The organism is Photobacterium kagoshimensis (genome assembly GCF_050337045.1).
GTDB classification, from domain to species: Bacteria; Pseudomonadota; Gammaproteobacteria; order Enterobacterales; family Vibrionaceae; genus Photobacterium; species Photobacterium kagoshimensis.
The window spans coordinates 1-57327 of record NZ_JAKJSO010000026.1 but is presented as its reverse complement, the minus strand read 5'-3'; the positions used below and the strand labels follow the sequence as shown (position 1 = coordinate 57327).

Sequence of the window (57327 nt, the reverse complement as noted above, 5' to 3'; positions counted from 1 at the left end):
CATCTTGATGTGCCATTGAAAATTGGGTGCTATCGATCAGCTGACGCATTTGGCCTTGTAGTAACGTCATCTCAACGTCACTCTGCCAATCATCAATATTAGGGAAATCACTCGCTGGCAGTGTCGCCAACGAGTAGCGGCTACGACCCGAGCGAATGATCACGCGATCCCCTTCAAGGGCAATCTTGATCGCGGAGGTATCTGGTAGACCACGGCAAATATCAAGGAATTTACGCGCAGGTACGGTAATCGCACCTTCTTCGTAGTCGCCGTCTAACGCCAGTTTAGCTACCAACTCAACTTCTAAGTCAGTACCCGTCATTGATAGCCAACCATCAGTGACTTGCAGTAACAAGTTACCCAAAATCGGCAACGATGGACGACCGCCTAATGCACCAGAGACCTGTTGCAGCGGTTTTAATAAATGTTCGCGTTCAACGGAAAATTTCATATTAAGACGACAGTGTTCTAATTAGGTTTGAATAATCTTCTTTGATATCGTGGCTTTCTTCACGTAGCTGCTCAATCTTACGACAGGCATGCAATACGGTTGTATGGTCACGACCACCAAATGCATCACCGATTTCTGGCAAGCTATGGTTCGTTAGCTCTTTCGACAGTGCCATCGCCATTTGACGAGGGCGTGCCACAGAGCGAGAACGACGCTTCGACAGCATATCAGCCATCTTTATTTTATAGTATTCGGCGACAGTCTTCTGGATATTATCGATCGTTACTAACTTTTCTTGCAAGGCAAGCAGATCGCGCAGCGCTTCACGAACAAAGTCGATGGTAATGGCACGACCGGTAAAGTTAGCGTTAGCAATAACACGGTTCAATGCCCCTTCCAACTCACGCACATTTGAGCGTAAGCGTTTAGCAATGAAAAACGCCACTTCATCAGCCAAGCGAATGTTATTGTGCTCGGCTTTCTTCATTAAGATCGCGACACGGGTTTCCAGTTCAGGCGGTTCAATGGCTACCGTTAAGCCCCAACCGAAACGTGATTTTAAGCGATCCTCTACCCCGCTGATCTCTCGCGGGTAACGATCAGAAGTCAGAATAATTTGCTGGTTACCTTCTAATAACGCATTGAAGGTATGGAAGAATTCTTCTTGTGAGCGCTCTTTGTTGGCGAAAAATTGAATATCATCGATCAACAAGGCATCAACGCTACGGTAGTAACGTTTAAATTCTTCAATCGCGTTGTTCTGCAAGGCTTTTACCATGTCTTGAACAAAGCGCTCAGAATGCATGTACACCACTTTAGCATTCGGTTTACGATCAGCAATCGCATTACCGACAGCATGCAATAAGTGCGTTTTACCTAAACCGGTGCCACCGTATAAAAACAGTGGATTATAAGCTGCACCAGGGTTATCCGCCACTTGACGACAAGCCGCTAAACCTAATTGGTTTGATTTACCTTCAACGAAGTTGTTGAAGTTGTGTTTCGGGTTCACGTTCGAGCGGAAACCCACTTGGGTTTCAGGCTGTACTGGCGACGGGGCAGGTTCCCACTGACGTTGCGGTGGCTCTTGAGCGATAGGCGCTGGCGCTGCTTGAAAAACAGGTGGCTCAACTGCCGCTATCGGTCGTGGTGGAGGCGCAGACACAGGGCGGCTGCCCACTTCAAAACGTAGGACAGGAACATCATTACCGCAGAACTCATTGAGTTGACGGTTGATGTTGTTGAGATACCGATCTCTGACCCAATCCAGCACGAAGCGGTTTGGCGCAAACAAAGTCAGCGTATTATCGTTTAATTCAGCTTGAAGAGGACGGATCCACATGCTGAATTCTGTTGCAGGGAGTTCTTCCTGAAAGCGTTGAAGGCACTGCAACCATAGCGAAGATGACAAGTTCGACTCCACACTGAATAACAAAACACAAAAAGGGAGCTAATTTTATACCTGCTGGCGCAGGATCGCCAGCAAAGAGATCGCAGATCCAGTGAATAAGATCCGACTTATTCACATTATTCACACAATGGAAGCCAGGATCAGCACATATTCCCCCCTGATTACCCACAAAATTATCAACAACGCCCCAAGATCCCCCTAACCTTACAAATGGTTATCTTTAATAACTCAACGTTATTTAATTAACAGAGTTATAAACAAGTAGGATGTTTTAGCACAATGACGATGTCAGCCTAGGAGTAGACAGAATGAAACGCTGGATGAAAACCACACTTACCGCCGTAGCCCTAACATTAACAGCAACCCAAGCCGTTCAAGCCGCCACCGACGTGAAAGTAGGTATGTCTGGTCGTTACTTCCCGTTTACTTTTGTAAAGCAAGATCAGCTGCAAGGCTTTGAAGTCGATTTATGGAATGAAATCGCCAAGCGTAACGACTATAAGGTTGAGTTTGTGACCGCTAACTTCTCAGGCTTGTTTGGCCTACTGGAAACCGGTCGTATCGATACCATTTCCAACCAAATCACCATCACCCCTGAGCGTGTGAGTAAATATGCGTTTTCTGATGCTTATGTGATTGACGGTGCCCAACTCGTGGTGCGCAAAGGTAATGACAGTATCAAGAGTACCGAGGACTTAACCGGTAAAAAAGTGGGGGTTAACTTAGGGTCTAACTACGAGCAACTACTACGAAAACTCACGAATGCCAGCGAAATAGAGATAAAAACCTATGATACGGGTATCGAACATGACGTGGCCCTTGGCCGTACCGATGCTTTTGTGATGGATCGTTTATCCTCGTTAGAGTTGATCAAAAAAGCCAACCTACCGCTGCAACTGGCAGGACAACCGTTTGAGAAAATTGAAAACGCCTGGCCATTTGTGAAAAGTGAAAAAGGTCAAGCGCTACGCGATCAAGTCAATACCGCGCTATCAGCCATGCGCGCAGACGGCACACTCGCGGAGATTTCCGTTAAGTGGTTTGATGCGGATATCACCCAATAACCCCATAACTCTTCTTTTGGGCTAGCTCGAATATACTTAAAACTCACCTTCGGGTGGGTTTTATCACTTTTAACTCACCTTACCTTGCAACTAATAGCGACATCTAGCGCGGTTTACACCATCTAACTCAATACATGAGGCTTTCACCATTATGGGTTTTGACTTTGATTACATGCTTTCCCTAATACCCATTTTGCTTGGCTATTTAGGGGTAACCCTGAACATGGCATTATGGGGATTACTCTTTTCGCTGATTATTGCGATTTTTATTGCCTTGGTTCGGGTCTATCGAATCCCTGTATTGGATCAGCTGGCACAGGTTTACATCAGTTTTTTTCGTGGCACGCCACTGCTGGTGCAACTGTTTTTACTTTATTATGGCTTGCCGCAAGTTTTTCCGATTTTTATCGGCCTCGATGCCTTCAGCGCGGCAGTGATCGGCTTAAGCCTCCACTTTGCCGCTTACAAAGCCGAGAGTATTCGTGCCGCGATCAATGGGATTGATCGCAGCCAAATGGAAGCCAGTTTGTCGATCGGGATGACCGAACTCCAAGCCATGCGCCGAATTATTTTACCGCAGGCCACCCGTATAGCCTTGCCATCTCTGATGAACTATTTCATCGACATGATTAAATCTACCTCTCTCGCTTTCACTTTAGGGGTGGCTGAAATTATGGCTCGCGCCCAGATGGAAGCCTCGTCGAGCTTTAAATTCTTTGAAGCATTTCTTGCCGTTGCACTCATTTATTGGGTGATGGTAATCCTACTCACGCGGGTTCAATACTGGGCAGAAACCAAACTCAATAAGGCCTACCAACGATGATTAAATTTACCCATCTCAGCAAACGCTTTGGCGACAGTGCGGTTTTTTCCGATCTCGATTTAACCATCAATAAAGGCGAAATCGTGGTGATTATAGGTCCATCAGGCACAGGAAAATCCACCCTATTACGCTGCATTAATTTCCTTGAACGCGCCGACCGAGGCCATATTAAAATTGATGATGTCACGGTCGATAGCCAAACCGCAAAACAGCGAGATATTCTGAAATTGCGCAGAAAAACAGGATTTGTATTCCAAAATTACGCTCTATTTGCCCACATGACCGCCAAACAAAATATTGCCGAGGGGCTTATCACAGTCAAAGGGTGGGATAAAAACGAGGCTTTTTCACGGGCGCAACAGATATTAGATGACATAGGTTTGGGCGATAAAGGTGATGCTTACCCTGCGGCCTTATCGGGTGGTCAGCAACAACGGGTCGGCATTGGTCGAGCAATGGCACTTGATGCTGAACTACTCTTATTTGATGAACCCACTTCGGCGTTAGATCCTGAATGGGTCGGTGAAGTACTCGCGTTAATGAAAACCCTCGCCACCCGTCATCAGACCATGCTGGTGGTCACCCATGAAATGCAATTTGCCCGAGAAGTGGCGGATAGAGTGATCTTTATGGCCGATGGGAGCTTCGTCGAACAGGGGTCGCCGGATCAGATCTTTGGCCAACCAAATGATCCCCGATTGAAAAAATTTCTCCATCAAGTTGGGATCAACAAAGGATCCTTGCACTCTGACCAACAAAAAGTATAATTCAGCGCCCGTCTTTTATGATGGGTATAATGATTGACTCTTTATGTGTCAGTGATTACAATTCCGCCTCTTTGTTAGAGGTCGAGGATATTTTTGTATCCGAAACTAAATAACAAACTTAAAAACTGATCAGTTAATTTAAGGTAATACCATGAAACGCACTTTTCAACCTTCAGTTCTAAAGCGCAAGCGCAGCCACGGTTTCCGTGCTCGCATGGCAACTAAGAACGGTCGCGCAACAATCAATGCACGTCGTGCTAAAGGCCGTAAGCGCCTTTCTAAATAATCTCTGATTATTTTGAATAAGCTAGCCTTTTCTCGGGAGTTACGTCTGTTAACTCCCGAACATTATAAAAAAGTCTTCCAGCAAGCTCATCGTGCTGGCTCTCCTCACTTAACTATTCTTGCCCGTCCTAACGACCTCAATCATCCTCGCCTTGGTCTTGCTGTTCCTAAGAAACAGATTAAAACTGCACCTAACAGAAACCGATTCAAACGTATTGTTCGAGAAAGTTTCCGTTTAAAGCAAGCTGACCTGCCAGCGAAAGATTTTGTCGTGATTGCCAAGAAGAGTGCTCAAGAGCTGAGCAACGAAGAGTTATTTAAACTGTTAGATAAATTATGGCATCGCCTGTCTCGCCCTTCGCGTGGCTAGTCGTAGGACTAGTCCGCTTTTACCAACTTGCGATCAGTCCGTTACTCGGACCACGCTGTCGTTTTACCCCTACATGTTCTCAATACGCAATTGAAGCCGTAAAAGCACATGGAACGATAAAAGGTTGTTGGTTAGCAGCGAAACGTCTATTAAGATGTCATCCTTTAAACGACGGTGGTTTTGACCCCGTTCCGCCAACCAAGCATAACGACAGAGATAATTAACGATGGATTCCCAACGCAATATTCTGTTAATTGCCCTACTGTTTGTCTCTTTCCTACTGTTCCAACAGTGGAATATGGACAACAACCCTCAGCCTCAAAGCCAGGGTGTAGCGCAGCAAGTTAACAACAGTGGTGATGTGCCTTCACATTCTGCAGATGGCCAACCCGTTACAGACCAAAGCACGTCCAACAACCTCATCACCATCAACACTGATGTACTGGCGCTAACTGTCGATACGCTAGGTGGTGACGTTATCGAAGCAAAACTGCTTGCTTACAATAACGAACTCGATTCAGAAGACCCATTTGTACTACTGAAAAATGTAGAAGGTCACCGTTACATCGCTCAATCAGGTCTGATTGGCGCTAACGGCATCGACTCTACAAATGGTCGCGCACAACTTAACGTTGAAGGCACAGATTTCACACTCGCTGATGGCCAAGATGAAATTCGTGTTCCTATGACGTACAGCCAAGATGGCATTAACTACGTTAAGACCTTCGTGCTTAAGCGTGGTAGCTACGCAGTTGACGTGCAATACACTATCGACAACCAATCAGACAAAGCCGCTAACGTACAAATGTACGCACAGCTACGCCAGAGCCTGATGGACGATGGTGGCAGCCTAACCATGCCAACCTACCGTGGTGGCGCATACTCAACTGACGATACTAATTACAAAAAATACAGCTTTGATGATATGCAGGATAAGAACCTTAACCTGTCTACTCACCAAGGTTGGGCAGCAATGCTGCAACACTACTTCGTATCAGCTTGGATCCCACGCTCAGAAGACACCTCAAACCTATACAGCCGTACTAGCGATGGTCAAGGTTACATCGGTGTGCGTCTTCCAGCAGCAACTATCCCTGCGGGTGGTGAGGAAACACTAACGTCAACGCTTTGGGTTGGTCCTAAACTACAAGACCAAATGGAAGCAACGGCGAAAAACCTAAACCTAACGGTTGATTACGGCTGGTTATGGTTCATCGCAAGCCCGCTACACACACTACTATCGTTCATTCAGAGCATCGTAGTGAACTGGGGTCTAGCGATCATCGTACTAACATTCATCGTTCGTGGTGCCATGTACCCACTAACGAAAGCTCAGTACACCTCAATGGCAAAAATGCGCATGCTTCAGCCTAAGCTGACTGCAATGCGTGAGCGTTTTGGCGATGACCGTCAACGTATGAGCCAAGAAATGATGGAACTGTACAAGAAAGAGAAAGTGAACCCACTGGGTGGCTGTCTACCTATCTTGCTGCAAATGCCTATCTTCATTTCGCTTTACTGGGCACTAATGGAATCTGTTGAACTGCGTCATACGCCGTTCTTTGGCTGGATCCATGACTTATCAGCACAAGACCCGTACTACATCTTGCCTATCTTGATGGGTGCGTCGATGTTCATGATTCAGAAAATGAGCCCGACAACAGTTACGGATCCAATGCAGCAGAAGATCATGACATTCATGCCTGTGATGTTCACTTTCTTCTTCTTGTTCTTCCCATCTGGCCTAGTACTTTACTGGCTAGTATCGAACATTGTGACGCTAATTCAGCAAACTCTGATTTACCGCTCACTAGAAAAGAAAGGTCTGCATAGTAAGTAATTACTAGGCCCTTGCTTCAAAAAGGCGACCCTCGGGTCGCCTTTTTTGTACCTGGTTTATTCTATAGTTGTAAGCAGGTACTTACTCAGATTTATAACCACGAGCCGACGGCAACACATGCTCTGCTAGGTTTTCCCGTCAACTCTGTTTACAATTAGCGCGAATTTTACGAATTAAGCCAAAGTTATGATCGAACACACTGATACCATAGTTGCGCAAGCGACACCGCCAGGCCGCGGTGGCGTTGGCATTATCCGCGTTTCTGGCCCTAAAGCGACCGAGGTTGCTCTCGCTGTAGCAGGGCGCGAACTAAAAACCCGCTACGCCGAATACCTGCCCTTCAAAAATGAAGATGGTAGCGCACTGGATCAGGGCATCGCGTTATTCTTTAAAGGGCCAAATTCGTTTACTGGCGAAGACGTGTTAGAGCTGCAAGGTCACGGTGGCCCTGTACTGATGGACATGATGATTAAACGCATCCTGAAGCTTGAAGGGATCCGCGCAGCTCGCCCTGGTGAGTTCTCAGAACGTGCTTTCATGAACGATAAACTCGACTTAGCGCAAGCAGAAGCTATTGCTGACTTAATTGATGCTAGCTCAGAAGAAGCGGCAAAAAGTGCGTTTAAATCACTTCAAGGGGCGTTCTCGACCAAAGTGAATGACTTGGTTGAAGCGCTGATCCACCTTCGTATTTACGTCGAAGCGGCCATTGACTTTCCCGAAGAAGAAATCGACTTCCTATCCGATGGTAAAGTCAGTAATGACTTACTGGGTATCATGGATAACTTGGAAGCCGTGCGTCGTGAAGCGAACCAAGGCGCCATTATCCGCGAAGGGATGAAAGTGGTGATTGCCGGTCGACCAAATGCTGGTAAATCGAGCCTGCTCAATGCCCTCTCAGGTAAAGACTCCGCCATTGTCACCGACATTGCAGGTACCACCCGTGATGTCCTGCGCGAGCATATCCACATCGATGGCATGCCACTGCATATCATAGATACCGCAGGCCTGCGTGAAGCCTCTGACGAAGTCGAGCGCATTGGTATTGAACGAGCGTGGGATGAAATCCAGCAAGCCGACCGTGTGTTATTCATGGTTGATGGCACCACCACCGAGGCCACGGATCCTGCTGAGATTTGGCCTGACTTCATTGAGCGCCTACCTGATAGTATGGGCCTAACCGTGATCCGTAATAAAGTGGAACTCACAGGTGAAGAAGCTGGCATTTGCCACGTTAATAACCCAACCTTGGTGCGTCTATCCGCTCGTACGGGTGAAGGCGTAGAAAGTTTACGTGAACACTTAAAAGCATGTATGGGCTTCTCAGGTACCACTGAGGGCGGCTTTATGGCGCGTCGACGCCACTTAGATGCGCTTGAGCGTGCCGCTGAGCACCTTGAAATCGGTAAAAGCCAGCTAGAAGGTTACATGGCAGGTGAAATATTAGCGGAAGAACTGCGCCTCGCGCAGCAGCACCTGAGTGAGATCACCGGCGAGTTCAGCTCCGACGATCTTCTTGGTAGGATCTTTACCTCTTTCTGTATTGGTAAATAAAACGATCCTGGTTACGATCATACCCACAGGCGCCCCTTTAACCTGTGGGTAATTTTACCATCAACGAACTTATCGTGTACTAACAAGCATTTACTACTTTTCTTTATCCCCACCCTCAATTAATCAGCTGCCAACAATCCCACGAGCTATGCCATGCTCAGTGTAGATTTCGCCCCGACATTTCCGTAAAACCGATAAAGCCCCTACTGTTACTCTCTGTTATCTCGCCCGCTTCCGCGTACAATTGACCCACCAATTTACCCATTAACGTGACACACCACACTTAACGAGACGAACCATGAGCCATATCACTCTGATCACAGGTAGCACGCTTGGCGGCGCAGAATACGTTGCAGACCATCTCGCAGAGCTACTCGAAGACGACAACCACACCACAGAAACCATCAACCGCGCCGAACTCAGCGACACGCCGACTAGCGGCTATTGGCTAGTGGTATGTTCAACCCATGGTGCGGGTGAACTCCCCGATAATATTCAGCCTTTCATGGCTGAACTGCACACCAGCCAGTCTGATCTGTCACAACTAAAATACGGCGTTATCGGCCTAGGTGATTCAAGCTACGATACCTTCTGCGCAGCGGCAAAAACCATCGATCAGCAGCTCACCAAACAAGGGGGTCAGCGTATCGGAGAGCCACTTCACATCGACATGTCTCAACATCCGGTACCTGAAGATCCTGCGGAAAACTGGTTAGCAGCTTGGAAAACCCACCTTAAAGATTAAAAGTTGACCAATTTTAATCCCATTTAAAGGGCTTTTTTACACTTTCTTCTGTGGATAACTATAGATCTAAACGGTGATCAACCCATAGTTATCCATTGAATAACTTATAGGGCAATTTAGGGCTGTTGATAAGTAGCCTTTTTGATCCCAGCTAATCCTAAAGATGATCCAAGCTCCTCCACAATTAATGATCCTCCCTAACACCATGATCATTAGGATCATTTAACGGTTATCCACACGATCGGGCGATCCTAATAGTAGATCTAATAAAAGATCTCTCTAAAAGATCTTTATATATATTTAAGCAGGGCACTTTCGATGATCAAATGATCTTGATGAAAGATTCTCTCTTTCCACGAAACAAGATAGAATACTCCCCCTTTGCTTGAAGCTAATTCACTGGCGATTTAAATACCTGAGGTAGTTCCATGTTTTACCAGGAAAATTTTGATGTCATCGTGGTTGGTGGTGGTCATGCCGGTACTGAAGCCGCACTGGCTGCTGCTCGAATGGGTCAAAAAACCGTACTTTTAACCCATAACATCGACACATTGGGCCAAATGTCATGTAACCCAGCCATAGGCGGGATCGGGAAAGGACACCTGGTTAAGGAAGTGGATGCCCTTGGCGGCTTGATGGCTCAAGCGATCGACAAAGGCGGGATCCAATTCCGTACCTTGAATTCGTCGAAAGGCCCAGCCGTTCGCGCTACCCGTGCTCAAGCAGATCGTGCCTTGTACAAAGCTGCGGTACGTGAAGCTCTTGAAAACCAACCAAATTTAATGCTGTTCCAACAATCGGTTGATGACCTTATCGTTGAAAATCAACGTGTTGTTGGTGCCGTTACCGAAATGGGTCTTAAATTCCGCGCTAAAACCGTGGTACTGACCGTCGGCACTTTCCTTGGTGGTAAGATCCATATTGGTCTAGAAAACTACAGTGGTGGTCGTGCCGGTGATCCACCGTCAATTGCACTTGCAAACCGACTGCGCGATCTTCCTTTCCGCGTGGATCGTTTGAAGACAGGTACACCACCGCGTATTGATGCGCGTACGGTTGATTTTAGCCAACTTCAGGCGCAGCACGGTGATAACCCAACCCCACTATTTTCGTTCATGGGTAAACAATCGGATCATCCGCGTCAGATCCCATGTTTTATTACCCATACCAATGAGCAAACACACGATGTGATCCGCAATAACTTGGATCGCAGCCCAATGTATTCTGGGGTTATTGAAGGTATTGGTCCGCGTTACTGCCCGTCGATCGAAGACAAGGTGATGCGTTTTGCTGATAAAGACAGCCACCAGATCTTCATTGAACCTGAAGGTCTTACGACGCACGAGTTATACCCAAATGGGATCTCCACTAGCCTACCATTTGACGTACAAATGAAGATTGTGCGCTCAATGAAAGGTTTCGAGAATGCGGACATCGTTCGTCCTGGTTACGCCATTGAGTATGATTTCTTTGACCCTCGCGATCTAAAGCAAACGTTCGAAACCAAGTTTATTGATGGTCTGTTCTTTGCGGGTCAAATCAACGGTACAACGGGTTACGAAGAAGCGGCAGCACAAGGCTTGTTGGCGGGGATGAATGCCGCACTACAAGCGCAAGGAAAAGAAGGTTGGAGCCCTCGTCGTGACCAAGCTTACATGGGCGTACTGATTGACGACTTGTCGACCATGGGGACCAAAGAACCGTACCGCATGTTTACGTCGCGTGCTGAATACCGTTTGTTGCTACGTGAAGATAATGCCGATATCCGTTTAACTGAAGCTGGCCGTGAATTTGGCTTGGTCGATGATGCACGTTGGGCGCGTTTCAACGAAAAAATGGAAAATATCGAGCAAGAACGTCAGCGTCTAAAAGATATTTGGATCCACACCGGGTCGGATCATGTGGATAACGTAAATAAGATCCTGAAATCGCCGATCAACCGTGAAGCGAGTGGTGAAGATCTTTTACGTCGTCCAGAAGTGACTTACGAATTATTGACGGAACTTGAAGCTTTCGCGCCTTCGCACCCAGATGCAGAAGCGAGTGAACAAGTTGAAATCCAAGTGAAATACCAAGGCTATATCGATCGCCAGAAAGACGAAGTGGAAAAATCACTGCGTCACGAGAAAACAAAACTGCCATTTGATTTGGATTACAGTGTTGTTAAAGGGCTATCGAATGAAGTCATTGCCAAGTTGAGTGATGCAAAACCAGAAACGGTTGGAATGGCATCACGTATTTCAGGTATTACCCCTGCGGCAATCTCATTGCTACTGGTGTACTTGAAGAAGCAAGGTTTGTTGAAAAAAGGCGAATAGGAGCGTTTACAGTGAAACAGCGTCTAGCGCAATTAATCGCGCAAACAGATTTAGTGGTAAGTGAGCAGCAAATTGATCAATTAATTGGTTATGTGGCGCTGCTTCATAAATGGAATAAAGCGTATAATCTGACATCGGTTCGCGATCCCCATGAGATGATAGTGAAACATATCATGGATAGTATCGTGGTAAGTGAGCACTTAGTGGGTGATCGCTTCATCGATGTCGGTACGGGGCCTGGTCTGCCAGGCATTCCTCTGGCGATTATGAATCCTGAAAAATCCTTTACCTTGCTAGATAGCTTGGGTAAGCGTATTCGATTCATTCGCCAGGTTATTTTTGAATTAAAAATTACCAATGTCACGCCAGTTCAAAGCCGTGTGGAAGAATTCCAACCTGAAATCGGCTTTGATGGTGTATTGAGCCGTGCCTTTGCATCAATGAACGATATGGTATCGTGGTGTCACCATTTACCGACAGATACCGGTTGTTTCATGGCATTAAAAGGCCAGTTCGATCAACGGGAAGTGGCAGAGCTACCTGAGTGGTGTTCTGTGACTGAGGTCAAATCTTTGCATGTTCCTGAGTTAGAAGGCGAGCGTCATCTAGTAATCTTGACGGCAAAGGAATAATTGCTTGAGGTTTTTTCGTGGGAAGAGTTATAGCTGTCGCCAACCAAAAAGGCGGAGTGGGTAAAACCACTACATGTGTCAACCTAGCGGCATCGCTTGCCGCGACGCAACGCAAGGTATTACTGATAGATTTAGATCCGCAAGGCAATGCCACCATGGCAAGCGGTGTGGATAAATACCAGGTTGATGCAACGGCTTACGATCTTCTTGTTGAAGAAACCCCGTTTGAACAAGTGGCAGTGACTGAAACCACTGGCGGCTATCATCTGGTTGCCGCCAATGGCGATGTAACTGCGGCTGAAATTAAATTGATGGAAGTCTTTGCTCGTGAAGTGCGCTTACGTAATGCGTTAGCTTCAGTTCGTGATAACTATGATTTCATCTTTATTGATTGCCCTCCCGCGCTTAACCTCCTTACAATCAATGCCATGACTGCGGCTGATTCGGTATTAGTCCCGATGCAGTGCGAATACTTTGCCCTTGAAGGCTTAACGGCATTGATGGACACCATCAGTAAGCTTACCGCCGTCGTCAATGCTGATTTAAAAATCGAAGGCTTATTGCGCACCATGTTTGATCCGCGTAATCGCTTGGCTAACGAAGTCTCACAGCAATTGAAAAAGCATTTTGGTGATAAAGTCTACCGCACCGTGATCCCGCGTAATGTTCGTTTGGCTGAGGCGCCAAGTCATGGCCGCCCTGCGATGTATTACGACAAGTACTCAAGTGGTGCTAAAGCGTATTTAGCGTTGGCTGGTGAAATTATTCGCCGTGATGAACTCGCGCGTGAGCAGGCACTATTAAGTACGCACAACGACGATGCAATGCAGTCTTAAGGGTTAAACATGAACATGAATAAACGCGGTCTTGGAAAAGGCCTCGATGCGCTATTGGCTACTAGTTCAGCTGCGCACACTAAGCAGCAGCATGCAGAGCGCGCGCAGTCGTTATCAGCAGAAGGTTCCCTTAACGATTTATTGCTAAATCAATTGCAACCGGGTCAGTACCAGCCACGTAAAGTGATGGAAGATGATGCGTTGGCTGAATTAGCGGAATCGATCAAAGCACAAGGGGTGATCCAACCTATCGTGGTACGCCAAGTGGGCCCTGAACGCTACGAGATTATCGCTGGGGAACGTCGCTGGCGTGCGGCTCGTCAAGCTGGGCTTCAGAAAGTCCCTTGTATTATTAAGGTAATTGACGATCGTGCCGCTATTGCGATGGCATTGATAGAAAATATTCAGCGTGAAGACCTGAATGCGATTGAAGAAGCACAGGCACTGGAACAATTACAAAGTGAGTTCTCACTTACCCATCAGCAAGTAGCTGATGCGGTTGGCAAATCTCGCGCTAGCGTTTCAAACTTATTACGCCTAAATCAGCTGTCTGCGCCAGTGAAGAAAATGGTTGAGCAGCGCTTGATTGAAATGGGTCATGCCCGCGCATTATTGGCATTAACCGATGCTGAAAATCAACTTGAAGTCGCGCAAACAGTTGCTAACAAAATGTTAACAGTGCGTGATACGGAGAAGCTTGTTAAGAAGCTTCTTAATCCACCAACTGAAACGGTTATAAAAACACCGGATCCTAAGCTTGCCGACTTAGAACGTCGGTTAAGTGAGCAGTTAGGTGCTGATGTCGCGCTAAACCAACTAAAAAGTGGTAAAGGTAAGTTAGTTATCGCTTACGATGAACCGCACAAGTTAGCGCAAATCCTTGCAATCCTTGGTCAGGAAATGTGAAGCTAAACGTGCATGAGATGTTGCAATATTTACAATGACGTGATCAGGTTATTGTGTTGTAAAATCTAACACTTTTTTTTGATGCAATTAGATTGCTTTCAATCTAATGAGCCGTATAATTTTTGCAGTTTTCCCAGCACGACACTTGTGCAGTGGAATGGACTCGAGGAACGAATACATGGTATCGGCGCTAGTTAAGCCCGGCCGCCAATTGGCGAAAAGGCTACTGTTGTTACAATCTGGCGTCGTTTTAACAACGGCAATCATGGCAGTGTTTGCTGTTAGTGTTGACTGGGGGATCTCAGCTCTTATCGGCGGTAGCATCTTTGTGGTGGCTAACGCGGCATTTGCTGGCTGTGCTTTTTTGTTTAGTGGTGCCTCAAAGGCACGACTGGTCATGGCCTCCTTTTTTGGCGGCGAAGCGCTGAAAATTCTCATTACAGTCATCCTATTTTCCGTTGTTTTCCTGTATATGGAGGTGGAACTTGTTCCCCTCAAACTGGCCTATTTGCTGGTTCTGGGTATCAATATCTTTGGGCCGGTTTTATTCATTAACAACAACAAATAGGATGAGTTATGGCTGCGCCAGGTGAAGCGCTAACGCCGTCAGGATACATTTCTCACCACTTGACCAATTTGGCAGTGGGTGAAGGTGGCTTCTGGACGGTTCATATAGATAGCCTGTTTTTCTCTGTCTTAACGGGTATGGCCTTTTTATGGTTATTCCGTTCGGTAGCGAAAAAGGCAACATCAGGAGTTCCAAGCAAGTTACAGTGTTTTGTGGAAATCATGGTTGAATTCGTTGATACCAACGTTAAAGATACTTTCCACGGCCGTAACCCGCTGATCGCTCCGTTGGCATTGACAATTTTCTGTTGGATCATGCTGATGAACATCATGGACTTAGTGCCAATTGATTTTCTTCCGTATGCAGCAGAGCATGGTCTGGGTATTCCTTATCTTAAGGTTGTACCGACTGCCGATGTTAACATCACCATGGCAATGGCGTTGGGTGTCTTCGCATTGATGATTTACTACAGCATCAAAGTGAAAGGCATTGGCGGTTTTGCGAAAGAACTGGCTCTTCACCCGTTCAATCACCCGATCATGATCCCGTTCAACCTGCTTCTTGAAGTGGTATCGCTACTAGCGAAGCCTATTTCACTAGGTATGCGTCTGTTTGGTAACATGTTTGCTGGTGAGGTGGTGTTTATCCTAATCGCGGCATTGATGCCGTGGTGGGCACAATGGCTGGGTTCAGTACCGTGGGCAATTTTCCACATCCTGGTCATTACAATTCAAGCATTCGTGTTTATGATGTTGACTATTGTGTACCTGTCTCAGGCGCATGAAGACAATCATTAACGATTATTTGTAAATATTTTTGTTCAATTTTTACTGGCACTTTAGCCGACAACAATAAACTGGAGATAGTGATGGAAACTTTACTTAGCTTTTCTGCAATTGCCGTGGGCATCATTGTAGGTCTTGCTGCACTTGGTACAGCGATCGGTTTCGCACTTCTAGGTGGTAAATTCCTTGAAGGCGCAGCTCGTCAACCTGAGATGGCACCAATGCTACAAGTTAAGATGTTCATCATTGCGGGTCTGCTTGATGCGGTTCCAATGATCGGTATCGTAATCGCTCTACTATTCACATTCGCAAACCCATTCGTTGGCCAACTAGCTGGTTAATAACGAACGGTCCCCTAGCAACCCTTTTTAAGGAGATGCAGTTGTGAATATGAATGCAACTTTGCTGGGTCAGGCGATCGCCTTCTTCTTATTCGTGGTTTTCTGCATGAAATATGTATGGCCACCAATCATGGAAGCGATTGAAGAACGTCAGAAAAAAATTGCTGACGGTTTGGCTGCTGCGGATCGCGCAACCAAAGACCTGAACCTTGCGCAGGCAAATGCTTCTGATCAACTCAAAGAAGCGAAACGTACTGCAACGGATGTTATTGAGCAAGCTAACAAGCGTAAAGCTCAAATCGTTGACGAAGCAAAGGTTGAAGCCCTTGCTGAGCGTGACAAAATTCTAGCTCAAGGTCTTGCTGAGATCGAAGCGGAACGTAATCGCGCACGTGACGAATTAAGAAAACAAGTTGCAACTCTAGCCGTGATTGGTGCTGAGAAAATCATTGAGCGTACTATCGATAAAGATGCGCACGCTGATCTTCTTAACAAAGTCACAGCAGAACTGTAATTAAAGGGGCAAGCACATGTCGGATATGACTACTATCGCACGCCCCTACGCTAAAGCAGCCTTTGATTTTGCTGTTGAGAAAGGTGAGCTGGCCCAATGGGCTGAAATGCTGACCTTCGCTGCCGAAGTAGTAAAAAACGAGACTATGCAGGATATTCTGGATAGCGGTTTTGCTGCGGATAAACTGACTGAAATTTTTGTTTCAGTTTGTGGTGAGCAACTTGACGAGTTCGGCCAGAACTTATTGAAAGTGATGGCTGAAAATGGACGCCTTAAAGCGCTTCCTGATGTCAGTAATGAGTTCATGTTCCTGAAGAGCGAACATGAGAAAACGATTGAAGCAACAGTGACCTCTGCGGTGACTCTTGATGACAATCAACTTATTGCTATCAGTGAGAAGCTTGAGCAGCGTTTAGCGCGCAAAGTGAAGCTGAATTGCAGTGTAGACGAGACCCTGATTGCCGGGGTCGTGATTAGAGCTGGAGACTTAGTCATCGATAACTCAGTACGCGGAAAACTAAACCGCCTGAGCGATACTTTGCAGTCTTGATTTGGGGAATTGGAGCATGCAACTTAATTCCACGGAAATTAGCGCACTGATCAAGCAACGTATTGAAAAATTCAACGTTGTGAGTGAAGCGCGTAACGAAGGTACTATCATCTCGGTAAGTGATGGTATCGTTCGTATCCATGGCCTTGCAGACGTAATGCAAGGTGAAATGATTGAATTACCTGGTGGCCGTTATGCACTAGCACTTAACCTTGAGCGTGACTCGGTAGGTGCGGTTGTAATGGGTCCATATGCTGACCTTCAGGAAGGCATGAAAGTAACGGGTACTGGTCGTATTCTTGAAGTACCAGTAGGCCCTGCACTTCTAGGCCGCGTAGTGAACACACTAGGTGAGCCAATCGATGGTAAAGGTCCAATTGAAACAGAGACATCTTCTCCTGTTGAAGTAATTGCACCTGGCGTAATCGATCGTCAATCGGTAGATCAACCAGTACAAACTGGTTATAAAGCGGTTGATGCGATGATTCCAATCGGCCGTGGTCAGCGTGAGCTAATCATCGGTGACCGTCAGACTGGTAAAACAGCGATGGCGATCGATGCAATCATCAACCAGAAAGATTCTGGTATCTACTCTGTTTATGTTGCTATCGGTCAGAAAGCATCAACCATTGCTAACGTAGTACGCAAGCTTGAAGAGCACGGCGCACTAGCAAACACTGTGGTTGTTGTGGCATCTGCATCTGAAGCAGCGGCACTACAATACCTTGCACCTTACTCAGGTTGTGCAATGGGTGAGTACTTCCGCGATCGCGGTGAAGACGCACTGATTGTATACGATGACTTGTCTAAGCAAGCTGTAGCTTACCGTCAAATCTCACTACTGCTTAAACGCCCACCGGGTCGTGAAGCATTCCCTGGTGACGTTTTCTACCTTCACTCTCGTCTTCTAGAGCGTGCGGCGCGTGTAAATGCGAATTACGTAGAAAAATTCACTAACGGTGAAGTGAAAGGTAAGACTGGTTCCCTAACGGCGCTTCCAATTATCGAAACGCAAGCCGGTGACGTATCAGCATTCGTACCAACTAACGTAATCTCGATCACTGATGGTCAGATCTTCCTACAAACAGAGCTGTTCAACGCCGGTATTCGTCCTGCGGTTGATCCAGGTATCTCTGTATCGCGTGTAGGTGGTTCTGCTCAAACCAAGATCATCAAGAAACTGTCTGGTGGTATTCGTACCGCACTAGCACAGTACCGTGAACTAGCGGCTTTCGCACAGTTCTCGTCAGACCTTGATGAAGCAACGAAGAAGCAGCTTGATCACGGTCAGAAAGTAACTGAACTGATGAAGCAAAAGCAATACGCTCCTATGTCTGTTTTCGAACAAGGCATGGTGATCTTTGCCGCTGAAAAAGGTTATTTGACGGATGTTGAGCTGACGAAGCTTGCTGATTTCGAAGCCGCGTTGCTTTCATATGCCAAAGGTCATTTTGCTGAGCTTGTTGCTCAGATTGATGAAACGGGCGCTTGGAATGATGAAATTGAAGCTCAGTTTGTGAAACTGGTTGACGATTTCAAAGCGACCCAGACTTGGTAATTGGTTGGTGATCGCTCGCGATCACCTACTAACGGAGAGTAACGATGGCCGGCGCAAAAGAGATTCGTAACAAGATCGGTAGTGTTAAAAACACTCAAAAGATCACTAAAGCGATGGAGATGGTTGCAGCGTCTAAAATGCGTAAAACGCAGGACGCAATGGAATCATCACGTCCATACGCACAAACTATGCGCAAAGTGATCGGTCATATCGCCCTTGGTAGCCTTGAGTATAAGCATCCTTATCTCGAAGAGCGTGAAGCCAAGCGCGTGGGTTACATCATTGTTTCTTCTGACCGTGGTCTGTGTGGCGGTTTGAACATTAACTTGTTCAAGCAAGCGATGACAGATATCCAAGGTTGGTCTCAGCAAGGTGCTGATGTTGAACTTGCCCTTATTGGTGCAAAAGCAACATCGTTCTTTAATAACTACGGCGGTAACGTAGCTGCGCAAGTCTCTGGCTTGGGTGATGCGCCAACAGTGGATGAACTGATTGGTACTGTCGGCGTGATGCTGAAGAAATATGATGAAGGTGAACTTGATCGCCTGTACCTAGTTTACAACCAATTTGTAAACACCATGGTACAAGAACCCGTGATTGATCAATTGCTGCCTTTGCCGAAGTCGGAAGACGAAGACATGCAGCGCAGCCACTCTTGGGACTACATTTATGAGCCCGAGCCTAAACCACTGCTTGATACCCTACTGGTTCGCTATGTTGAATCACAAGTGTACCAAGGTGTGGTGGAAAACCTTGCCAGTGAGCAAGCGGCACGAATGGTTGCAATGAAAGCTGCGACAGACAATGCAAGTAATCTTATTGATGACTTGCAACTTGTGTACAACAAAGCCCGTCAGGCCGCGATTACACAAGAACTATCAGAAATCGTTTCTGGTGCATCTGTTGTTTAAGGCAAAGAATTAATAAGTTTAGAGGATTAACGATGGCTACAGGTAAGATCGTACAGATCATCGGTGCGGTAGTCGACGTAGAGTTTCCACAGGACTCTGTACCACAGGTATACGACGCCCTACATGTTGATGCAAAAGAAAACGGTACACTAGTACTGGAAGTTCAGCAGCAACTTGGTGGCGGTGTTGTACGTGGTATCGCAATGGGTACTTCTGATGGCTTACGTCGTGGTTTGTCTGTTGAAAACACAGGCCGCCCAATTGAAGTACCAGTCGGTACAGCTACGCTAGGACGTATCATGAACGTTCTAGGTCATCCAATTGATGAGTGTGGTGAGATCGGTGAGAAAGAGCGTTACTCTATCCACCGTGCAGCACCTAGCTACGAAGAACAATCGAATGTAACTGAGCTGCTAGAAACTGGCGTGAAAGTTATCGACTTGATTTGCCCATTCGCTAAGGGTGGTAAAATCGGTCTATTCGGTGGTGCGGGTGTTGGTAAGACCGTAAACATGATGGAACTTATCAACAACATCGCGATTCAACACTCAGGTCTTTCTGTGTTTGCGGGTGTTGGTGAGCGTACACGTGAAGGTAACGATTTCTACTTTGAAATGCAGGAAGCTGGCGTTGTTAACGTTGAGAAGCCTGAAGAATCAAAAGTAGCGATGGTTTACGGTCAGATGAACGAGCCACCGGGCAACCGTCTACGTGTTGCTTTGACGGGTCTAACAATGGCAGAGCGTTTCCGTGACGAAGGTCGTGACGTTCTACTGTTCATCGATAACATCTACCGTTACACCCTTGCGGGTACAGAGGTATCAGCACTGCTAGGTCGTATGCCTTCAGCGGTAGGTTACCAGCCAACTCTTGCAGAAGAGATGGGTGTACTTCAAGAGCGTATCACGTCTACGAAGAGCGGTTCTATCACGTCGGTTCAAGCGGTATACGTACCAGCGGATGACTTGACGGATCCATCGCCAGCAACGACGTTTGCTCACTTGGATGCAACAGTTGTACTTTCGCGTCAAATCGCATCGCTAGGTCTATACCCTGCGATCGACCCACTGGATTCAACATCTCGTATGCTTGATCCATTGGTGGTTGGCCAAGAGCACTACGACATCGCGCGTGGCGTTCAGTCAATGCTACAACGCTATAAAGAGCTAAAAGACATCATCGCAATCCTAGGTATGGATGAGCTATCTGAAGAAGATAAGCAAGCTGTATCTCGTGCACGTAAGATTGAACGTTTCCTAACTCAGCCTTACCACGTTGCAGAAGTCTTTACTGGTTCGCCAGGTATTTACGTATCTCTTAAAGAGACACTGCGTAGCTTCAAAGGTATTCTAGCTGGTGAGTACGACGATATCCCAGAGCAGGCATTTATGTACTGTGGTGCGATTGAAGACGTATTAGAAAAAGCGAAGAAGCTTTAAGCTAACTAGGAGGCGACATGGCAGCTATAACCTTCCATTTGGATGTAGTCAGTGCAGAGAAAAAATTATTCTCTGGTCGTGCTGAAAATATTCAGGTGACTGGTAGCGAAGGTGAACTGGGTATCCACGCAGGCCACACTCCGTTGTTGACCACTATTACGCCAGGGATGATCCGAATTGCTAAGCAGCACGGTGAGGAAGAAATTATTTATCTTTCTGGCGGTATGCTTGAAGTTCAGCCTAATGCAGTGACTGTGTTAGCTGATACCGCGATCCGCGGTCAAGATTTGGATTCAGCCAAGGCTGAAGAAGCGAAACGTCAAGCTGAGGAGCGTATCCACAATCAGCATGGCGATATCGACTTTGCTCAAGCGGCAAGTGATCTCGCGAAAGCGATCGCTCAGCTTCGTGTTATTGAGCTGACTCGTAAAGCGCGTTAATCAGACGCCTGATACAAAAAAGCGACCTTAGGGTCGCTTTTTTTATGCCTTTTGCGCGTGATAGCAAGTTAATACATGGTAAAAAATAACGGCTGTTGCTTAAAAGTCCCCTTTCCTCCAGTTACAATAGCGGTAATTTATTTTTGAATATGCACCTAAAAGGATACGCTGCATGAACTTCAGCGCTGTAATTCTCGCCGCGGGAAAAGGCACCCGTATGTACTCTGACCTGCCTAAGGTTCTTCACACTCTTGCGGGTAAGCCTATGGCTAAGCACGTGATTGATACCTGTGTTGATCTGGGCGCCAATAATATCCATCTGGTATATGGCCATGGCGGCGATACCATGAAGCAAGTGCTGGCCGAAGAGCCTGTTAACTGGGTATTGCAAGCTGAGCAGCTAGGTACCGGTCATGCAGTTAATCAAGCGTGTCCAGATGTTGCTGATGATGAGAAAGTCCTGATTTTATACGGTGACGTTCCACTGATCAGTGGTCAAACGCTAGAGAACTTATTGGATGCCCAGCCGGATGGCGGTATCGCGCTATTAACCGTGGTGCTTGATAACCCGATGGGTTACGGCCGTATTGTGCGTCGCAATGGCCCAGTGGTGGCGATTGTTGAACAGAAAGATGCGAGCGAAGAGCAAAAGCAGATCAAAGAAATCAACACCGGTGTGATGGTGGTGAACGGCGGCGATATGAAGCGCTGGTTGGCGGCGTTGAAGAACGACAACGCCCAAGGTGAATACTACCTGACAGACATTATTGCGATTGCTCACAATGAAGGTCGCGCAGTTGAAGCGGTACACCCTGCCAGTGCGATTGAAGTAGAAGGCGTGAATAACCGTGTTCAATTGGCGAAATTAGAGCGTGCTCATCAAGCAATGCAAGCTGAGCGCTTGTTAGAGCAAGGTGTGATGCTGCGTGATCCTGCCCGTTTTGACCTTCGTGGTGAGCTGCAATGTGGTACGGATGTCGAAATCGACGTTAACGTGATCATCGAAGGCAGTGTGTCGCTGGGTAACAATGTGGTGATTGGTGCGGGCTCTATTCTGAAGGACTGTGAGATTGACGATAACACCCTTATTCGTCCGTACAGTGTAATTGAAGGCGCTATCGTGGGTGAAGACTGTACTGTCGGTCCATTTACTCGTCTACGCCCTGGTGCGGAGCTGGTGGGTGATTCTCACGTAGGTAACTTTGTTGAAATGAAGAAGTCGCGTTTAGGTAAAGGCTCTAAAGCCAACCACCTCACTTACTTGGGTGATGCCGAGATTGGCGATCGCGTTAACATCGGTGCAGGCACAATTACCTGCAACTACGACGGTGCTAATAAGTTTAAAACTGAAATCGCTGATGACGTGTTTGTCGGCTCAGATACTCAGCTGATTGCACCAGTGAAAGTGGGCAAAGGTGCGACTATTGGTGCTGGTGCCACTATTAACCGTGATGTTGGCGACGGTGAGTTAGTTATTACTCGAGCACCTGCGCGTACGGTCAAAGGCTGGAAACGCCCTGAAAAGCAAAAATAATCACGGGCATATCACTGGCTGATATACCGTTTAGTTAATCAAAGGCAGGGATCTCCCTGCCTTTTTTATTGCCTCTCTTACCTCACGATTCTTCTTTGCGCTTCTTCTATATCTACGGCTGCACTTATTGATAACCCCCTAACATTATTTTCGTCAATTAATATGCCAGCTTTGCATTGATCTTTTATCTTTTGCTTTGCTACTATTATCTTTCAGAACGAAACTTACAGTTGGCAAGTCGAAATATAATGTCAAAACGAAATACTCAGCAACGCCGTCATGGCATCGCAGCCTTCATCGCCCAGCAAGGTGAAGCGAGCGTGGATATTCTGGCGCAGCACTTTTCAACGTCCGAAGTTACGATTCGAAAAGATCTTGCCACATTGGAAAAGAGTGGCTTACTACTACGCCGCTATGGTGGTGCAGTGGCGATGCCATCTGAGATCGTGGCCATTGATGAAGCAGAAGAATATGTTTCAGAACGAAAGCTCGCGATTGCGAAAGCAGCTGCAGCGCGTATTCGAGACCATAACCGCTTAATTTTTGATAGCGGTAGCACCACAGCTTGCCTGATCCCCCTGCTGAATGACAAGCAAGGGCTGATTGTGATGACCAACTCCCTCAATGTTGCCAATACCCTCAATGAGCTTGAAAACGAACCAACGCTGTTGATGACAGGTGGTACTTGGGATCCGCATTCAGAAGCCTTCCAGGGCCAAGTAGCGGAATCAGTGCTGCGTTCGTATGACTTTGATCAACTCTTTATTGGTGCAGATGGCATTGATATTGAAAGAGGGACTACAACTTTTAATGAGCTGATGGGATTAAGCCGAGTAATGGCCGAAGTGTCCCGTGAAGTTGTGGTGATGGTGGAGTCGAGCAAGGTGGGCCGTCGTATTCCCAATTTAGAGTTACCTTGGGAGAGCATTAATACCTTGATCACCGATGACGGCCTCGATCTTGAAGCTAAAACACAAATTGAATTATGCGGTGTGCAAGTGATTTGCGCGCCAGTCGAACAAAATTAGGAGATTTTTATGTGCGGAATCGTGGGTGCAGTAGCACAGCGTGATGTGGCTGAGATTTTAGTCGAAGGTTTACGTCGTTTAGAATATCGTGGTTATGATTCGGCTGGTGTTGCCGTTGTCGATCAGCAAGGTCACTTAAATCGCGTTCGTCGTTTAGGTAAAGTGCAAGCGTTAGCCGATGCCGTTGACAGTAACCCAGTGATTGGCGGTACAGGTATTGCCCATACGCGTTGGGCTACCCATGGCGAACCATCAGAAGCGAATGCGCACCCGCATATTTCTGGCGACAATATTGCACTGGTTCATAACGGTATTATTGAAAACCATGAAGAGCTGCGTACGCTATTGACTGAGCGCGGCTACAGCTTTGTTTCGCAAACCGATACCGAAGTGATTGCTCACTTGGTGGAGTGGGAATTACGTTCAGCGGCCACCCTGCTTGAAGCGGTACAAAAAACCGTGGCACAACTTGAAGGTGCTTATGGCACTGTTGTGATGGATCGTCGAGACCCTGATCGCGTTGTGGTGGCTCGCTCTGGCAGTCCACTGGTGATTGGCTTGGGGGTGGGTGAAAACTTCTTAGCTTCGGATCAGTTAGCACTGTTGAATGTGACTCGTCGTTTCATGTTCTTAGAAGAAGGTGATGTGGCTGAAATTACTCGCCGTGAAGTGAATGTATTTGATGCGAGCGGTGAGCCAATTCAACGTGAAGTCCATGAGTCTAACTTGCAGCAAGATGCTGCAGATAAAGGCCAATACCGTCACTACATGCAAAAAGAAATTTACGAGCAACCAAGTGCATTAATCAACACCATGGAAGGCCGTATTAGCAACGATAGCGTGATTGTTGAGAGTATTGGTAGCGGTGCGAAAGAGATCTTAGAGAAAGTTGAACACGTTCAAATCATAGCTTGTGGTACCTCTTACAACGCGGGTATGGTGGCGCGCTACTGGTTTGAATCTATGGCTGGTGTGAGTTGTGATGTAGAAATTGCCTCTGAATTCCGCTACCGCAAGTTTGTCACTCGTCCAAACAGCTTATTGCTGACCCTGTCTCAATCGGGTGAAACGGCTGATACCTTGGCTGCGCTACGTTTGGCGAAAGAAAAAGGCTATATGTCAGCGATCACTATTTGTAATGTGGCTGGCTCTTCATTGGTGCGTGAATCTGATTTAGCCTTCATGACGCGTGCAGGCACGGAAATTGGTGTGGCATCGACTAAAGCCTTTACCACTCAGTTAGTGGCGATGCTGATGTTTGTAACGGCTCTCGGGAAAGAGAAAGGCCTGATCAGTGCAGATAAAGAGCGTGAAATTGTTGCATCTTTGCACCAGTTACCGACTCAAATTGAGAAAGCATTGGCGTTTGATAAGCCAATTGAGCAACTAGCGGAAGATTTTGCTGACAAGCACCACGCGCTATTCCTTGGTCGCGGTGAGTTCTACCCAATCGCAATGGAAGCGTCACTGAAACTAAAAGAAATTTCGTACATTCATGCTGAAGCTTACGCTGCGGGTGAATTGAAGCACGGCCCATTAGCATTAATTGATGCGGATATGCCAGTGATCGTGGTGGCACCGACCAACGATTTGCTTGAAAAGCTAAAATCGAACATCGAAGAAGTGCGTGCACGTGGTGGTTTACTGTACGTCTTTGCTGATAGTGAAGCAGGTTTTGAAGCGTGCGAAGGCATGAAGATCATTACAATGCCATGCGTGGATGACATTATTGCCCCTATCTTCTACACAGTGCCAATGCAGCTGCTGTCGTACCATGTTGCTTTGATCAAAGGGACCGATGTCGATCAGCCTCGTAACTTGGCTAAAGCGGTAACGGTTGAATAGATCTCACGATTGAGTTTTTGTTTGAACATTAAGAAAAAGCACCGTTCGCGGTGCTTTTTTTATGGCTGGTATTCGGCAACGAGTGAGAGCGTCTATTCTCTAGTACATTAATGACGCTTATTTCTACGGTAATGGCCAACCAACACACGGATTTGTCTGGTTTGTTTAGCACGGGTGACGAGAATATTGCGAAATGAAAATCTAGATAGCTATGTACAACTTTCTGCGAATCAAAATAGAAACGCCTGGTGTGGCTCTATTGTAAGTTGTTGAATAGTTGGTTTTTTATTTGCTTCTCCAATGTGGCGCATCTTGTGCAAGTTCAGTCATGAACACTAAGTAGTCTTCTATTTGATGTGTATTGGAGGTTAGACATGACAGATTCTAAAACGAAAATCGCAGCACGTATTCGTGAAGCCCGTGAATGGAAAGGGCTGACCCAAGTCCATATGGCCCAACAGCTCAAGGTTGCGCGTCAAACTTATCTCGATCTTGAAACAGGAAAAACCGAACCTAAAGTCCGCTTGTTGTCTGAGATCTCTGAAATTACCGAGCGTCCTCTAACTTGGTTCGTCTATGGCGACGAAGGGATCGAGATATTAGAGAGCGAGTACAAAGAAGAAATCGATCGTCTGTTACAATACTTTAGTCGCTTGCCGCATTCGGCACGGAACGTCATTTTGCAACAGAGTATTAATTTAGCGGGGTTCATGGCGGAATACACGAAAGCACTGACGCAGCGAGATAAAAGTTAACCTAATTATGTTACAGCGCTCACTGCATTGAGTTGTACGATGTTGTAGGCAATATTAAAATGTGCTTGTCTACTTAGCCTTACATTACAAGCTAAGGGTCACAAATTGACTTTTCACTCGGTGACGCGTGGGATGCGAAGGGCATAATTCCTAGTTATTAATAACTTAGTTATGCCTTAAGGCGGTCGTTCGTTGTGGCACAAGTTATCGTGCTAACAACTGCGATGAAGTAGATGGTATCTGCATGAATATTTCCAAAGTACTGATCGCCAATAAAATTCGTGAGGCGAGAGAGTGGAAAGAAATCACGCAAGTTGGAATGGCTAAAAAGCTTGGCATTGCGCGTCAAACTTATCTTGATTTAGAGTCCGCGAAAACGGAACCTCGAGTGTCGACATTAATGAAGATCGCAGAAGTGACTGAGCGTCCTCTAACTTGGTTTTTATTTGAAGAACATTCAGCCAGCCGTCCGTGTGTGCAGGAAGATACGCAGCAATTAATTAATATGCTCGCTGAAGTGCCCCCACCATTACGGGCTCGATTAATTGAACTTAATCTGAGTTTTATTTCGTGTTGGTTTGAACAGCAAACAAAACGCTGACATAACGGATTTTCGGTTATTGTTTCGATCATAAAAAAGCAGCCACTGGCTGCTTTTTTAATGCGCGGCGTTCACCTTGAATGAGCGCTATTGGGCGAGGAAAAATTGATAAGCTGGGTTGGCTGTTTCATCTTTCCACTGATAGCCAAGCTCTCGTAAATAGCTAGTAAATGAGAGGACATCATTTTCTTCAAGCTCAAAACCACAGAGTACTCGGCCATAATCAGCACCGTGATTACGGTAGTTAAATAAACTGATATTCCAGCGCGTACCGAGCGTATTTAAGAATTTCAACAAGGCGCCTGGGTATTCAGGAAATTCAAAGCTATACAGTTTTTCTTGTAAAGGCTTAGAAGGACGCCCACCTATCATATAACGCACGTGCAGTTTTGCCATTTCATCATCGGACAGGTCGACCACAGGATATCCCCCATGGCGTAGGTCGTCGATAATGCTATCCAGCTCTTCTTGCCCTTGCATTAATCTCACGCCGACAAACACATTGGCTAAGCTGTCATCGCTGTAGCGGTAGTTAAATTCAGTAACGGCACGTCCGCCTAGGATATGGCAGAAATCAAGGAAAGCACCTTGGCGCTCAGGAATGGTGATAGCCAGCAAGCCTTCGCGTTTTTCACCTAACTCACAGCGTTCTGATACATAGCGTAAGCCATGAAAGTTGAGGTTAGCCCCAGAGAGTACAGCTGCCAGCTTTTTATCTTGCAGCTGGTGGAGATCGGCATACTTCTTCAATCCCGCCAGAGATAATGCACCTGATGGCTCGGCAATTGCCCGCGTATCTTCAAAGATATCCTTTACGGCGGCACAAATCTCATCGGAACTGACCGTTATCACATCATCGAGGTGTTGCTGACACAGGCGGAAGGTTTCATCACCAATGCGTTTAACGGCGACACCGTCGGCAAACATCCCGACTTGCTCCAGCGTCACGGGTTCGCCTGCTGCCAGTGCCGCTTTAAGACAGGCTGAATCTTCGGCTTCTACCCCTATCACTTTGATTTGTGGCAGCAGTTGTTTGAGTAATACCGCTACCCCTGCAGCTAAGCCGCCGCCCCCGACAGGGAGAAACACATACTCAAGATGACCATTTTGTTGGAGTAGCTCCATACCAATGGTGCCTTGTCCTGCAATGACTGCTGGGTGATCAAACGGTGGAATAAAGGTGAAGTGGTGCTGTTCGGCAAGTTCGACTGCCCGAGCTTTGGCTTCATCGAAATTATTCCCGTGTAGCACGACTTTTCCGCCGAAACTTTTCACCGCTTCGACTTTAATGTTTGGCGTGGTGAGCGGCATTACAATGGTGGCTTGCACCCCCAGCTGTTTACCTGATAACGCTAACCCTTGGGCATGATTGCCCGCAGATGCCGCAATAACCCCTGCTTGTTGCTGTGCCGGCGTGAGCTGAGACATCATGTTGTAAGCGCCACGCAGTTTAAAAGAGTGCACCGGTTGGCGGTCTTCTCGTTTTAATTGGATCTGATTGCCCGTGCGTTCGGACAGTCGCGCCATGGTTTGTAATGGGGTGACTTGCGCCACCTCATAGACAGGTGCGCGGAGGATATCTCGCAAATAATCCGCGCTGCTTAATGGTGTTGAGGCTTGCGAGTTGGTGTCGTTAACTTGCTGAACGTCGCTCATAATGACTACCCTTCGAGTTTTGACTTATCACGGATGGCACCTTGGTCGGCGCTGGTCGCGAGCAACGCATAAGCACGGAGTGCGTAAGACACATCGCGTTGACGATCGACAGGCTTCCAACCCTGCTGATTGGCTTGGTTGCGGCGTTCAGTTAGTGTTTTTTCATCGACATTGAGATCAATCGAGCGGTTGGGAATATCAATCGCAATCGTGTCGCCATCCTTGATTAAGCCTATGGTGCCGCCACTGGCTGCTTCGGGGGATACATGGCCAATCGATAGTCCTGATGTCCCGCCTGAGAAGCGACCATCAGTAATTAATGCACACTCTTTGCCTAACCCCATCGATTTCAGATAGGTGGTTGGGTACAGCATTTCTTGCATGCCAGGGCCACCTTTTGGCCCTTCGTAGCGGATCACCACCACATCGCCTGCTTTGACTTTTCCGCCTAAAATACCTTCCACAGCGCTGTCTTGGCTTTCAAATACCACGGCAGGACCAGTAAAGGTTAAACAGCTTTCATCAACGCCGGCGGTTTTAACTATGCAGCCATTGAGTGCCATGTTGCCAGACAGTACCGCGAGGCCGCCGTCTTGGCTAAAGGCGTTGGCTTTGTTACGAATACAACCGCTTTCACGATCATCATCGACGCTGTCCCAACGACAATTTTGTGAGAAGGCTTTAGTGGTACGAATGCCAGCAGGGCCAGCACGGAAGAAGTCTTTTATTTCAGCCGAGTCTGTCACGGCAATATCATACAGTGGTAGCGTTTGAGCAAACGTCTGGCCTAGCACATTGTAGCAATCGTTATGGAACAAGCCTGCGCGATCCAATTCACCCAAAATACCGTAAACCCCACCTGCGCGATGCACATCTTCCATATGGTATTGCTGAGTGGATGGTGCGACTTTACACAGGTGTGGTACCCGACGAGACATACGGTCGATGTCGTTCATGGTGAAGTCCACTTCCCCTTCCTGTGCGGCTGCCAGTAAGTGCAGTACGGTATTGGTCGAGCCGCCCATGGCGATATCGAGTGCCATCGCATTTTCGAACGCTTTTTTATTGGCGATATTGCGTGGCAGGGCGCTGACATCGTCGTTTTGATAATAACGCTGGGTTAAATCGACAATACGTTTACCTGCATTGATAAATAGCTGCTCACGGTCGGCATGGGTTGCCAGCATCGAACCATTACCTGGTTGGCTTAAACCCAGCGCTTCGGTCAGACAGTTCATCGAGTTGGCAGTAAACATGCCTGAACATGATCCACAGGTTGGACAGGCGGATCGTTCGATCTGTTCGCTCTGTTCGTCAGAAACTTTAGGATCCGCCCCTTGGATCATGGCATCAACCAGATCCAGCTTCAGGATTTGATCCGATAGTTTGGTCTTACCCGCTTCCATCGGACCACCAGATACAAAAATCACCGGAATATTGATCCGTAGTGCGGCCATCAGCATGCCTGGGGTGATTTTGTCACAGTTGGAAATACACACCATGGCATCGGCACAGTGGGCATTGACCATATACTCGACGGAATCAGCAATGAGCTCGCGTGATGGCAGTGAGTACAGCATGCCGCCATGGCCCATTGCGATGCCATCATCGACTGCAATGGTATTGAATTCTTTGGCGATCCCGCCTGCTTTTTCAATTTCGCCCGCGACCAGTTGCCCCATGTCTTTTAAGTGCACGTGGCCTGGTACAAATTGAGTGAAGGAGTTAACGACGGCAATAATCGGCTTACCGAAATCTTCATCTTTAACGCCAGTGGCACGCCATAAAGCGCGGGCACCCGCCATATTACGGCCGTGAGTGGTGGTGGCAGAACGGTACTTAGGCATAACTACAAATATCCTTTTGTTGCATGACCCGCTTGAGTGATTAAATGCGGGTCATGGCGGTAATTGTTGGCAGTGGGCTTATTTTTTGTCGGGGTAGACGTAATCTAACCAGCCCCACTTATCTTCCGTGGTGCCATTAAAGAGGCCGAAGTAAGCCGCTTGAATCACTTTAGTGATAGGGCCGCGTTTACCTTCGCCGACGACAATTTGATCGACGGTGCGCACCGGTACGATTTCAGCGGCTGTGCCTGTCATGAAGATTTCATCAGCCAGATACAGGGCTTCGCGGGCAATGTTTTCTTCGCGTACTTCGTAGCCCATCTCTTTGGCGAGCACCATGATCGAATCGCGGGTGATCCCTGGCAAAATGGCACTGGTTGCTGGTGGGGTTAGCAGTACCCCATTTTTGATCACAAAGATATTTTCGCCCGCCCCTTCAGACAGGTAGCCGTCAACGCTTAAAGCGATCCCTTCAGCGTAACCGTGACGGCGCGCTTCACTGCCCACGAGTAATGATGAGAGGTAGTTTCCCCCTGCTTTTGCCGCGGTTGGAATGGTATTGGGTGCCGCGCGGTTCCAGCTTGAAATCATGGCATCAACGCCATTTTCGAGTGCTTCTTCCCCTAGGTATGAGCCCCATGGGAAAGCGGCCACGATCAGATCCATTTCAGTGCCAACGGGTGGGCAAACACCTAACCCGACATTACCGACATAGCCCAATGGACGAATATAGGCGGACTCGAGTTTATTGACGCGAATGGTTTCGCGACAGATTTCCATCAGCTCGTCTGCACTGTAGGGAATCGGGAAGCGGTAAATTTTGGCGGAATTTTTCAGCCGTTCCATGTGCTCTTTATGACGGAATACAATCGGCCCTTTGGGGGTGTTATAGCAGCGAATGCCTTCAAAAACCGAGGTACCGTAATGCATTGCGTGAGTCAGTACGTGGACATTAGCCTCGCCCCAAGGAACCATGTCACCATTAAACCAAATATAATCTGCTGTATTTGCCATTTTGCATTGCTTCCTTATGCACTAGTCTTGGTTTTCTAAAAGAGTTGTTGTTACGGTGCGAATATCCCAAAGTTTTTCAATTTGGTTGATCAGGGTGCTGATTGGTCGATCGCTATCAACCACAATTTCAACGCTGGCAACCTTACTTTCATGGTTCTGAGTCGCGATGACTTTCTTAATAATAAAGCCACGGTGACGAATAACGCGTAATACTCGCTCTAGTAATACTGGTTTATCATCCGCTTTGATGTCGAGTAAATATCTATCCATTAGGTGTTCTCCAGCATATCTTGGTTAGCCGCGCCCGGTGGCACCAGTGGCCATACGTTTTCTTCTTCTGAAATCAACACATGAAGTAAGTAGGCGGTGTCACTTGCCAGCATTTCCTTGAGGGCTGGTTCGACTTCGTCTTTTTTGGTGATGGTTTTGCCTGGAATATCAAATGCCTTGGCGAGCATCACAAAATCTGGGTTGTCATCGAGAATGGTTTCGCTATGGCGGCCATCAAAAAACAGTGACTGCCACTGCCTTACCATGCCAAGACGTTGGTTGTTGATCAGCACCATTTTGACTGGGATCTGCTTGCGTTTTAGGGTGCCTAGCTCTTGGACATTCATCATGAACGAGCCATCGCCCGAGATTAAAATTGATTCATCGTTGGGGCGTGCGACTTTGGCGCCCATCGCGGCGGGTAAGCCAAAGCCCATAGTGCCAAGACCTGCGGAGGTGATGTAATTTTGAGGCTCTCGCGGTTGAATGTGTTGGGCTGCCCACATTTGGTGTTGGCCGACATCGGTCGATACCATTGCGGTGTCGGGCATCATGTCAGACAGCTGCTTCATCAAGCCTGGTGCGTAAATAAGATCGCCGGGGTGGTCATAACGCCATTTGAAGTCACGGCGTAAGGTGTCGCAATGTTTCAGCCATGGGGTGAGAGCTTGGCTGATCTCTAACTGTGGCAAGATGGTATTAATATCCCCACGTAATGGCGCATGTGCTTGGCGGAGTTTGTTAAATTCAGCCGCATCGATATCTAAGTGGATCACCTTGGCGTGCGGGGCAAAGGTATCGAGCTTGCCAGTTACCCTATCGTCAAACCGTGCGCCAACCACGATCAACAAGTCAGACTCTTGCACCACTAAGTTGGCGGCTTTGGTGCCGTGCATGCCGAGCATACCCAAATAATGGGGATGGTGGCGTTCAATGGTACCAAGCCCTTTTAAGGTGCTGACTGCAGGCATAGGATTTAACTGTAAAAATTGGCGAACCGTATGGGTTGCTTTAGCCAGGTGGACCCCACCACCGACATACAGCACAGGACGCTCGCTATCGGCTAAGAGTTGTTGGGCGGTTTGTAGGGCGTGGTGACACACTTGAGGTATCGCAGGAGGAGTAAATGTTGGCAGTGTTTCAACGGGGGCTTGCGCTAACTGAACGTCTTTGGCGATATCGACAATCACGGGACCTGGGCGGCCTGTTTTCGCAACTTCAAAGGCTTCGGCTAGCGTTGGCGCTAACTCGTCGATGTCGGTTACCAAATAACTGTGTTTGGTACAGGACAACGACATCCCGATCACATCCATTTCCTGAAAGGCATCGGTGCCGATATGGGTACTGGCAACCTGACCTGTGATGGCAACCAGAGGTACCGAATCGAGAAAGGCATCAGCAAGCCCGGTCACTAGGTTGGTTGCTCCTGGTCCTGAGGTTGCCATACATACCGCAACATCTTGGGTGGCGCGTGCCATGCCGATGGCTGCCATTGCAGCCCCTTGCTCGTGACGGCAAAGAATATGCTCAACCCCACCATCGTAGAGTGCATCGTAGATAGGCATGATAGCCCCACCTGGGTAACCGAATATTGTGGTTATTCCTTGTTGCTGCAGCGCTGTTACAACTAACTCTGCCCCTGTCATCACGATCCCCTTATTCCATGTTGCGGATTGTCTATTTGCTTGCAGTTAGAAAAAAGCCCCCGGACCTTGTGGCTGCGGGGGCTTGTGCGTTGTTGCATTTGCGGCTGTTTAACGCCTAGCACTCCCCGTTGCGGTGATAATAATCACCACAATGACGTTAATAATGAGTACGAGGGCTTTGGCATTAAATCGCATTGTTACCTATCCAACTAATTTGTTTATTTGTTGCGCTTCCTAAGTGGTAACACAGACATGAGTCGCATGACAAGAAAAAACTCAGGATTTGTTTTCATTTCCACTGCATATATAGGCTAAGCATGAAACGAAATTGATAACTTTCATTAACTTATTGGTGTAAACCATCATCAGGGTGATTAAATTATGACTTTGGCCATTGTTCATAGCCGCGCGTGTGTTGGGGTAAATGCACCGCCTGTTACCGTAGAAGTACATATTAGCAATGGTATGCCTGCGTTAACCTTGGTGGGGCTACCTGAAACAACCGTGAAAGAGGCCCGCGATCGGGTGCGCAGTGCGATTGTAAATGCCAACTTTGAATTCCCTTCTCGTCGTATTACGGTCAACCTAGCTCCCGCGGATTTACCCAAAGAAGGGGGCCGCTTTGATTTGCCTATCGCATTAGGCATTTTGGCAGCATCGGGACAGATACCGACAACTAAGCTGCCAAATCATGAGTTTTTAGGGGAGTTGGCGTTATCTGGCCAACTTCGCGCGGTGAAGGGAGCACTGCCTGCGGCACTGGCGGCTAAACAGCGTAATCGTTGCTTAGTGGTGCCAGACAATAACGGCGATCAAGTTGGGCTGGTGGAGGGCTCAGAGCATAAATCGGCGGCGGATCTGTTAGCGGTATGTGGCTATTTATGCGATCAACAGCCTCTTACATTATTTCAGCGTACTACCGATGACATGCCTGTGAGTACGACCGAGCACCTGCGAGATATGCAGGATATTATTGGTCAGCAACAAGGTAAGCGGGCGTTAGAAATTGCGGCGGCGGGTGGCCATAATGTGTTATTTCTTGGTCCACCAGGCACAGGTAAAACTATGCTGGCTTCTCGGCTGTGTGATTTGTTACCGCCGATGTCGATCCCTGAGGCATTAGAAACGGCTGCGGTTACATCGTTAACTCAGCAAAGCTTGCACCAAGGCAATTGGCGTCAACGCCCTTTTCGAACCCCGCACCACTCCAGCTCCATGGCGGCGTTGGTGGGCGGCGGCTCTGTCCCTCGGCCTGGTGAAATATCACTGGCCCACAATGGCTTACTTTTCTTAGATGAGATGCCTGAGTTTGAACGCAAAGTGCTGGATTCATTACGCGAACCGCTTGAATCTGGGGAGATTGTGATTTCTCGTGCCACCAGCAAAGCGACCTTCCCTGCCCGCTTTCAGCTTATTGGGGCGTTAAACCCCAGCCCAACCGGTTATTACGAAGGGAATCAATCACGGACCAATCCACAGGCGATTTTACGTTATTTAAGTCGTTTATCAGGGCCGTTGTTGGATCGTTTTGATATGTCGATTGAGATCCCGTTGTTACCGCGCGGTACGCTGGCTGAAGGGGGCGATCGAGGAGAGCCGACAGCGGTGATCCAAGATCGGGTATTGCAAGCGAGGCGGTTGATGGTTGAACGTTCGGATAAAGTGAACGCCCTGCTGTCGACCCGAGAATTAGACCGATACTGTGGCCTGACAAAAGCGGATGCGACCTTTCTCGAAACCGCCCTTCATCAATTGGGGTTATCCATTCGTGCTTATCATAGGATCATTAAAGTGGCGCGTACCATTGCTGATTTAGCGGGAGAGAGTCAGATTTCGCGTAGTCATTTAGCAGAGGCGCTGGGTTATCGGGCGATGGATCGGTTGTTGAAGCAGTTAAGTGCGCAAGTTGTATGATTCAAAGTGGGTCATTAAAAATAAAGAAAGGGCGCAGGCGCCCTTTCTAGATATTTGGTTGCTGTTACTTCTTATTTTTTAAGCAAGAAATTGACCAACTCAAAATACTCTTCAGCCGATTCAATTTCACCGGTTTGTACTAGGTATTTGTTGTTTACCACAACCGCAGGAACACCGGTTAGGCCACTATCTTGGAAAGCTTTGTTGTAACGGTTAACCATGGAGTTCACGGCAAAGCTATTGAAAGCGCCATCGTAGTCTTCCGCTTTTACACCTTCATCTAAAAAGATTTGGCGTAGTTCAGCATCGCTGCGTGGGGCTTTTTGCATGCCGTGGATACGGTTAAATAGCACTGGGGTCATTTTATCATCAATGCCCAAGGTGATAGACGTCGCGTAGGCTTTGCTCAATGATTTGCCCATAGGGCCACCCATGAAGGAAACGTGATTCTTTTGGAATTTGGTGTTTTCTGGCAGGGTCTTTTTGAGCTGCTGGATCATCGGCTCAAAGCTATTACAGTGTGGACAGAAGAATGAAAAGAACTCGGTCACTATGGGTGTGGAAGACTTAGGTAAGTCCAATACCTTGTAGTAATCCCCTTCGGTAAATTTGGCTGCTTGTACGGAAAACGATAGCAGTGTGGCACTGGCAATCGCTAAAATTGTCTTCATTATACGCATGAAGTCTCCCTATTTGGTCTATTTGTGGTACTGACTGGTGATGCTGTTGCAGTACGATTATGTCGGGATCAATCCCTTGTCATTATTGATTGTTGTCACAGTGTTTTGTGTTACTAACCTTTGGCTACCATTGCGGCATTAGCTGTAGCGGGGGCTCATGCAGTGCTGCGATTTGTTCTTTAAATGCGAGCACTTGGCCTTCCCAGTACTTATTGTCTGCAAACCAAGGAAACGCCCTTGGGAATGCAGGATCTTGCCAACGCTTAGCAAGCCAAGACATATAATGCACCATTCTAAGACCGCGTAAAGGCTCAATTAGTTGCAGCTGATTATGATTAAAATCAGCAAACTCATTATACCCCTCAAGAATGGTATCAAGCTGTGCGAGTTGGTCATGGCGATCGCCATTTAACAGCATCCATAAATCTTGAATGGCAGGGCCGTTACGGGCATCGTCGAGGTCGACAAACATCGGGCCATCACGCCATAAAATATTACCTGGGTGACAATCACCGTGTAAACGCAGGGGTTGCCAATGGGTATGCCACTGCTGAGTGAGTTCGCCAATTAAGGTATCAAGATCAGCAAAGAAGACATTTTTGAGGTGATCGGGAATGAAGTCTGCGTTTTCGAGGATCTGGCGCGGTTGATGCAAATATTCGTCTAACCCTATGGTTGGACGGTGTTTGAAAGATGAGCCTTGGCTGGCTTGGTGAATACGGCCAAGAAAGCGGCCTACCCCTTCGAGTTGGTCAAAATTATCGACTTCAAATTGACGCCCGCCAACACTTGGGAATAAGGCAAAGCGATGGCCTTGATAATGCAGCAGGCTTTCACCATCGATCTTGATGGGGGCTGCAATGGGGATTTCTTGCTCAACCAGTTCATGGCTGAAATCGTGCTCTTCTTGGATTTGTTCGTTGGTCCAGCGCTGAGGACGGTAGAACTTGACGACATAGCGTGAGCGATCTTCTGCTTGAAATTGATAAACCCGGTTTTCATAGCTATTGAGTGCTAACAAGCCTGACTCTGCACGAATGCCTGTACTGTCTAAGGCATCAAGCAATAAATCAGGGGTGAGATCAGAAAAACTAAAGCTTTGTTGTGTCATGGAGGTGTCCACAGCCGAATGAATGGGAAAGAGTATACCACTAGATCAAAAAAGGACCTGTGCTGGTCCTTTTCTGAGGCTGGCTAAAGCGGTGTGCTAAAAATAGCGACGTTGCTGAGTGACTATCTTTTCAGACGTTAACGTAGCTCGCCGATAAAGCGACTTTCCGTGTGTAATGGATCCCCCGCATCGCTAGCGGTGTCTTGCATAATGAAGGTGATATCAGCAATCGGTGTAGTCAGATCATATGGGTCGACCCCAAGGCTGATCGGCAAGGTATAAATTTCACCTGCTGCCACATTGACCGTTTGGGCACCGTACCATTCTACGCCTTCTAACCCGCTAACCGAGAGCTGGTAAGTCCGCGCTTGTTGGGTTTTATTGAGAATTTTTAAGGTGTATGTGTTTTCGACTAGGCCATCGTTGTTTTCTTTGAACAGCTGGCTACGATCGCGAATCACATCCAATCCCATCGGATTCACACTGGCGAGTAAAACGAAAAACAGCCCTATCATGGCGATCATGACAGCCCCATAGCCGATCAGCTTAGGACGCATCACCTTGGTGTGTTTCCCTGCTAATTTATGTTCTGTGGTGTAGCTGATTAAGCGTGTTTCATACCCCATGCGATCCATAGTTGCATCGCAGGCGTCGACGCAGGCGCCACAGTTTATACATTCATATTGCAGGCCATCTCGAATATCGATCCCGGTTGGGCACACTTGGACACACAGGTTGCAATCAATGCAGTCGCCGAGTCCCAATGCTTGTGGATCTTTTTTGCGTGAGCGAGGGCCACGGGCTTCGCCGCGATCGGTATTGTAGCCAACAATGTAGGTGTCTTTATCAAACATCGCTGATTGAAAGCGCGCGTAAGGGCACATGTGGATACAGACAATCGAGCGCATCCAGCCCGCGTTCGCATAAGTACAACCAGCAAAAAACAGCACCCAAAAGCCAGCAGAAAAGCTGGTGCTGAAGGTAAAGAAATCGATAAACAGTGATGTAATAGGAACGAAGTAACCAACAAAGGTTAGGCCGGTTAATAAGGCGACGCCAATCCAAGCGAGGTGCTTGAGCGTTTTTCTAAATAGCAGTTTAGGCGTAAGTTTCATGCCATCTTGCTTACGACGCTTGTTGGCTGCTCCCTCAAGCTTTTCTTCAAACCAAATATAAATAAAGGTCCATACGGTTTGTGGGCAAAAGTAGCCACACCAGACTCGGCCTAAAAAGGTGGTGATAAAGAATAAGGCGAAGGCCGCAATCATGAAAACGGTGGCTAATAAGGTCAGATCCTGTGGCCACAACGTGGTGCCAAAGAAGTGAAATTGTTGTTGGCCGATATCGAGCAATATGGCTTGGCGCTCCCCGTAGGGGATCCAGGGTATCCCCATAAACAACACCATCAATACCCAGCCCATTCGCTGGCGTAATTGTTGGTAAATCCCTTTTACTGCACGCACATAGATACGATTGCTGGGATTAAAACGGTCGGCGTTACCTTTGTGGGTCTTAGGGTTAAACTGCTGCGGGGTGACATCCTTAATCTTGATTTTCTCTTGGCTCATGGCATTACTTTCCTTGGGGCCCACGCGAAGGTGTGCCGTTTGATCAGATACGTTGCCTGATCGCTATAAATGATACGCGTATGTTATCAACTGATTATATAACAGTCGGTTTGCGGATTACTCTAGCACGGTCATAATTTCTGTAATCGGTACAGAACAAGCGTTTTTAGGCTATAACAGAAGGAAAGTGAGGAGAAAAACATCAGGTGAACAGTGAAGAAACCAAGAGTGCTCACCCAATGTTAACTTGCGAAGATGGAGGGCTATTGTGAATTATTCAATGATGCCACGCGCACGTAAAATGGCGGTTTTGAAATCATTCTCACAGTCTTTCGCGAGGCCTGGGATCATCTCTTTTTGATCGCTGTTACGCATTTTAAGGTGGTAAATCAGAACATCGTCGGTCAGATCTTCTAGCTTGCCTTCAAACTTAGCTTCTTTCGCTAGTTCTAGCAGGAACTCGATCAGGTTAAGTTCTGGGTTCTTTTTCCACTCTGGGTGGATCAGTTCAATCAGTTCGTTAACGCGGTGGGTTTTCATTTTTTCTCCACAATGAAGGCTGAATAAATTGTCATGTTTTTATTATGGAGAAAGTATACCAAGATGGTTTCTGAAAGAAAGACAGCAAAGTTTGCTGTCTTGTACTCTCTTGGCTTTTACGCCGCTTTATCATCGGCCTTTTTCGTGGCAATGATAGTTTGACTTGGCATCTGGTGAACATCGGCAGACACTTGTGGTGCAGTGCGTGCTTTAAAGCGTGGCGCATGCGAAGTGGTACGAGACAGAGATGGACTACGGGTATTTGAGCGAGCGAAAGTCATTGGGCGCATGGTTTTTACCTATTAATCAGGCACATCCGTGGCCAAAAAGAGATTACAAATGAGATGACGCTAGTACGGTGGTGATTGGGGATGTCGTCACCGTGGTGTTTAGCGTGATACTTACCGTCTGAAAACGTGGCTAGGATACCAGCAAGCTTTTAGCGAGTCGAGCAAATTATGAACGATGTATTCTGTCGGGTTGGTTGAGAGTGGCTCATAAAAAACGCAAAAAAACGGATATCTGATACAAGTGTGAAGATAAGCCGTTTCACCATGCAGGCTTTGTGGTCTAATTGCGCCGTATTAGGCTGCTCAATATTGAACAGCGATAAAATAAATTGGCAACTATTATAAAAAGAGCCTTTGAGGGGGAATAATGGAGCGAGATCAGCAACGGTTAGTGACGAGCCGAAACCTGTCGTATCGGTTAGCGGAATCAATTGGTCAGCGCATCTTGAAAGGTGAAACACCCCCTGGTGATATCTTACCGGGTGAGGTTGAGCTGGGTGAAATGTATGGGGTTAGCCGAACCGCAGTACGTGAAGCGATTAAAATGTTGGCGGCCAAAGGCATGGTGTTACCGCGTCCACGTATTGGTACCCGTGTATTGCCAAAACGTAACTGGAACTATCTGGATCAAGATTTATTGGCATGGCTCGATTTTGATGATTCGGGTGAGTTAGTTGAAGAGTTTCAACGGGTGCGATTAACATTAGAACCGGAAGCGGCAGCATGTACTGCGCTTAATGCGAGTGATGCTGATCGTGATGAGCTGGCGAGCTTGGTTCAAGAGATGCACAAGTTAGGTGAGCACTTTGAGCAAGAGCGCTGGATTGCGATCGATACCCGCTTTCATCAGTTGATCTATTTTGCCTCGGGTAATCATTTTATCAGTCCGTTTGGTAACTTGTTCAAAGCGGTGTTTGAAAGCTATTTCCGTATTATTACCCGTGAACGTATGTTGAAGTTAGAGCTTCATCAGAAAGTGGTTGATGGTATTTTAGCGCGAGATCCTGATGCGGCTCGCCAAGCGACCATAGAACTACTGAAATAATCGCTAAGACGGAGCCTTGTTACTCATGACAGCGCTCCGTATTTTCTCTGTCTGTTCTTTTGTTTCTCTCCCTCCCTCCGTATTTATCACCTCTCGTGAACTATTGTTTAGATTGTAACTTACTAAATAGACTTGCGATTTTTTAGAGGGCTGTACAAGATAGAGATAACTTATCTTTAGCCCGATGATTATTCATTATTCGTCTGCATCATCGATAGAGCGGCTCCTTTTTTGCCCGTATCGATGCAATGCGCAAGGAGGATGCATGTCTTTATTTCGTAAGAGTCTCGCCAGCGTCGGTATTGGCGCCGCCAAAGTTGATACGATTCTACCTCAGGATGTTTTGATCCCAGGTCAGCCTCTGCCCATCGAGATCCGCGTACAAGGCGGGGCGATCGAGCAGCAAATTGATAATATTCATTTGGCACTTTGCTGTCGCTACCTTGATGAGGTTACAACTGGGCGGGGAGACAGTGATCAGCGCAAAGAAAAAATACCGCAAACGTGCAAGCTGGCTGAATGGTCTTTGCCTGAAGCTTTTGTGATTGAAGCGCAAGAGGAACGTCAATTTACTTTTACTCTCGACCTGCCGTTTAATACTCCAGTGACGATTGGCGATGCCCAAGTATGGCTTGATACTTCGTTAGATATTGCCTTGGCGGTGGATCCGAAAGATAAAGACACCCTGACAGTTCGCCCTGAGCCGTTAATGGATGGAGTGTTCACCGCGTTAGAGCAAGTGGGGTTACGTATCCGTCAGGTTGAGTGCGAAGCGGCAACCGGTTTTGCCCTGCCTTTTGTACAAGAGTTTGAATTTGTGCCGGTCTCTGGGCCATTCCATGGCCGCTGGCGTGAATTGGAAGTGGTTGCTTATCGCGATGAGCAAGGGTTGCAATTGTGGTTCGAAGTGGATCGCCGCTTGAAAGGTGTCTCTGGCATGTTGGCCAGTTTTATTGGTCGTGGTGAGTTGAAGCGTGAACTACAAATCAGTGCAGATTGCTCGCCAGAAGCTGCGGGTGAACAAGTCGTGGCTTTCCTTGATGAGACTACCTAATTGTAATGACAGGGGGGGAGCGAAAGAGGTGGCAGTAAAAATAACGATTAATTTAATTTCAGCGTACAAGTGTACGCTAAGTTATGCGATACTGCTCCTAAGCTGAGCTTTAACTCTATTAGGAGCGATAACAATGAACAAAAGTGCCGGGCCACAATATTCGGTAGCGGAAGAGATTGCCAACAGTGTGAGCCATGGCCTTGGCATGCTATTTGGTATCGTAGGGTTAGCCTTATTGCTAGTACAGGCCAATAACCTCAATGCTGACAGCATGAGTATTGCAAGTTTAAGCGTTTATGGCGGTAGTATGATATTGCTGTATTTGGCGTCGACTTTGTATCATGCGATCACCCTCGAAAAAGCCAAGCGGGTCCTTAAAACGCTGGATCACTGTGCGATTTATTTATTGATCGCGGGCACTTATACCCCCTTTTTGTTGATCACTTTGCGTACCCCACTTGCCATGACATTGATGGCGGTGATTTGGGGATTAGCACTGCTGGGTATCGCCCTTAAAATTGTCTTCGTATACCGTTTTAAAAAGCTATCTCTGGCCACCTATTTAGTGATGGGATGGTTAGCTCTGATTGCGGTATATCAATTGTCGCTTTCTTTAGCGACTGGTGGTTTAGTGCTATTGGGGCTGGGTGGTGTGATTTACTCGCTAGGTGTGGTGTTCTACGTCAATAAGCGAATCCCGTACAATCATGCAATTTGGCATTTGTTTGTCTTAGGCGGCACCATCTGTCATTTCTTCGCGATCTATTTATACGTGAAGCCTATTTGATGAGTGGCAACTTGATTGCGTGAAGGTTTGAGCAAACAATAAAAAACGGCGCTGATGAGCGCCGTTTTGGTATCTGAAACTTGGTTATTCTCAGGTACGGTGTGGGATTAGTCTCGCCAAAAAGCGGGGAAAAATACCACCAGTACTGTCAATATCTCCAAACGGCCCATTAACATGCCTAAGCTCAGCACCCATTTTGCCGCATCGGGTAAGGTCGCAAAATTACCCGTAGGCCCGATAATATTCCCCATTCCTGGTCCTACGTTTGCAACGGCTGTAACTGCCCCTGTAACACTGGTGACTGGGTCTAATCCCAACATCCCTAGAATAGCGGCCACCACCACAATTGTGATGATGAAGGTCAGGGCAAATGCCACCACTGAACGGACGATACCGTCGGTAACCGGGCGGCCGTTATAGCGCTGGATAAAGACACCTGAAGGGTGGATCAGTTGCATCATTTGCTTACGTAATAAGGCAAACGCGACTTGGAAGCGAAAGATTTTGATCCCGCCCGCAGTAGAGCCTGAACAGCCGCCCACCAACATAATGAAAGCAAACACTATCGCAGGGAAAGGACCCCAGTTGGTGAAGTCATCGAGGCCAAAACCTGTGGTGGTGACTACCGAAATGATGTTGAACAGCGAGACTCTAAACGCATCAATAAAGGCGTAATCTTTATCGAACGTGAGCCATAGTGCCACTAATAACCCAGTTGTCAGCACTAACAGGGTAAAGCCTCGTACTTGCGCATCGTTAAATAACGCGGTCGCGCTTTTCTTTCTTAGCATCTGTACAAACAGCAAGAAAGGTAAACCACCGGCAAACATAAAGATAATGGCAACCCAATGTGCTGCATTGGAGAAGTGGTTCATTGAACCATCAGAGGTGGAATAGCCCCCTGTTGAGAGTGTGGTGAAGGCATGGTTAATGGCATCAAAAGTATTCATGCCAGCCAACATATAACCGACCACACACAGACCTGTTAAGATCAAATACACATTGACGATATTTTTGGCGACACTTTTGGTTCGTGGCGAGCTTTTATCTGACCAATCTGATGATTCCGTTTGGAACAGCCGCATCCCCCCGACATTGAGCATCGGCAAGATGGCCACCCCCATGACGATGAAGCCGACGCCGCCGAGCCATTGTAGGGTGGAACGCCATAGCAAAATACTGGGCGCCATATCATCAAGGCCACTGAGTACTGTTGAACCCGTGGTGGTGATCCCTGACATGGTTTCGAAATAGGCATCGGTAAAGCTGATATGGTTGATGAACACAAAAGGCAGTGCCGCAAAGGCACTGGCAATGGTCCACACCAAAGTGGTGATCAAGAACATGTCGCGTACCCCGAGTTTAAAATCGTTGGTACGGCCAAAAGTGAGGCATAAAAATGCCACAACATGGGTGATGATCACCGCAGTGGCAAAATCAATAAAGCCACCGGTGCCAGTAAAAAACGCCACTAAAGTAGGGACGTACATGAACAGGGCGATCTTTGATAAGACCAACCCAATCACGAATAGGATAGGACGGTAATTAACCATAATATTTTATAAGAAGAACGGACTTGGTTGGAACAGGCGTTCAACGTCTGGGATGTATTTCTTATCAACCAAGAACATCACCACGTGATCGTCTTGCTCAATAACCGTTCGGTCGTGGCCAATCAATACTTCTTCGCCACGCACGATGGCACCTATCGTGGTACCCGGCGGTAGCTTAATATCACTGATGGCACGCCCCACCACTTTGGATGTGCTGGCATCACCGTGTGCTATGGCCTCAATCGCTTCTGCTGCGCCACGACGTAGCGATGAAACATTAACGATATCGGCTTTACGCACATGGGTTAACAAGGCTGAAATGGTGGCTTGTTGTGGTGAAATCGCAATATCAATTGTGCCGCCTTGGACTAAATCAACGTAAGCACCACGCTGAATAAGTACCATGACTTTTTTGGCACCCATGCGTTTGGCAAGCATCGCCGACATGATATTGGCTTCATCGTCATTGGTTACGGCAATAAAGACATCAATTTGTTCGATGTGCTCTTCGCTGAGAAGTTCTTGATCAGAGGCATCGCCACAAAACACGATTGTGTTCTCTAGCATTTCAGATAAGTTTTCAGCACGTTCTGGATTGCGCTCAATCAGCTTCACACTGTAGGTTTGTTCTAATCGACGCGCTAAACCTGCACCAATATTACCCCCACCAACAATCATCAAACGCTTATACGGCTTTTCAAGACGTTGCAATTCACTCATAACAGAGCGGATGTGATTGCTTGCCGCGACAAAGAACACTTCATCATCGGCTTCAATGATGGTGGTGCCTTGTGGGCGAATAGGACGGCCTTGACGGAAAATAGCCGCAACACGGGTATCAACATGCGGCATGTGCTCACGCAGGGCGGATAACGCATTACCGACCAGTGGCCCCCCGTAGTAGGCTTTTACCGCGACCAGGCCGACTTTATCTTCAGCAAAACCCACCACTTGAAGTGCGCCTGGGTACTCAATTAAACGCTCAATATAACCTGTTACCAGTTCTTCTGGTGCAATCAGGTGATCGACCGGTACGGCGTCCGATTGGAACAGTTGTTCTTTTTCTTTCAGGTATTCAGGTGAGCGAATACGTGCAACACGGTTGGGCGTGTTAAATAAAGAGAAGGCAATCTGACAGGCGATCATGTTGGTTTCGTCTGAGTTGGTGACGGCAACCAGCATGTCGGCATCTTGTGCGCCTGCATCGCGTAAGGTTTTAGGGTGACTCGCAAAGCCTTGTACAACACGTAGGTCATACTTATCTTGCAGCTCACGCAGACGCTCAGGGTCTTTATCAACGATGGTGATATCGTTGTTCTCACCCACTAAGTTTTCTGCGAGTGTGCCCCCGACCTGACCGGCTCCGAGGATGATTATCTTCATAGCATTCGCCTGATTACATGTCTCTAATATTGGACGATGGCACGTTAGCGCCTGATTCTAATACGACGTAGCTTACTCCGATTTTACAATCAGGCTAGATTGAAATAGCCTGATTGTTATCGTTTTAGCGTTAAATGTAACTTATTGCTTCTTCAATACTGCGTAGTAGAAGCCATCCATTTGCTCTTCGCCGGGTAGGATTTGACGGCCTGGATTGGTCGGATCGCTATCCATTAAGGTGGCATCAGCAGTACGACCTAAGAAGGCTTTAACTTGTTCGCTGTTTTCTTGCGGTGTGATTGAACACGTTGCGTAGACTAAGGTACCGCCCGACTTGAGCTGTAGCCACATAGCATCAAAAATTTCAGCTTGAAGCTCGGCTAATGCCGCAATATCGTCTGCACGGCGTAGCCATTTGATGTCTGGGTGGCGGCGAATAACCCCTGTTGCTGAACAAGGCGCATCTAGCAAAATGCGATCAAATTTTTCACCTTGCCACCAATCACTTGGGTAACGCGCATCGGCGCATAGCACTTGCGCGGTAAGGTTCAAGCGCTCAAGGTTTTCGTGTACTCGAGATAGACGGTGTTCATCACAGTCAATCGCAACTACTTGGGTATCGGGTTGGCGTTCCATGATGTGGGCTGTTTTACCACCAGGTGCGGCGCAGCAATCAAGGATCAGTTCGCCAGATTGTGGCTGTAAGTATTCAACCGCTAATTGTGCCGCAGCATCTTGAACCGATACCCAACCTTCGGCAAATCCCGGTAGTTGAGTCACATCGCATGGTTTTAATAGGCGTAGGGCATCGCCTGCCTGAGGGTGCAATTCTGTCGCAATCCCTTCATTGTCTAGCAAGGTGCGGTATGCATCACGGGTGTGGTGCTGACGGTTGACACGCAGCCACATTGGCGCTTTGGTATTATTGGCTTCAACAATCGCTTCCAGTTGCTCTGGGTAGCTACTTTTAAGCAGTTTTAGTAACCAGCTCGGGTGGCCGTAACGACCGGCATCATGGCTGATTGATTGCTCATCGAGCGTTTCTTGCTGACGCTGGTAATTACGTAAAATGGCATTAATCAAACCGCGAAGCTGTGGTTTTTTAAGGTTTTTGGTGGCATCAACCGTTTCGGCAACAGCAGCATGCGCGGGGATACGCATATGACCCAATTGGTACAAACCCACGAGAATAAGATGGTGGAAAACCCGTTGTTTGCCTTTTAATGGTTTGTCCATCAGGTGATTGGTGATCGACTCTAAACGCGGAAGCCAGCGTAGTACGCCATAACAAATTTCCTGCAATAGCGCTTGGTCTCGCTCTCTGACATCTTGTTGAGCAGCAGGGAGTACGTTGGAAAGGGATTGGCCCTGATCAACAACCTGATAGATAACTTTGGCTGCAGCGGCTCTTACATTCATGCGGATTTTCCTGAAATTCTTTGTAACCTTAATACCATGGGGCATTAAGCGATAATGTTGCGTTTTTTCTAGCGCAGTAGAAAAGAAAAGCCAGTGCAAGCACTGGCTTTAGCATTACAAAACGGTGCCGGGTTCAAACCATTCACGGCGAGAGTTCAGCAAATCTTGGCTTTGCATCGCTTTCTTACCGGGAGGTTGTAGTTCAATTAGGCGTAATGCGCCTTTACCGGTTGCAACCACAATACCGTGCTTGTCAGCTGACAGGATAGTACCTGCTGCTTGGCCTTGGTTATCGGCTTCAACGGCGCTGCGCCACACTTTAATATTTTGCTCAGCGACCGTGAAGTAGCTCATTGGCCATGGGTTGAATGCACGAACGCATCGTTCAATCGCTTCGGCATCCATGGTCCAATCAATTTTAGCTTCTTCTTTGCTGAGCTTTTTCGCGTAGTTGGCCAGCTCATCATCTTGCTTCACTGGCACAGCATCGCCTGCTGCAATATCGCTCAGGCAGTTAATTAAGGCATCGGGGCCCAGTTCAGCCAGTTTGTTGTACATGGTCGCGCTAGTATCTGTCGACTCAATCGGCAGCGTGGCAATTTTCAGCATGTCACCGGTATCTAGGCCAATATCCATCTGCATGATGGTGACACCGGTTTCGGCATCGCCCGCCCAGATAGAACGTTGAATGGGTGCAGCGCCACGCCAGCGCGGTAAAATTGAACCATGAACATTGATACAGCCCAATTTCGGGGTATCCAATACTGCTTGGGGTAATAACAAGCCGTATGCCACTACTACCATCAAATCAGCATCAAGATCAGTCAGTGCTTGTTTCGCTTCCTCTGACTTGAAATTCTCGGGTTGGTAAACGGGAATGCTATGTTCAAGTGCCAGTGCTTTAACTGGGCTCGCCGTGAGTTTTTTACCACGACCGGCAGGACGGTCTGGTTGAGTGTAAACGGCAATAACTTCATGCTGTGAAGACAACAACGCCGCCAAGTGACGGGCGGCGAAGTCTGGCGTACCAGCAAAAACGATTTTCAAAGGTTTGCTCAAGGTAGCGTCCTTAAAGGTTTGGCTTATTGGGTCTTTTCGTTGAAACGTTTGATTTTCGCTAGCTTGTCTTGAATGCGCTTACGTTTCAGTGGCGATAGGTAATCGACGAAAAGTTTACCCGCTAAGTGGTCGAGTTCGTGCTGAACACAAATCGCAAGTAGGTCATCAGCTTCAAACGAGAATGGGTTACCATCACGATCGAGTGCTTTTACTGATACTTCAGCGGCACGAGACACTAATGCCCGTGCGCCTGGAACAGACAGACAACCCTCTTCGATGCCATCTTCACCGCGTTTTTCGGTGATTTCTGGGTTAATCAGTACCATAGGCTGATTGCGTTCTTCAGAGATATCAATCACTACGATTTGTTGATGAATATCAACTTGCGTAGCCGCAAGGCCGATACCTTCTTCGTCGTACATGGTTTCAATCATGTCATCGACAATTTTTTGGATCTCTGGGGTAACAGCTTCAACAGGCTTAGCTACGGTGCGTAGGCGATCATCTGGGAATGTTAATACTTGCAATAAAGACATAGGTACTCGAAAAATGAACAGTGCCAAAAATTAATTTGTTCTAATTCTAGTCATTTTAATGATCAAATAACAGCATCGGTGATGAATGTTCAATATCAGAGGCTAGCTGTAAAGTTCAGTAAACAGTTTTCGGCAAGTTCAACAACCTTGATGTGTGCGGCTGCAAAGCCGAAATTGAAAGCGTGAGGTCAGCCGAAAAGCGATAGCTCGTTAGAGTATGGCGATAGACACTGGGCCTCTGCCACTGTCACGCTGGGCGATATCTATAGACAAACAGCTACAGTAACAGCTAACCAGAATATGGATCTGTGTAGTGCAAGGATAGCGTCATGAAGCCCCTCTCTTTTCTTTTTTCATGTGTACTTACCGTCGCGGTATGTATTCAGCCGAGCTTGGCGAGCAACAACAGTAATAGCCTCGTATTGAATGAAAACATCCCGAATGTTTACACCGTTAAGAAAGGGGATACTTTGTGGGATATTTCAAACCATTTCCTTGCAACGCCTTGGCTATGGCCTAAATTATGGCAAGCGAACCCTGAAATTGAAAATCCACACCTTATATACCCTGGTGACAAGCTGTATTTAGTGTGGGTCGATGGTCAGCCGCGTTTGCAGCGTAAGCCGTCGAAGGTCATTAAACTATCACCGACGATTAAAGTCACGCGTTCACCGATCACAACACTCCAGTCCTCTTTAGTGCTGCCATATTTAGTTGAACATCGTTTGTTATCTGATGAGGCACTTGCGAAAGCACCACGCGTATTGGGCAGTGATGATCAGCGCAAACAGCTTTCGGCTGGCGATGTCGTTTGGGCTGATACCCTGCTACCTGTTGGGGAAGCGTGGTGGGTATACCGCCCGATTGAAACTTATAGCCGTCAAGGCAGCAAAAGCGTCACAGTATTAAAGGAAGTCGCGAAATTAACTGTCTTGGCTCAGCAAGATGAAACCAGCACTTTGGCATTGCAATCATACCGCCAAGAAATAAACCTTAATGATGTGCTATTACCCGCCCCTGCGCTTGGAGCGAGTGCGGATTTACACTTTTCACCGGCCAATCCTCCGACGGATATTGCAGCTCAAGTCATGGGGGCAATTGGTGGGCAGTCGTACATTGCCACGTCGGAAGTGGTGGTGCTGGATAAAGGGCATTTAGACGCATTACAAGCAGGACATGTTTTGCAGTTGTATCATCCAGCGACAGAGGTTGAAGGCAGCAAGGGCAGCTATCAATACAAACAATCACCGTATGTCGGTAAGCAATTTCAGTTAGCCCCTAGAGGGATTGGTGAAGTCATGGTGATCCGCGCTTATGATGCATTTAGCCTCGCGGTTGTATTACGTAGTACCGAGCCTTTCAGTGCTGGTGTGTCGGCGCGATCGCCTCAACTGACACAATGAATCAGTTGGAAGACTGGCTTGCACTCACCGCGATCCCTCAGATTGGAGGGGTAAAGGCCAGTCGTTTATTGCAGCACGGCACACCAACACAGCTACGAACCATGTCGACCGAGCAGCTAACTTCATTGGGGTTATCACTCTCGCAGATAGCCCTGTTTCGTGAACCTAATCAAGCCCGCATTGATCGCTGCCTAATGTGGGCAGAGCAAGCCGACAATACTATTCTAACGCTAGATTCTCCTGCCTACCCTGCTCTACTGAAACAAATTGCCGCGCCGCCCCCTGTGTTGTTTGTGTGCGGGCAAGTGGAATATTTAAGTGCGCCACAATTGGCAATTGTTGGCAGTCGTTCGGCCAGCATTGATGGGCGTGAGTCTGCTTATGATTTTGCTGGCGCGTTAGTGACAGCTGATTATGTGGTAACCAGTGGATTGGCATTAGGCGTTGATGGTCAAGCACACAATGGTGCATTAAAGCATGGTGGCGCGACGGTTGCGGTACTCGGTTCGGGGTTATCGCAAGTTTACCCTGCCCGCCATCGTGATTTAGCCGCTAAGATAAAAGAGCAAGGGGCATTGGTTTCAGAGTTTTGGCCAGACGAAAAACCACGCCCGCAAAACTTTCCAAGACGTAACCGAGTGATCAGTGGCTTGTCGGTCGGCGTACTAGTGATAGAAGCTGCCGAAAAGAGTGGCTCACTCATTACGGCACGTTACGCGGTAGAGCAAGGACGGGATGTATTTGCTCTGCCTGGTTCAATTCGTCACCCCGAAAGTCGAGGCTGTAACGCATTAATAAAATCGGGTGCTAAATTAGTAGAAACCCCGGTCGATATCTTTGAGGAGGTAGGTGCACTGACAGAGTGCGCAATAAATAGTCAATTAAGCCAAACTCTGCCACAGGGTGAAGATCAGCAATTGCCATTTCCAGCCTTGTTGGCTACCGTAGGCAATGAAGCAACACCCGTAGATGTGGTTGCTGAACGTAGTGAACAACCCGTACACGAAGTAATGATGCAATTAGTAGAGCTAGAATTACTTGGGTTTGTTACCTCAGTACCCGGTGGCTATATCAAAACGAGGAGGGGCAAGTCATGATGGATATCTTAATGTACCTGTTTGAAACCTATATACACAGCGATGCTGAGCTGTTGGTTGATCAGGAAGAACTATCCGATGAGCTACTTCGAGCGGGCTTTCATCAAGAAGATATTTACAAAGCGCTTTCTTGGTTAGAAAAGCTGGCTGCGCTACAAGAAACGGAACAACATCCGTACATGAATACCAGTGCGGTGACATCGATTCGGATTTATACCCCACAAGAAATGGCTCGACTTGATGTCGCTTGTCGTGGCTTTTTAATTTATTTAGAGCAAATTCATGTATTGAGTGCTGATACTCGCGAGATGGTGATCGATCGCGTCATGGAGCTCGAAACCAACGAATTTATCTTAGATGATCTTCAATGGATTATTCTGATGGTGCTATTTAATGCACCGGGTAATGAAAGTGCATACAGTCAGATGGAAGAGCTACTGTATGGCATGGAAGATGGCTACATTCATTAATCAGTTAACGGCAGTATAAATCACCATGTCAGGTAGAATTGACCAAGAACTTTTTGCTGCTCACGAACAAGCGTTGGAGCACCAAGCTTGCCCTGAATGCGGCAGTGAATTAACCATGCGCTTTGGTAAGCGAGGGCCATTTTTGGGCTGTAGCCAATACCCAAGCTGTGAGTTTATTCAGCCACTTCACCAAAATGATGGGCATATCGTTAAGCATTTAGGCAAGCCTTGTCCTGAGTGTAGCGACGAGTTGGTATTACGCCAAGGTCGCTATGGCATGTTCATCGGTTGTTTGAATTACCCGACCTGCCATCATATCGAACCGTTAGAGAAAAAAGCAGAAGACACCCATATCGCCTGCCCGAGTTGTGGTAAAGGGCATTTGCTTGAGCGTAAATCACGTTATGGCAAAATGTTCTTTGCCTGTGACCAGTATCCGACATGTCGCTTTGCTGTGAATAATAAGCCAGTGAGTGGCAGCTGTCAGTCTTGTGGCTATGGCTTGCTGATTGAGAAGAAGTTGGCGAGTGGGATTAAATTGCAGTGTGCTGATAGAAAGTGCCACGCGTATCAGGATGCTGTTGAGCCAGAGCAAAACGAATAAGCTATTCGATAGTATCGAAACAAAAGCCAGCATTATGCTGGCTTTTGTGGTTTTAGGGCGAGAAAAACACTTTAGCGCTTGAGGGCTGGAAATGCGTCGCTATCCAGTTGTTGGCTGAGAGCGTGTAATGCATCCACTAAGGCGTCTGGCGTTGAGGCACACACATTAATATGCCCCATCTTGCGGCCTGCTCGTTTTTCTTTGCCGTACCAGTGCACATGGCAACCAGCTTCAGCGAGGATGCTTTCTGGTAAGGAGTCTTCCCCTAAAATATTGATCATCGCTGTTGGGCGGATCAAAGCTGTGCTACCCAAAGGCAAGCCACAGACTGCGCGTAAATGGTTTTCAAATTGGCATGTTTCAGCACCTTGTTGCGTCCAGTGCCCCGAGTTATGAACGCGAGGGGCAATTTCATTAACCAGTAGCTCGCCATTTAGGTCAAAAAACTCAAGGGCTAACACGCCGACATAATCAAGGCTATCAGCGACAGCGGTAAACATCTGCTTGGCTTGTGCTTGCAGTGCTGCTTCATTAATTGCCGTTGATAGACTTAATACCCCATCTGTATGCACATTTTCCGCGAGCGGGTAGACAGCAACGGAACCATCTTTGCCACGCGCACCAATCAGTGATACTTCACGATTGAACGGGACAAACTCTTCAGCAACAATGGCTTGGGTTGGTGTTGCATTAATGCATAGCGCCATCTCAGCCCAGATAGTATCCATTTGCGCGAGATCTTTTAGTCGCCACTGCCCTTTACCATCGTAACCACCGAGTGCACTTTTTAGTACCATAGGCAGCCCTACGTGCTCAACAGCAGCATCAAAATCAGCACGGGTATTGATAACGTAATATTTAGCATTGCGTACTTTTGCGTTATCGAGCAACGCTTTCTCGATACGGCGATCACCACCGGCTTTAATTGCATCTGTGGTTGGCAGGAATTTTCCACTTTGTTCACAGACATCAAGAATATGGTGCGGGATATGCTCAAATTCTGCTGTAATAACGTCTGCGCGCGCAATAGCAGAGGCTAAGCCTTGGCCGATCACTGCTTGTGTTAGCGGGTGAACAATATTTTCACTTGCCACATCAAAGGCTGAGATTTCTATATTCAGTGGTGCACCCGCTAATGACATCATACGTGCGAGTTGACCTGCGCCTAAAACCAGTACGTGCATGTGATTAGTCCTCAGCTGGATTTGGATTCGCAAGAACGGTTTCAGTTTGTTCACTGCGGAATGCTTCCACTTTAGCCATCACCTCTTCATCGTGCGTGCCAATGATTTGTGCCGCTAAAATCCCTGCGTTTGCCGCGCCTGCTTCACCAATTGCTAATGTGCCTACCGCGATACCTTTTGGCATTTGGACAATTGAGAGCAATGAATCCATGCCTTTTAGTGCTCGAGATTGAACAGGAACCCCTAATACGGGTAGGCTGGTAAATGCGGCCGCCATGCCTGGTAGGTGCGCGGCCCCGCCAGCACCTGCTATGATCACTTTAATCCCACGCTCTTTAGCGCTATTCGCGTAATCTGCTAGCAGTTGAGGAGTACGGTGAGCAGAAACAACTTTCGTTTCATAAGGGACATTGAAGCGGTCAAGCATTTCAGCAGCATGTTGCATGGTTGGCCAGTCAGATTTCGAACCCATGATAATTCCAACTTTCATTCCGATCTCCTGTTGATCACTTAAGACGTCGCTAAGAATACGTGTTGGCCGCATTATACGGTGATTTTTCGATAAGGAAAACGTTTGCGTCGGTGGTTTTACCTCATGTGATTCCATCATGGAGTTGCTCGCCGAGAGTAGGTAAACTAGTAAACAGAAAGTTAAATGATAATCAGCTAAATAATAATGAGGGTGACGTGGAAAATTTTGCGCAAGTGATCACCGCACTGCAACAGGGAGAGGTTATCGCCTATCCAACCGAAGCTGTCTTTGGCGTGGGCTGTGATCCCGACAATGAGCAAGCTGTTATGAAATTGCTTGAGATTAAGCAACGTCCAATCGAAAAAGGTTTGATCTTAATTGCTGCGGATTATGACCAATTGTTGCCTTACATTGATGATAGCCAGTTATCATTTGCTCAACGTCAGCAGATCCAAGCGACATGGCCGGGTCCTGTGACTTGGGTGATGCCAACAAAAGCAACGGTTCCCGCTTACCTTACGGGGCAATTTTCAACGATTGCGGTACGGGTAACCGATCATCCGGTGGTACAACAACTATGTCGTGAATTTGGCAAACCTATCACTTCAACCAGTGCAAACTTGTCGGGGCAAGAACCTGGTCGTACAGCTGCAGAAGTCGAATTACAGCTTGGTCACTGTTTGCCTGCTATTTTACAAGGTGATACAGGTGGCCGTGATAATCCGTCTGAAATTCGTGATGCACTTACAGGTAATGTTTTTCGCCAAGGATAGTCAGCATGCAAACAGTCGATAAAGCTGCGGTTAAAGCCTTTTTACTCGATCTTCAAGATCGTATTTGTCATGCCCTTGAAGCGCAAGATGGTCAGGCTACTTTTGAACAAGACGAGTGGCAGCGTGAACAAGGTGGTGGTGGCCGTAGCCGTGTGATGCGCGGCGGTGCCGTGTTCGAACAAGCTGGTGTCAACTTCTCTCATGTGTTTGGTACTAAAATGCCCGCTTCTGCGACAGCACATCGGCCAGAACTTGCGGGTCGTAGCTTTGAAGCCATGGGGGTTTCTTTAGTTGTTCACCCTAACAACCCTTATGTACCCACTTCTCACGCTAATGTGCGTTTTTTCATTGCAGAAAAGGAAGGAGAGGCACCCGTCTGGTGGTTTGGCGGTGGTTTTGACTTAACGCCATTTTATCCTTTTGATGAAGACTGCCTGCATTGGCATGACACGGCAAAAACCTTATGCCAACCATTTGGCGATGAGGTATATGCTGAACATAAAGCCTGGTGTGATAAATACTTTTATTTACCTCACCGAGATGAAACGCGTGGTGTTGGCGGTTTATTTTTCGATGATCTGAATGAGTGGGGCTTTGAAAAGAGCTTTGCTTATATGAAAGCGGTCGGCAACGGCTATATTAATGCGTACTTACCGATAGTTGATAAACGTCATGCCCTACCCTTTGGTGAGCGTGAGCGAGATTTCCAGTTGTACCGCCGAGGTCGCTATGTCGAATTTAACTTGGTGTATGATCGTGGCACCTTGTTTGGTTTACAAAGTGGCGGCCGTACGGAATCCATTTTAATGTCGATGCCACCATTAGCGCGTTGGGAATATTGTTATCAACCAGAGCCTAATTCAGCAGAAGCAAAGCTATATCAAGAGTATTTAAAACCACGACAGTGGTAAACGAACTGTTTGAGCTTCAACAGATGCAGTGTTAGGGTCGAATTATCGACCCTTACTTATTGGAAGCCTGCCCACATGGATCAGTACGTTGTTTTTGGTAACCCTATTGCTCAAAGTAAATCGCCTTTCATTCATACCTTATTTGCCCGCCAAACAGCTCAAGATATGTCTTACCATGCCGAGCAACCTGAGATAGGTGGTTTCACTGTGGCGGCTGATCGCTTTTTTGCCAAGGGTGGCCGTGGTTGCAATATCACGGCACCATTCAAAGAAGATGCATTCCACTATGCACAACAGCTAACCGAACGTGCGCGATTAGCGGGGGCGGTTAACACACTGAAGAAGCTTGATGATGGTATTATTCTCGGCGACAACACCGATGGTGAAGGTTTAGTACAGGACTTATTACAGCATCAAGTCGCTTTACAAGGAAAGCGTATCCTATTGGTTGGTGCGGGCGGGGCGGCGCGTGGGGTTATTCTGCCTTTATTGGCTCAGCAGCCAGCTGAACTTGTTGTCACCAATCGTACAGAAGCGAAGGCGCAACAATTAGCTGATATTTTTTCTTCGCACGGTAATATTTCTTCGCAAGCGATCGATAAACTTCAAGGCTTTACAGCCGACATCATTATCAACTCGACTTCTGCAGGGCTGTCTGGTCAACTGCCACCTTTACCTAAGAGCCTGATTTCAAGTCAAGTGACTTGCTACGATATGGTTTACAGTGCAAAAACGACCACTTTTAACCAATGGGCAAACGAGTTGGGCGCGCTGCGTACACTTGATGGACTTGGCATGCTAGTGGGACAAGCTGCAGAAAGTTTTATGTTGTGGCGGGGTTTACGGCCTAGTGCGAAACAGGTACAGCGTGAACTGAGAATCCAACTCCAACAATAGTGATATAGAGAACACCATGAACCAAGATATTTTATTTGCCGACATTCAAACCTGGCATGCTGAGCGCCAAGCGATCAGCTTTCCTGCGCAGCAAGCGGGCGCATTGATTGAGTGTTGGGTATCGCTTAGCTGGTTACAGCAACGAACCTCTAATTCATTGGTCAGTGAAGCCGACATTGTTGCTGCTTTTATACATTTACGTTTTGACCTTGAAGAATTAGCAGAAGCGCTCATTGAAGATGAAGACTATGAGCAAGATGGTTCTATCTTTATTGGCTAGCCTCTCGAAGGTATTCATCTTTTAAGCGGACATAATTGTCAGCAGAGATAACTAAGAAGCCACGTTCCTGATCCGTTAAAGGGCGTGCTTTTTTGATTGGGCTACCTATATAAAGGAAGCCACTTTCTAATACCTTGCTTGGTGGTACTAAACTTCCTGCGCCAATGATGATGTCATCAGCAATAATAGCCCCATCTAAAATAATAGATCCCATCCCTACTAAGACCCGATTTCCTATGTGGCAACCATGTAGCATGGCTTTATGCCCGACAGTAACATCGTTGCCAATAATTAAGGGGTGACCTTTGGGGTTATCACTAGTGGCACGGCTGACATGAAGTACAGAACCATCTTGTATATTAGAGCGATCACCAATAACAATATGATTCACGTCACCACGAGCGGCAACCAAAGGCCAAATGCTGGATTCATTACCAAGTGAAATCTCACCGATCATCACGGCAGAAGTATCTATATAGGTATGAAGGCCTAATTTTGGCGCTTTTCCTCTAAAGGTACGCGTAGAGTCTGACATAGAAGTAGCCTGTTTTGATGATAAGAGTGAAAAGAATAGCGCTGAAGTCGTGTGAATTATATCTAAAATAAGGCTTATTGGTCGATAGTTGAGCGCTTAAACATAAATGTCATAATTATCTTAAAAACCCCCTTGCCAATGTGATCGAAGTCTCTATAATACGACCTCACTGACACGGAGCAAGGCGCTTAGCCAGCAACGATAAGTCAGTATGTTCTTTAACAATTTGACCATGCAATCTGTGTGGGCACTCGTGAAATGAATAGTCAAAACTATTCATTGTTACTTTTTAAGTAAGAATGAATTTGGCATCAATGAACTGAGTGACCAATACAAATAACAAGTTTACTTATTATTTGGCACAGTCAATTCGAATATCATGACTAGCTTCTAGTTATCGATATTCAATCAGTATTCATTGAGCCATCAAAAACTTTAAATTGAAGAGTTTGATCATT

Annotated in this window: 59 protein-coding genes (1 of these 59 only partly in view); 39 read left to right on the top strand and 20 right to left on the bottom strand. The window is 47.2% G+C overall.

The genetic code is table 11. The annotated features are described in order from the left end of the window. Together dnaN and dnaA are read right to left on the bottom strand one after the other, a co-directional pair. Positions 1–451: the beginning of a DNA polymerase III subunit beta gene (gene dnaN / locus L4C35_RS21050; RefSeq protein WP_428464736.1), read on the bottom strand. It extends 650 nt beyond the left edge of the window; the window shows 451 of its 1101 coding nt (coding positions 1–451); it begins with the start codon at positions 449–451; the stop codon falls past the left edge of the window. Position 452: 1 nt separating this feature from the next. Continuing rightward, on the bottom strand, positions 453–1862 hold the full coding sequence (dnaA, locus tag L4C35_RS21045; protein WP_428464735.1) for a chromosomal replication initiator protein DnaA: 1410 nt from the start codon (positions 1860–1862) through the stop codon (positions 453–455). A 308-nt stretch (positions 1863–2170) separates the two neighbouring features. Here dnaA and L4C35_RS21040 point away from each other — a divergent pair, with 308 nt between their 5' ends. The 27 genes from L4C35_RS21040 to L4C35_RS20910 all read left to right on the top strand — a co-directional run bounded on the left by L4C35_RS21040 (position 2171) and on the right by L4C35_RS20910 (position 26871). Then, positions 2171–2926, top strand: coding sequence for an amino acid ABC transporter substrate-binding protein (locus L4C35_RS21040; protein ID WP_428464734.1), 756 nt, complete (start codon positions 2171–2173; stop codon positions 2924–2926). Between the two features lie 151 nt (positions 2927–3077). Continuing rightward, positions 3078–3749, top strand: a complete 672-nt coding sequence (locus L4C35_RS21035) for an amino acid ABC transporter permease (RefSeq protein ID WP_428464733.1) — start codon at positions 3078–3080, stop codon at positions 3747–3749. Then, on the top strand, positions 3746–4516 hold the full coding sequence (locus L4C35_RS21030; RefSeq protein ID WP_428464732.1) for an amino acid ABC transporter ATP-binding protein: 771 nt from the start codon (positions 3746–3748) through the stop codon (positions 4514–4516). Before L4C35_RS21035 ends, L4C35_RS21030 begins: the two co-directional genes overlap by 4 nt. 151 nt (positions 4517–4667) lie before the next feature. Then, a complete protein-coding gene (rpmH, locus tag L4C35_RS21025; RefSeq protein WP_006233350.1) occupies positions 4668–4802 on the top strand; it encodes a 50S ribosomal protein L34 in 135 nt (44 codons plus the stop codon). A gap of 12 nt (positions 4803–4814) precedes the next feature. Further along, the gene (rnpA, locus tag L4C35_RS21020; RefSeq protein WP_428464731.1) at positions 4815–5171 is read left to right on the top strand and encodes a ribonuclease P protein component; all 357 of its coding nucleotides are present in this window, start codon (positions 4815–4817) and stop codon (positions 5169–5171) included. Beyond that, complete coding sequence (yidD, locus tag L4C35_RS21015) at positions 5138–5395, top strand: membrane protein insertion efficiency factor YidD (protein ID WP_428464730.1); 258 nt, start codon at positions 5138–5140, stop codon at positions 5393–5395. Before rnpA ends, yidD begins: the two co-directional genes overlap by 34 nt. A gap of 2 nt (positions 5396–5397) precedes the next feature. Next, complete coding sequence (gene yidC, locus L4C35_RS21010; RefSeq protein ID WP_428464729.1) at positions 5398–7011, top strand: membrane protein insertase YidC; 1614 nt, start codon at positions 5398–5400, stop codon at positions 7009–7011. 186 nt (positions 7012–7197) lie between these two features. Further along, the gene (gene mnmE, locus L4C35_RS21005) at positions 7198–8565 is read left to right on the top strand and encodes a tRNA uridine-5-carboxymethylaminomethyl(34) synthesis GTPase MnmE (RefSeq protein WP_428464728.1); all 1368 of its coding nucleotides are present in this window, start codon (positions 7198–7200) and stop codon (positions 8563–8565) included. Between the two features lie 298 nt (positions 8566–8863). Next, positions 8864–9310, top strand: coding sequence for an FMN-binding protein MioC (gene mioC / locus L4C35_RS21000; RefSeq protein WP_428464727.1), 447 nt, complete (start codon positions 8864–8866; stop codon positions 9308–9310). Between the two features lie 428 nt (positions 9311–9738). Further along, positions 9739–11628: a tRNA uridine-5-carboxymethylaminomethyl(34) synthesis enzyme MnmG gene (gene mnmG / locus L4C35_RS20995; protein WP_428464726.1), complete on the top strand. Its 1890-nt coding sequence runs from the start codon at positions 9739–9741 to the stop codon at positions 11626–11628. Between the two features lie 11 nt (positions 11629–11639). After that, positions 11640–12260 (top strand): 16S rRNA (guanine(527)-N(7))-methyltransferase RsmG, encoded by a 621-nt coding sequence (gene rsmG / locus L4C35_RS20990; protein ID WP_428464725.1) that lies wholly within the window; start codon positions 11640–11642, stop codon positions 12258–12260. 17 nt (positions 12261–12277) lie between these two features. Continuing rightward, on the top strand, positions 12278–13096 hold the full coding sequence (locus L4C35_RS20985) for a ParA family protein (RefSeq protein WP_428464724.1): 819 nt from the start codon (positions 12278–12280) through the stop codon (positions 13094–13096). Positions 13097–13111: 15 nt separating this feature from the next. Further along, the gene (locus tag L4C35_RS20980; RefSeq protein WP_428464753.1) at positions 13112–14002 is read left to right on the top strand and encodes a ParB/RepB/Spo0J family partition protein; all 891 of its coding nucleotides are present in this window, start codon (positions 13112–13114) and stop codon (positions 14000–14002) included. A 178-nt stretch (positions 14003–14180) separates the two neighbouring features. Beyond that, positions 14181–14570, top strand: coding sequence for a F0F1 ATP synthase subunit I (locus tag L4C35_RS20975; RefSeq protein ID WP_428464723.1), 390 nt, complete (start codon positions 14181–14183; stop codon positions 14568–14570). Positions 14571–14578: 8 nt separating this feature from the next. After that, complete coding sequence (atpB, locus tag L4C35_RS20970; RefSeq protein ID WP_428464722.1) at positions 14579–15367, top strand: F0F1 ATP synthase subunit A; 789 nt, start codon at positions 14579–14581, stop codon at positions 15365–15367. Positions 15368–15438: 71 nt separating this feature from the next. Next, entirely contained in the window at positions 15439–15696 is a 258-nt protein-coding gene (gene atpE, locus L4C35_RS20965; protein WP_005302247.1) for a F0F1 ATP synthase subunit C, read from the top strand. Positions 15697–15739: 43 nt separating this feature from the next. After that, positions 15740–16210, top strand: coding sequence for a F0F1 ATP synthase subunit B (atpF, locus tag L4C35_RS20960; protein ID WP_062690425.1), 471 nt, complete (start codon positions 15740–15742; stop codon positions 16208–16210). Positions 16211–16226: 16 nt separating this feature from the next. Next, positions 16227–16760 (top strand): F0F1 ATP synthase subunit delta, encoded by a 534-nt coding sequence (gene atpH, locus L4C35_RS20955; protein ID WP_428464721.1) that lies wholly within the window; start codon positions 16227–16229, stop codon positions 16758–16760. A 16-nt stretch (positions 16761–16776) separates the two neighbouring features. Beyond that, positions 16777–18318, top strand: a complete 1542-nt coding sequence (gene atpA / locus L4C35_RS20950; protein WP_428464720.1) for a F0F1 ATP synthase subunit alpha — start codon at positions 16777–16779, stop codon at positions 18316–18318. A 44-nt stretch (positions 18319–18362) separates the two neighbouring features. Next, positions 18363–19229 carry a F0F1 ATP synthase subunit gamma gene (atpG, locus tag L4C35_RS20945; RefSeq protein WP_428464719.1) on the top strand — a complete coding sequence of 289 codons (867 nt, stop codon included), beginning with the start codon at positions 18363–18365 and terminating at the stop codon, positions 19227–19229. A 32-nt stretch (positions 19230–19261) separates the two neighbouring features. Beyond that, positions 19262–20668 carry a F0F1 ATP synthase subunit beta gene (atpD, locus tag L4C35_RS20940; RefSeq protein ID WP_094957642.1) on the top strand — a complete coding sequence of 469 codons (1407 nt, stop codon included), beginning with the start codon at positions 19262–19264 and terminating at the stop codon, positions 20666–20668. A gap of 17 nt (positions 20669–20685) precedes the next feature. After that, positions 20686–21108 (top strand): F0F1 ATP synthase subunit epsilon, encoded by a 423-nt coding sequence (locus tag L4C35_RS20935; protein WP_428464718.1) that lies wholly within the window; start codon positions 20686–20688, stop codon positions 21106–21108. 172 nt (positions 21109–21280) lie between these two features. Beyond that, positions 21281–22642 carry a bifunctional UDP-N-acetylglucosamine diphosphorylase/glucosamine-1-phosphate N-acetyltransferase GlmU gene (glmU, locus tag L4C35_RS20930; RefSeq protein WP_428464717.1) on the top strand — a complete coding sequence of 454 codons (1362 nt, stop codon included), beginning with the start codon at positions 21281–21283 and terminating at the stop codon, positions 22640–22642. A 248-nt stretch (positions 22643–22890) separates the two neighbouring features. After that, a complete protein-coding gene (locus L4C35_RS20925; protein ID WP_428464716.1) occupies positions 22891–23670 on the top strand; it encodes a DeoR family transcriptional regulator in 780 nt (259 codons plus the stop codon). A gap of 9 nt (positions 23671–23679) precedes the next feature. After that, the gene (gene glmS / locus L4C35_RS20920; RefSeq protein ID WP_428464715.1) at positions 23680–25515 is read left to right on the top strand and encodes a glutamine--fructose-6-phosphate transaminase (isomerizing); all 1836 of its coding nucleotides are present in this window, start codon (positions 23680–23682) and stop codon (positions 25513–25515) included. A 374-nt stretch (positions 25516–25889) separates the two neighbouring features. Next, the gene (locus L4C35_RS20915; protein ID WP_048900087.1) at positions 25890–26270 is read left to right on the top strand and encodes a helix-turn-helix transcriptional regulator; all 381 of its coding nucleotides are present in this window, start codon (positions 25890–25892) and stop codon (positions 26268–26270) included. A gap of 244 nt (positions 26271–26514) precedes the next feature. Continuing rightward, positions 26515–26871, top strand: coding sequence for a helix-turn-helix transcriptional regulator (locus L4C35_RS20910; protein WP_428464714.1), 357 nt, complete (start codon positions 26515–26517; stop codon positions 26869–26871). 87 nt (positions 26872–26958) lie between these two features. On the opposite strand, the gene ilvA is transcribed toward L4C35_RS20910, so the two are convergent. From ilvA to ilvG, 5 genes are all read right to left on the bottom strand, one after another. After that, complete coding sequence (gene ilvA / locus L4C35_RS20905) at positions 26959–28527, bottom strand: threonine ammonia-lyase, biosynthetic (RefSeq protein ID WP_428464713.1); 1569 nt, start codon at positions 28525–28527, stop codon at positions 26959–26961. Positions 28528–28532: 5 nt separating this feature from the next. Further along, complete coding sequence (gene ilvD, locus L4C35_RS20900; RefSeq protein ID WP_428464712.1) at positions 28533–30374, bottom strand: dihydroxy-acid dehydratase; 1842 nt, start codon at positions 30372–30374, stop codon at positions 28533–28535. Between the two features lie 78 nt (positions 30375–30452). After that, positions 30453–31388, bottom strand: a complete 936-nt coding sequence (gene ilvE / locus L4C35_RS20895; protein WP_428464711.1) for a branched-chain-amino-acid transaminase — start codon at positions 31386–31388, stop codon at positions 30453–30455. 21 nt (positions 31389–31409) lie between these two features. Further along, the gene (ilvM, locus tag L4C35_RS20890) at positions 31410–31658 is read right to left on the bottom strand and encodes an acetolactate synthase 2 small subunit (RefSeq protein WP_048900090.1); all 249 of its coding nucleotides are present in this window, start codon (positions 31656–31658) and stop codon (positions 31410–31412) included. Then, positions 31658–33304 carry an acetolactate synthase 2 catalytic subunit gene (gene ilvG / locus L4C35_RS20885; RefSeq protein ID WP_428464710.1) on the bottom strand — a complete coding sequence of 549 codons (1647 nt, stop codon included), beginning with the start codon at positions 33302–33304 and terminating at the stop codon, positions 31658–31660. The genes ilvM and ilvG overlap by 1 nt, the downstream gene beginning before the upstream one ends. A 381-nt stretch (positions 33305–33685) precedes the next feature. On the opposite strand from ilvG, the gene L4C35_RS20880 reads away from it, so the two are divergent. Further along, positions 33686–35218, top strand: coding sequence for a YifB family Mg chelatase-like AAA ATPase (locus L4C35_RS20880; protein WP_428464709.1), 1533 nt, complete (start codon positions 33686–33688; stop codon positions 35216–35218). 71 nt (positions 35219–35289) lie between these two features. On the opposite strand, the gene L4C35_RS20875 is transcribed toward L4C35_RS20880, so the two are convergent. From L4C35_RS20875 to L4C35_RS20855, 5 genes are all read right to left on the bottom strand, one after another. Continuing rightward, on the bottom strand, positions 35290–35889 hold the full coding sequence (locus L4C35_RS20875) for a DsbA family protein (RefSeq protein WP_428464752.1): 600 nt from the start codon (positions 35887–35889) through the stop codon (positions 35290–35292). Positions 35890–36022: 133 nt separating this feature from the next. Beyond that, positions 36023–37009, bottom strand: a complete 987-nt coding sequence (locus L4C35_RS20870; RefSeq protein ID WP_428464708.1) for a serine/threonine protein kinase — start codon at positions 37007–37009, stop codon at positions 36023–36025. 137 nt (positions 37010–37146) lie between these two features. Then, positions 37147–38577: a cytochrome c oxidase accessory protein CcoG gene (gene ccoG / locus L4C35_RS20865; protein ID WP_428464707.1), complete on the bottom strand. Its 1431-nt coding sequence runs from the start codon at positions 38575–38577 to the stop codon at positions 37147–37149. Positions 38578–38850: 273 nt separating this feature from the next. Then, positions 38851–39117 carry a YihD family protein gene (locus L4C35_RS20860; protein ID WP_428464706.1) on the bottom strand — a complete coding sequence of 89 codons (267 nt, stop codon included), beginning with the start codon at positions 39115–39117 and terminating at the stop codon, positions 38851–38853. Between the two features lie 116 nt (positions 39118–39233). Next, positions 39234–39407, bottom strand: a complete 174-nt coding sequence (locus L4C35_RS20855; protein ID WP_428464705.1) for a hypothetical protein — start codon at positions 39405–39407, stop codon at positions 39234–39236. 367 nt (positions 39408–39774) lie between these two features. Here L4C35_RS20855 and L4C35_RS20850 point away from each other — a divergent pair, with 367 nt between their 5' ends. The 3 genes from L4C35_RS20850 (at position 39775) to trhA (ending at position 42293) form a co-directional block, all read left to right on the top strand. Beyond that, entirely contained in the window at positions 39775–40452 is a 678-nt protein-coding gene (locus tag L4C35_RS20850) for a FadR/GntR family transcriptional regulator (RefSeq protein ID WP_428464704.1), read from the top strand. Between the two features lie 265 nt (positions 40453–40717). Continuing rightward, positions 40718–41506, top strand: a complete 789-nt coding sequence (locus L4C35_RS20845) for a sporulation protein (RefSeq protein WP_428464703.1) — start codon at positions 40718–40720, stop codon at positions 41504–41506. A 133-nt stretch (positions 41507–41639) separates the two neighbouring features. After that, entirely contained in the window at positions 41640–42293 is a 654-nt protein-coding gene (gene trhA, locus L4C35_RS20840; RefSeq protein WP_428464702.1) for a PAQR family membrane homeostasis protein TrhA, read from the top strand. A gap of 107 nt (positions 42294–42400) precedes the next feature. Here trhA and L4C35_RS20835 read toward each other — a convergent pair whose 3' ends face one another. The 5 genes from L4C35_RS20835 to def all read right to left on the bottom strand — a co-directional run bounded on the left by L4C35_RS20835 (position 42401) and on the right by def (position 48243). Then, a complete protein-coding gene (locus L4C35_RS20835) occupies positions 42401–43846 on the bottom strand; it encodes a TrkH family potassium uptake protein (RefSeq protein WP_428464701.1) in 1446 nt (481 codons plus the stop codon). 6 nt (positions 43847–43852) lie between these two features. Beyond that, positions 43853–45259, bottom strand: a complete 1407-nt coding sequence (gene trkA, locus L4C35_RS20830) for a Trk system potassium transporter TrkA (RefSeq protein WP_428464751.1) — start codon at positions 45257–45259, stop codon at positions 43853–43855. Positions 45260–45370: 111 nt separating this feature from the next. Beyond that, complete coding sequence (gene rsmB / locus L4C35_RS20825; protein ID WP_428464700.1) at positions 45371–46648, bottom strand: 16S rRNA (cytosine(967)-C(5))-methyltransferase RsmB; 1278 nt, start codon at positions 46646–46648, stop codon at positions 45371–45373. Between the two features lie 114 nt (positions 46649–46762). Further along, positions 46763–47707, bottom strand: a complete 945-nt coding sequence (gene fmt / locus L4C35_RS20820; protein WP_428464699.1) for a methionyl-tRNA formyltransferase — start codon at positions 47705–47707, stop codon at positions 46763–46765. A gap of 23 nt (positions 47708–47730) precedes the next feature. After that, positions 47731–48243 carry a peptide deformylase gene (gene def / locus L4C35_RS20815; RefSeq protein ID WP_428464698.1) on the bottom strand — a complete coding sequence of 171 codons (513 nt, stop codon included), beginning with the start codon at positions 48241–48243 and terminating at the stop codon, positions 47731–47733. A gap of 329 nt (positions 48244–48572) precedes the next feature. On the opposite strand from def, the gene L4C35_RS20810 reads away from it, so the two are divergent. From L4C35_RS20810 to L4C35_RS20795, 4 genes are read left to right on the top strand one after another with little or no spacing between them, the layout of a single operon-like run. Then, positions 48573–49646: a LysM peptidoglycan-binding domain-containing protein gene (locus tag L4C35_RS20810; protein WP_428464697.1), complete on the top strand. Its 1074-nt coding sequence runs from the start codon at positions 48573–48575 to the stop codon at positions 49644–49646. After that, positions 49643–50743, top strand: a complete 1101-nt coding sequence (gene dprA / locus L4C35_RS20805) for a DNA-processing protein DprA (protein ID WP_428464696.1) — start codon at positions 49643–49645, stop codon at positions 50741–50743. The genes L4C35_RS20810 and dprA overlap by 4 nt, the downstream gene beginning before the upstream one ends. Beyond that, positions 50740–51213 (top strand): DUF494 family protein, encoded by a 474-nt coding sequence (locus tag L4C35_RS20800; protein ID WP_428464695.1) that lies wholly within the window; start codon positions 50740–50742, stop codon positions 51211–51213. Before dprA ends, L4C35_RS20800 begins: the two co-directional genes overlap by 4 nt. Positions 51214–51238: 25 nt before the next feature. Continuing rightward, positions 51239–51817, top strand: coding sequence for a DNA topoisomerase family protein (locus L4C35_RS20795; protein ID WP_428464694.1), 579 nt, complete (start codon positions 51239–51241; stop codon positions 51815–51817). A 71-nt stretch (positions 51818–51888) separates the two neighbouring features. Here the strand turns inward: L4C35_RS20795 and L4C35_RS20790 are convergent, their stop codons facing one another. Both L4C35_RS20790 and purE read right to left on the bottom strand, forming a co-directional pair. After that, on the bottom strand, positions 51889–53001 hold the full coding sequence (locus tag L4C35_RS20790; RefSeq protein ID WP_428464693.1) for a 5-(carboxyamino)imidazole ribonucleotide synthase: 1113 nt from the start codon (positions 52999–53001) through the stop codon (positions 51889–51891). 4 nt (positions 53002–53005) lie between these two features. Beyond that, positions 53006–53491, bottom strand: coding sequence for a 5-(carboxyamino)imidazole ribonucleotide mutase (gene purE, locus L4C35_RS20785; RefSeq protein ID WP_094958741.1), 486 nt, complete (start codon positions 53489–53491; stop codon positions 53006–53008). 197 nt (positions 53492–53688) lie between these two features. On the opposite strand from purE, the gene tsaC reads away from it, so the two are divergent. From tsaC to L4C35_RS20765, 4 genes are all read left to right on the top strand, one after another. Next, positions 53689–54246 carry an L-threonylcarbamoyladenylate synthase type 1 TsaC gene (gene tsaC, locus L4C35_RS20780; RefSeq protein WP_428464692.1) on the top strand — a complete coding sequence of 186 codons (558 nt, stop codon included), beginning with the start codon at positions 53689–53691 and terminating at the stop codon, positions 54244–54246. A 5-nt stretch (positions 54247–54251) separates the two neighbouring features. Further along, positions 54252–55157, top strand: coding sequence for an oxygen-dependent coproporphyrinogen oxidase (gene hemF, locus L4C35_RS20775; RefSeq protein WP_428464691.1), 906 nt, complete (start codon positions 54252–54254; stop codon positions 55155–55157). Between the two features lie 75 nt (positions 55158–55232). After that, positions 55233–56054 carry a shikimate dehydrogenase gene (gene aroE / locus L4C35_RS20770; RefSeq protein ID WP_428464690.1) on the top strand — a complete coding sequence of 274 codons (822 nt, stop codon included), beginning with the start codon at positions 55233–55235 and terminating at the stop codon, positions 56052–56054. A 16-nt stretch (positions 56055–56070) separates the two neighbouring features. After that, entirely contained in the window at positions 56071–56334 is a 264-nt protein-coding gene (locus tag L4C35_RS20765; RefSeq protein ID WP_428464689.1) for a DUF1488 family protein, read from the top strand. On the opposite strand, the gene L4C35_RS20760 is transcribed toward L4C35_RS20765, so the two are convergent. Then, positions 56324–56869 carry a gamma carbonic anhydrase family protein gene (locus tag L4C35_RS20760; RefSeq protein ID WP_428464688.1) on the bottom strand — a complete coding sequence of 182 codons (546 nt, stop codon included), beginning with the start codon at positions 56867–56869 and terminating at the stop codon, positions 56324–56326. The genes L4C35_RS20765 and L4C35_RS20760 overlap by 11 nt on opposite strands. Positions 56870–57327: the final 458 nt, after the last annotated feature.

What these genes read in the sequence shown, in the direction of transcription:
- L4C35_RS20800 (WP_428464695.1), top strand. Translation starts at nt 50,740, where the DNA reads ATGATGGATATCTTAATGTACCTGTTTGAAACCTATATACACAGCGAT.
- L4C35_RS21040 (WP_428464734.1), top strand. Translation starts at nt 2,171, where the DNA reads ATGAAACGCTGGATGAAAACCACACTTACCGCCGTAGCCCTAACATTA.
- ilvA (WP_428464713.1), bottom strand. Translation starts at nt 28,527, where the DNA reads ATGAGCGACGTTCAGCAAGTTAACGACACCAACTCGCAAGCCTCAACA.
- yidD (WP_428464730.1), top strand. Translation starts at nt 5,138, where the DNA reads ATGGCATCGCCTGTCTCGCCCTTCGCGTGGCTAGTCGTAGGACTAGTC.
- L4C35_RS20760 (WP_428464688.1), bottom strand. Translation starts at nt 56,869, where the DNA reads ATGTCAGACTCTACGCGTACCTTTAGAGGAAAAGCGCCAAAATTAGGC.
- L4C35_RS20790 (WP_428464693.1), bottom strand. Translation starts at nt 53,001, where the DNA reads ATGCACGTACTGGTTTTAGGCGCAGGTCAACTCGCACGTATGATGTCA.
- ilvE (WP_428464711.1), bottom strand. Translation starts at nt 31,388, where the DNA reads ATGGCAAATACAGCAGATTATATTTGGTTTAATGGTGACATGGTTCCT.
- L4C35_RS20765 (WP_428464689.1), top strand. Translation starts at nt 56,071, where the DNA reads ATGAACCAAGATATTTTATTTGCCGACATTCAAACCTGGCATGCTGAG.
- L4C35_RS20860 (WP_428464706.1), bottom strand. Translation starts at nt 39,117, where the DNA reads ATGAAAACCCACCGCGTTAACGAACTGATTGAACTGATCCACCCAGAG.
- L4C35_RS20855 (WP_428464705.1), bottom strand. Translation starts at nt 39,407, where the DNA reads ATGCGCCCAATGACTTTCGCTCGCTCAAATACCCGTAGTCCATCTCTG.
- hemF (WP_428464691.1), top strand. Translation starts at nt 54,252, where the DNA reads ATGCAAACAGTCGATAAAGCTGCGGTTAAAGCCTTTTTACTCGATCTT.
- yidC (WP_428464729.1), top strand. Translation starts at nt 5,398, where the DNA reads ATGGATTCCCAACGCAATATTCTGTTAATTGCCCTACTGTTTGTCTCT.
- ilvG (WP_428464710.1), bottom strand. Translation starts at nt 33,304, where the DNA reads ATGACAGGGGCAGAGTTAGTTGTAACAGCGCTGCAGCAACAAGGAATA.
- atpA (WP_428464720.1), top strand. Translation starts at nt 16,777, where the DNA reads ATGCAACTTAATTCCACGGAAATTAGCGCACTGATCAAGCAACGTATT.
- ccoG (WP_428464707.1), bottom strand. Translation starts at nt 38,577, where the DNA reads ATGAGCCAAGAGAAAATCAAGATTAAGGATGTCACCCCGCAGCAGTTT.
- mioC (WP_428464727.1), top strand. Translation starts at nt 8,864, where the DNA reads ATGAGCCATATCACTCTGATCACAGGTAGCACGCTTGGCGGCGCAGAA.
- purE (WP_094958741.1), bottom strand. Translation starts at nt 53,491, where the DNA reads ATGAAAGTTGGAATTATCATGGGTTCGAAATCTGACTGGCCAACCATG.
- L4C35_RS20975 (WP_428464723.1), top strand. Translation starts at nt 14,181, where the DNA reads ATGGTATCGGCGCTAGTTAAGCCCGGCCGCCAATTGGCGAAAAGGCTA.
- atpD (WP_094957642.1), top strand. Translation starts at nt 19,262, where the DNA reads ATGGCTACAGGTAAGATCGTACAGATCATCGGTGCGGTAGTCGACGTA.
- L4C35_RS20850 (WP_428464704.1), top strand. Translation starts at nt 39,775, where the DNA reads ATGGAGCGAGATCAGCAACGGTTAGTGACGAGCCGAAACCTGTCGTAT.
- L4C35_RS20810 (WP_428464697.1), top strand. Translation starts at nt 48,573, where the DNA reads ATGAAGCCCCTCTCTTTTCTTTTTTCATGTGTACTTACCGTCGCGGTA.
- L4C35_RS20880 (WP_428464709.1), top strand. Translation starts at nt 33,686, where the DNA reads ATGACTTTGGCCATTGTTCATAGCCGCGCGTGTGTTGGGGTAAATGCA.
- mnmG (WP_428464726.1), top strand. Translation starts at nt 9,739, where the DNA reads ATGTTTTACCAGGAAAATTTTGATGTCATCGTGGTTGGTGGTGGTCAT.
- L4C35_RS21035 (WP_428464733.1), top strand. Translation starts at nt 3,078, where the DNA reads ATGGGTTTTGACTTTGATTACATGCTTTCCCTAATACCCATTTTGCTT.
- ilvM (WP_048900090.1), bottom strand. Translation starts at nt 31,658, where the DNA reads ATGGATAGATATTTACTCGACATCAAAGCGGATGATAAACCAGTATTA.
- def (WP_428464698.1), bottom strand. Translation starts at nt 48,243, where the DNA reads ATGTCTTTATTGCAAGTATTAACATTCCCAGATGATCGCCTACGCACC.
- L4C35_RS20910 (WP_428464714.1), top strand. Translation starts at nt 26,515, where the DNA reads ATGAATATTTCCAAAGTACTGATCGCCAATAAAATTCGTGAGGCGAGA.
- L4C35_RS20795 (WP_428464694.1), top strand. Translation starts at nt 51,239, where the DNA reads ATGTCAGGTAGAATTGACCAAGAACTTTTTGCTGCTCACGAACAAGCG.
- aroE (WP_428464690.1), top strand. Translation starts at nt 55,233, where the DNA reads ATGGATCAGTACGTTGTTTTTGGTAACCCTATTGCTCAAAGTAAATCG.
- L4C35_RS21030 (WP_428464732.1), top strand. Translation starts at nt 3,746, where the DNA reads ATGATTAAATTTACCCATCTCAGCAAACGCTTTGGCGACAGTGCGGTT.
- atpG (WP_428464719.1), top strand. Translation starts at nt 18,363, where the DNA reads ATGGCCGGCGCAAAAGAGATTCGTAACAAGATCGGTAGTGTTAAAAAC.
- L4C35_RS20845 (WP_428464703.1), top strand. Translation starts at nt 40,718, where the DNA reads ATGTCTTTATTTCGTAAGAGTCTCGCCAGCGTCGGTATTGGCGCCGCC.
- trhA (WP_428464702.1), top strand. Translation starts at nt 41,640, where the DNA reads ATGAACAAAAGTGCCGGGCCACAATATTCGGTAGCGGAAGAGATTGCC.
- glmS (WP_428464715.1), top strand. Translation starts at nt 23,680, where the DNA reads ATGTGCGGAATCGTGGGTGCAGTAGCACAGCGTGATGTGGCTGAGATT.
- atpB (WP_428464722.1), top strand. Translation starts at nt 14,579, where the DNA reads ATGGCTGCGCCAGGTGAAGCGCTAACGCCGTCAGGATACATTTCTCAC.
- L4C35_RS20935 (WP_428464718.1), top strand. Translation starts at nt 20,686, where the DNA reads ATGGCAGCTATAACCTTCCATTTGGATGTAGTCAGTGCAGAGAAAAAA.
- L4C35_RS20875 (WP_428464752.1), bottom strand. Translation starts at nt 35,889, where the DNA reads ATGAAGACAATTTTAGCGATTGCCAGTGCCACACTGCTATCGTTTTCC.
- L4C35_RS20835 (WP_428464701.1), bottom strand. Translation starts at nt 43,846, where the DNA reads ATGGTTAATTACCGTCCTATCCTATTCGTGATTGGGTTGGTCTTATCA.
- glmU (WP_428464717.1), top strand. Translation starts at nt 21,281, where the DNA reads ATGAACTTCAGCGCTGTAATTCTCGCCGCGGGAAAAGGCACCCGTATG.
- dprA (WP_428464696.1), top strand. Translation starts at nt 49,643, where the DNA reads ATGAATCAGTTGGAAGACTGGCTTGCACTCACCGCGATCCCTCAGATT.
- L4C35_RS20870 (WP_428464708.1), bottom strand. Translation starts at nt 37,009, where the DNA reads ATGACACAACAAAGCTTTAGTTTTTCTGATCTCACCCCTGATTTATTG.
- atpE (WP_005302247.1), top strand. Translation starts at nt 15,439, where the DNA reads ATGGAAACTTTACTTAGCTTTTCTGCAATTGCCGTGGGCATCATTGTA.
- mnmE (WP_428464728.1), top strand. Translation starts at nt 7,198, where the DNA reads ATGATCGAACACACTGATACCATAGTTGCGCAAGCGACACCGCCAGGC.
- L4C35_RS20925 (WP_428464716.1), top strand. Translation starts at nt 22,891, where the DNA reads ATGTCAAAACGAAATACTCAGCAACGCCGTCATGGCATCGCAGCCTTC.
- atpH (WP_428464721.1), top strand. Translation starts at nt 16,227, where the DNA reads ATGTCGGATATGACTACTATCGCACGCCCCTACGCTAAAGCAGCCTTT.
- ilvD (WP_428464712.1), bottom strand. Translation starts at nt 30,374, where the DNA reads ATGCCTAAGTACCGTTCTGCCACCACCACTCACGGCCGTAATATGGCG.
- rsmB (WP_428464700.1), bottom strand. Translation starts at nt 46,648, where the DNA reads ATGAATGTAAGAGCCGCTGCAGCCAAAGTTATCTATCAGGTTGTTGAT.
- L4C35_RS20980 (WP_428464753.1), top strand. Translation starts at nt 13,112, where the DNA reads ATGAATAAACGCGGTCTTGGAAAAGGCCTCGATGCGCTATTGGCTACT.
- L4C35_RS20915 (WP_048900087.1), top strand. Translation starts at nt 25,890, where the DNA reads ATGACAGATTCTAAAACGAAAATCGCAGCACGTATTCGTGAAGCCCGT.
- rpmH (WP_006233350.1), top strand. Translation starts at nt 4,668, where the DNA reads ATGAAACGCACTTTTCAACCTTCAGTTCTAAAGCGCAAGCGCAGCCAC.